Source organism: Dietzia sp. Die43 (assembly GCF_024519835.1).
Lineage (GTDB): Bacteria > Actinomycetota > Actinomycetes > Mycobacteriales > Mycobacteriaceae > Dietzia > Dietzia kunjamensis.
The window spans coordinates 171,694-229,364 of the sequence record NZ_JALJRF010000005.1; the positions used below are offsets into that span (position 1 = coordinate 171,694).

General features: G+C 70.4%; 47 protein-coding genes and 1 tRNA gene (1 of these 48 running past the window's edge). 20 read left to right on the forward strand and 28 right to left on the reverse strand.

The features are described 5' to 3' along the window. The 3 genes in view from fdh to nrfD are tightly spaced (at most 3 nt apart) and all read left to right on the forward strand, a layout consistent with a single transcriptional unit that may run on beyond the window. A protein-coding gene (gene fdh / locus NR111_RS05955) for a formate dehydrogenase (protein WP_256820281.1) crosses the window boundary here: on the forward strand, nucleotides 1-2,310 show its 3' portion. The gene continues 945 nt to the left of window position 1, outside the view; the window shows 2,310 of its 3,255 coding nt (coding positions 946-3,255); its start codon lies beyond the left edge, outside the window; it ends in the stop codon at nucleotides 2,308-2,310. Between the two features lie 3 nt (nucleotides 2,311-2,313). After that, nucleotides 2,314-3,303 carry a 4Fe-4S dicluster domain-containing protein gene (locus tag NR111_RS05960; RefSeq protein ID WP_256820240.1) on the forward strand — a complete coding sequence of 330 codons (990 nt, stop codon included), beginning with the start codon at nucleotides 2,314-2,316 and terminating at the stop codon, nucleotides 3,301-3,303. Next, nucleotides 3,303-4,394, forward strand: a complete 1,092-nt coding sequence (gene nrfD / locus NR111_RS05965; RefSeq protein ID WP_256820241.1) for an NrfD/PsrC family molybdoenzyme membrane anchor subunit — start codon at nucleotides 3,303-3,305, stop codon at nucleotides 4,392-4,394. Before NR111_RS05960 ends, nrfD begins: the two co-directional genes overlap by 1 nt. Nucleotides 4,395-4,465: 71 nt before the next feature. Here nrfD and selB read toward each other — a convergent pair whose 3' ends face one another. The 3 genes from selB to NR111_RS05980 form a co-directional block, all read right to left on the reverse strand. Further along, nucleotides 4,466-6,229: a selenocysteine-specific translation elongation factor gene (selB, locus tag NR111_RS05970; RefSeq protein ID WP_256820242.1), complete on the reverse strand. Its 1,764-nt coding sequence runs from the start codon at nucleotides 6,227-6,229 to the stop codon at nucleotides 4,466-4,468. Then, nucleotides 6,229-7,491 (reverse strand): L-seryl-tRNA(Sec) selenium transferase, encoded by a 1,263-nt coding sequence (gene selA / locus NR111_RS05975; RefSeq protein ID WP_256820282.1) that lies wholly within the window; start codon nucleotides 7,489-7,491, stop codon nucleotides 6,229-6,231. Before selA ends, selB begins: the two co-directional genes overlap by 1 nt. A 119-nt stretch (nucleotides 7,492-7,610) precedes the next feature. Beyond that, nucleotides 7,611-7,706 (reverse strand) — tRNA-Sec (locus NR111_RS05980). A 71-nt stretch (nucleotides 7,707-7,777) separates the two neighbouring features. Between NR111_RS05980 and selD the strand changes: the two genes are divergently transcribed. Continuing rightward, nucleotides 7,778-8,788, forward strand: a complete 1,011-nt coding sequence (gene selD / locus NR111_RS05985) for a selenide, water dikinase SelD (RefSeq protein ID WP_256820243.1) — start codon at nucleotides 7,778-7,780, stop codon at nucleotides 8,786-8,788. Nucleotides 8,789-8,956: 168 nt separating this feature from the next. Here selD and NR111_RS05990 read toward each other — a convergent pair whose 3' ends face one another. The 7 genes from NR111_RS05990 to NR111_RS06020 all read right to left on the reverse strand — a co-directional run bounded on the left by NR111_RS05990 (nucleotide 8,957) and on the right by NR111_RS06020 (nucleotide 18,134). Continuing rightward, nucleotides 8,957-10,144 (reverse strand): M20 family metallopeptidase, encoded by a 1,188-nt coding sequence (locus NR111_RS05990; protein ID WP_256820244.1) that lies wholly within the window; start codon nucleotides 10,142-10,144, stop codon nucleotides 8,957-8,959. Continuing rightward, on the reverse strand, nucleotides 10,122-12,011 hold the full coding sequence (locus NR111_RS05995; RefSeq protein WP_154829997.1) for a prolyl oligopeptidase family serine peptidase: 1,890 nt from the start codon (nucleotides 12,009-12,011) through the stop codon (nucleotides 10,122-10,124). The genes NR111_RS05990 and NR111_RS05995 overlap by 23 nt, the downstream gene beginning before the upstream one ends. Further along, nucleotides 12,004-14,610, reverse strand: coding sequence for a carboxylate--amine ligase/circularly permuted type 2 ATP-grasp protein (locus NR111_RS06000; RefSeq protein WP_256820245.1), 2,607 nt, complete (start codon nucleotides 14,608-14,610; stop codon nucleotides 12,004-12,006). The genes NR111_RS05995 and NR111_RS06000 overlap by 8 nt, the downstream gene beginning before the upstream one ends. Before the next feature lie 67 nt (nucleotides 14,611-14,677). Beyond that, a complete protein-coding gene (locus NR111_RS06005) occupies nucleotides 14,678-15,664 on the reverse strand; it encodes a circularly permuted type 2 ATP-grasp protein (RefSeq protein ID WP_256820246.1) in 987 nt (328 codons plus the stop codon). Further along, on the reverse strand, nucleotides 15,574-16,023 hold the full coding sequence (locus tag NR111_RS06010; protein WP_256820247.1) for a circularly permuted type 2 ATP-grasp protein: 450 nt from the start codon (nucleotides 16,021-16,023) through the stop codon (nucleotides 15,574-15,576). Before NR111_RS06010 ends, NR111_RS06005 begins: the two co-directional genes overlap by 91 nt. A gap of 16 nt (nucleotides 16,024-16,039) precedes the next feature. Further along, nucleotides 16,040-17,260 carry a glutamate-cysteine ligase family protein gene (locus NR111_RS06015; RefSeq protein WP_256820248.1) on the reverse strand — a complete coding sequence of 407 codons (1,221 nt, stop codon included), beginning with the start codon at nucleotides 17,258-17,260 and terminating at the stop codon, nucleotides 16,040-16,042. 73 nt (nucleotides 17,261-17,333) lie between these two features. Beyond that, complete coding sequence (locus NR111_RS06020; RefSeq protein ID WP_256820249.1) at nucleotides 17,334-18,134, reverse strand: crotonase/enoyl-CoA hydratase family protein; 801 nt, start codon at nucleotides 18,132-18,134, stop codon at nucleotides 17,334-17,336. Between the two features lie 501 nt (nucleotides 18,135-18,635). Between NR111_RS06020 and NR111_RS06025 the strand changes: the two genes are divergently transcribed. Continuing rightward, on the forward strand, nucleotides 18,636-19,346 hold the full coding sequence (locus NR111_RS06025; RefSeq protein ID WP_007627198.1) for a GntR family transcriptional regulator: 711 nt from the start codon (nucleotides 18,636-18,638) through the stop codon (nucleotides 19,344-19,346). A gap of 253 nt (nucleotides 19,347-19,599) precedes the next feature. Here the strand turns inward: NR111_RS06025 and fadD5 are convergent, their stop codons facing one another. From fadD5 to NR111_RS06050, 5 genes are all read right to left on the reverse strand, one after another. Further along, nucleotides 19,600-21,192 carry a fatty-acid--CoA ligase FadD5 gene (gene fadD5, locus NR111_RS06030; RefSeq protein WP_256820250.1) on the reverse strand — a complete coding sequence of 531 codons (1,593 nt, stop codon included), beginning with the start codon at nucleotides 21,190-21,192 and terminating at the stop codon, nucleotides 19,600-19,602. Between the two features lie 59 nt (nucleotides 21,193-21,251). Further along, nucleotides 21,252-22,043 carry an enoyl-CoA hydratase-related protein gene (locus NR111_RS06035; protein ID WP_096906367.1) on the reverse strand — a complete coding sequence of 264 codons (792 nt, stop codon included), beginning with the start codon at nucleotides 22,041-22,043 and terminating at the stop codon, nucleotides 21,252-21,254. Then, entirely contained in the window at nucleotides 22,040-23,026 is a 987-nt protein-coding gene (locus tag NR111_RS06040; protein WP_174705796.1) for a nitronate monooxygenase family protein, read from the reverse strand. Before NR111_RS06040 ends, NR111_RS06035 begins: the two co-directional genes overlap by 4 nt. Before the next feature lie 313 nt (nucleotides 23,027-23,339). Beyond that, a complete protein-coding gene (locus NR111_RS06045; RefSeq protein WP_256820251.1) occupies nucleotides 23,340-24,416 on the reverse strand; it encodes an oxygenase MpaB family protein in 1,077 nt (358 codons plus the stop codon). A gap of 6 nt (nucleotides 24,417-24,422) precedes the next feature. Continuing rightward, nucleotides 24,423-25,919 carry an aldehyde dehydrogenase family protein gene (locus NR111_RS06050; protein WP_256820252.1) on the reverse strand — a complete coding sequence of 499 codons (1,497 nt, stop codon included), beginning with the start codon at nucleotides 25,917-25,919 and terminating at the stop codon, nucleotides 24,423-24,425. Nucleotides 25,920-26,053: 134 nt separating this feature from the next. Between NR111_RS06050 and NR111_RS06055 the strand changes: the two genes are divergently transcribed. From NR111_RS06055 to NR111_RS06065, 3 genes are all read left to right on the forward strand, one after another. After that, nucleotides 26,054-27,196 carry an acyl-CoA dehydrogenase family protein gene (locus tag NR111_RS06055; protein ID WP_256820253.1) on the forward strand — a complete coding sequence of 381 codons (1,143 nt, stop codon included), beginning with the start codon at nucleotides 26,054-26,056 and terminating at the stop codon, nucleotides 27,194-27,196. Then, on the forward strand, nucleotides 27,193-27,741 hold the full coding sequence (locus tag NR111_RS06060) for a DUF4334 domain-containing protein (protein WP_256820254.1): 549 nt from the start codon (nucleotides 27,193-27,195) through the stop codon (nucleotides 27,739-27,741). Before NR111_RS06055 ends, NR111_RS06060 begins: the two co-directional genes overlap by 4 nt. Before the next feature lie 75 nt (nucleotides 27,742-27,816). Beyond that, nucleotides 27,817-28,617, forward strand: a complete 801-nt coding sequence (locus NR111_RS06065) for an LLM class F420-dependent oxidoreductase (RefSeq protein WP_256820255.1) — start codon at nucleotides 27,817-27,819, stop codon at nucleotides 28,615-28,617. 171 nt (nucleotides 28,618-28,788) lie between these two features. Here the strand turns inward: NR111_RS06065 and NR111_RS06070 are convergent, their stop codons facing one another. The 5 genes from NR111_RS06070 to NR111_RS06090 all read right to left on the reverse strand — a co-directional run bounded on the left by NR111_RS06070 (nucleotide 28,789) and on the right by NR111_RS06090 (nucleotide 33,745). After that, nucleotides 28,789-29,013, reverse strand: coding sequence for a hypothetical protein (locus NR111_RS06070; RefSeq protein WP_256820256.1), 225 nt, complete (start codon nucleotides 29,011-29,013; stop codon nucleotides 28,789-28,791). Between the two features lie 6 nt (nucleotides 29,014-29,019). Beyond that, nucleotides 29,020-29,865, reverse strand: coding sequence for a carbohydrate ABC transporter permease (locus NR111_RS06075; protein WP_067720228.1), 846 nt, complete (start codon nucleotides 29,863-29,865; stop codon nucleotides 29,020-29,022). A gap of 98 nt (nucleotides 29,866-29,963) precedes the next feature. Continuing rightward, the gene (locus NR111_RS06080; protein WP_163376979.1) at nucleotides 29,964-30,953 is read right to left on the reverse strand and encodes a carbohydrate ABC transporter permease; all 990 of its coding nucleotides are present in this window, start codon (nucleotides 30,951-30,953) and stop codon (nucleotides 29,964-29,966) included. 189 nt (nucleotides 30,954-31,142) lie between these two features. Continuing rightward, nucleotides 31,143-32,411 carry an ABC transporter substrate-binding protein gene (locus NR111_RS06085; protein WP_256820258.1) on the reverse strand — a complete coding sequence of 423 codons (1,269 nt, stop codon included), beginning with the start codon at nucleotides 32,409-32,411 and terminating at the stop codon, nucleotides 31,143-31,145. A gap of 278 nt (nucleotides 32,412-32,689) precedes the next feature. After that, complete coding sequence (locus tag NR111_RS06090; RefSeq protein ID WP_256820259.1) at nucleotides 32,690-33,745, reverse strand: ABC transporter ATP-binding protein; 1,056 nt, start codon at nucleotides 33,743-33,745, stop codon at nucleotides 32,690-32,692. 206 nt (nucleotides 33,746-33,951) lie between these two features. On the opposite strand from NR111_RS06090, the gene NR111_RS06095 reads away from it, so the two are divergent. Next, complete coding sequence (locus NR111_RS06095; RefSeq protein ID WP_256820260.1) at nucleotides 33,952-36,066, forward strand: PhoX family phosphatase; 2,115 nt, start codon at nucleotides 33,952-33,954, stop codon at nucleotides 36,064-36,066. An 85-nt stretch (nucleotides 36,067-36,151) separates the two neighbouring features. Here NR111_RS06095 and NR111_RS06100 read toward each other — a convergent pair whose 3' ends face one another. Beyond that, complete coding sequence (locus NR111_RS06100) at nucleotides 36,152-36,964, reverse strand: alpha/beta fold hydrolase (protein ID WP_256820261.1); 813 nt, start codon at nucleotides 36,962-36,964, stop codon at nucleotides 36,152-36,154. Between the two features lie 112 nt (nucleotides 36,965-37,076). Here NR111_RS06100 and NR111_RS06105 point away from each other — a divergent pair, with 112 nt between their 5' ends. The 3 genes from NR111_RS06105 (at nucleotide 37,077) to NR111_RS06115 (ending at nucleotide 39,455) form a co-directional block, all read left to right on the forward strand. Beyond that, nucleotides 37,077-37,610, forward strand: a complete 534-nt coding sequence (locus tag NR111_RS06105) for a MarR family winged helix-turn-helix transcriptional regulator (protein ID WP_069389855.1) — start codon at nucleotides 37,077-37,079, stop codon at nucleotides 37,608-37,610. 9 nt (nucleotides 37,611-37,619) lie between these two features. Further along, nucleotides 37,620-38,294: an SDR family oxidoreductase gene (locus tag NR111_RS06110; protein WP_256820262.1), complete on the forward strand. Its 675-nt coding sequence runs from the start codon at nucleotides 37,620-37,622 to the stop codon at nucleotides 38,292-38,294. Nucleotides 38,295-38,366: 72 nt separating this feature from the next. Beyond that, nucleotides 38,367-39,455, forward strand: a complete 1,089-nt coding sequence (locus tag NR111_RS06115) for a 2-dehydropantoate 2-reductase (protein ID WP_256820263.1) — start codon at nucleotides 38,367-38,369, stop codon at nucleotides 39,453-39,455. A gap of 57 nt (nucleotides 39,456-39,512) precedes the next feature. On the opposite strand, the gene NR111_RS06120 is transcribed toward NR111_RS06115, so the two are convergent. Then, the gene (locus NR111_RS06120; protein ID WP_067720093.1) at nucleotides 39,513-39,794 is read right to left on the reverse strand and encodes an Lrp/AsnC family transcriptional regulator; all 282 of its coding nucleotides are present in this window, start codon (nucleotides 39,792-39,794) and stop codon (nucleotides 39,513-39,515) included. Between the two features lie 38 nt (nucleotides 39,795-39,832). Here NR111_RS06120 and NR111_RS06125 point away from each other — a divergent pair, with 38 nt between their 5' ends. Then, nucleotides 39,833-40,522: an AIM24 family protein gene (locus NR111_RS06125; RefSeq protein ID WP_069389857.1), complete on the forward strand. Its 690-nt coding sequence runs from the start codon at nucleotides 39,833-39,835 to the stop codon at nucleotides 40,520-40,522. Between the two features lie 56 nt (nucleotides 40,523-40,578). Here the strand turns inward: NR111_RS06125 and NR111_RS06130 are convergent, their stop codons facing one another. Continuing rightward, nucleotides 40,579-40,953: an SgcJ/EcaC family oxidoreductase gene (locus NR111_RS06130; RefSeq protein WP_119192317.1), complete on the reverse strand. Its 375-nt coding sequence runs from the start codon at nucleotides 40,951-40,953 to the stop codon at nucleotides 40,579-40,581. Nucleotides 40,954-41,133: 180 nt separating this feature from the next. Here NR111_RS06130 and NR111_RS06135 point away from each other — a divergent pair, with 180 nt between their 5' ends. Continuing rightward, the gene (locus tag NR111_RS06135) at nucleotides 41,134-42,564 is read left to right on the forward strand and encodes a sugar porter family MFS transporter (protein WP_096906381.1); all 1,431 of its coding nucleotides are present in this window, start codon (nucleotides 41,134-41,136) and stop codon (nucleotides 42,562-42,564) included. A 173-nt stretch (nucleotides 42,565-42,737) separates the two neighbouring features. On the opposite strand, the gene NR111_RS06140 is transcribed toward NR111_RS06135, so the two are convergent. After that, on the reverse strand, nucleotides 42,738-43,349 hold the full coding sequence (locus NR111_RS06140; protein WP_256820264.1) for a GyrI-like domain-containing protein: 612 nt from the start codon (nucleotides 43,347-43,349) through the stop codon (nucleotides 42,738-42,740). 172 nt (nucleotides 43,350-43,521) lie between these two features. Between NR111_RS06140 and NR111_RS06145 the strand changes: the two genes are divergently transcribed. Both NR111_RS06145 and NR111_RS06150 read left to right on the forward strand, forming a co-directional pair. Next, complete coding sequence (locus NR111_RS06145) at nucleotides 43,522-43,704, forward strand: hypothetical protein (RefSeq protein WP_154830990.1); 183 nt, start codon at nucleotides 43,522-43,524, stop codon at nucleotides 43,702-43,704. Next, the gene (locus NR111_RS06150; RefSeq protein WP_256820265.1) at nucleotides 43,701-44,588 is read left to right on the forward strand and encodes a hydrolase; all 888 of its coding nucleotides are present in this window, start codon (nucleotides 43,701-43,703) and stop codon (nucleotides 44,586-44,588) included. The genes NR111_RS06145 and NR111_RS06150 overlap by 4 nt, the downstream gene beginning before the upstream one ends. A 7-nt stretch (nucleotides 44,589-44,595) precedes the next feature. Here NR111_RS06150 and NR111_RS06155 read toward each other — a convergent pair whose 3' ends face one another. The 3 genes from NR111_RS06155 to NR111_RS06165 all read right to left on the reverse strand — a co-directional run bounded on the left by NR111_RS06155 (nucleotide 44,596) and on the right by NR111_RS06165 (nucleotide 46,585). Further along, entirely contained in the window at nucleotides 44,596-44,988 is a 393-nt protein-coding gene (locus tag NR111_RS06155) for a metalloregulator ArsR/SmtB family transcription factor (RefSeq protein WP_256820266.1), read from the reverse strand. Continuing rightward, nucleotides 44,985-45,473, reverse strand: a complete 489-nt coding sequence (locus tag NR111_RS06160; protein ID WP_256820267.1) for an SRPBCC domain-containing protein — start codon at nucleotides 45,471-45,473, stop codon at nucleotides 44,985-44,987. The genes NR111_RS06155 and NR111_RS06160 overlap by 4 nt, the downstream gene beginning before the upstream one ends. Before the next feature lie 149 nt (nucleotides 45,474-45,622). After that, nucleotides 45,623-46,585 carry an SDR family NAD(P)-dependent oxidoreductase gene (locus tag NR111_RS06165; RefSeq protein WP_256820268.1) on the reverse strand — a complete coding sequence of 321 codons (963 nt, stop codon included), beginning with the start codon at nucleotides 46,583-46,585 and terminating at the stop codon, nucleotides 45,623-45,625. Between the two features lie 203 nt (nucleotides 46,586-46,788). On the opposite strand from NR111_RS06165, the gene NR111_RS06170 reads away from it, so the two are divergent. From NR111_RS06170 to NR111_RS06185, 4 genes are all read left to right on the forward strand, one after another. After that, on the forward strand, nucleotides 46,789-52,980 hold the full coding sequence (locus tag NR111_RS06170) for a DUF4011 domain-containing protein (protein ID WP_256820269.1): 6,192 nt from the start codon (nucleotides 46,789-46,791) through the stop codon (nucleotides 52,978-52,980). Between the two features lie 607 nt (nucleotides 52,981-53,587). Beyond that, entirely contained in the window at nucleotides 53,588-54,802 is a 1,215-nt protein-coding gene (locus NR111_RS06175; RefSeq protein WP_256820270.1) for a lipase family protein, read from the forward strand. Nucleotides 54,803-55,080: 278 nt separating this feature from the next. Beyond that, the gene (locus NR111_RS06180; RefSeq protein ID WP_120285743.1) at nucleotides 55,081-55,950 is read left to right on the forward strand and encodes an alpha/beta fold hydrolase; all 870 of its coding nucleotides are present in this window, start codon (nucleotides 55,081-55,083) and stop codon (nucleotides 55,948-55,950) included. An 88-nt stretch (nucleotides 55,951-56,038) separates the two neighbouring features. After that, complete coding sequence (locus tag NR111_RS06185; RefSeq protein ID WP_256820271.1) at nucleotides 56,039-56,896, forward strand: DUF4261 domain-containing protein; 858 nt, start codon at nucleotides 56,039-56,041, stop codon at nucleotides 56,894-56,896. A gap of 23 nt (nucleotides 56,897-56,919) precedes the next feature. Here the strand turns inward: NR111_RS06185 and NR111_RS06190 are convergent, their stop codons facing one another. Beyond that, the gene (locus NR111_RS06190; protein ID WP_256820272.1) at nucleotides 56,920-57,642 is read right to left on the reverse strand and encodes a class I SAM-dependent methyltransferase; all 723 of its coding nucleotides are present in this window, start codon (nucleotides 57,640-57,642) and stop codon (nucleotides 56,920-56,922) included. Nucleotides 57,643-57,671 lie beyond the last annotated feature (29 nt).

Genomic DNA, 57,671 nt, shown 5'->3' on the forward strand with positions numbered 1-57,671 from the left:
GCGGGCCTGTTCTCCGGCTTCGACGCCGACAACCGGACCTACGACCTGGAGTCCTGGCAGTACGCGGGTGCCCAGAACGACATGCCCGACGAGGGCCGCGACGACGACGATGCCGAGGACGAGGCCTCCGAGACCCCCGGCGCCGCCGGCGCCCGCGCGTCCGACACGACCGAGGATCCCCCGCGCGACGAGACCCTGCAGCACCCGCACTGCGTCTTCCAGATCCTCAAACGGCACTTCAGCCGCTACACGCCGGAGATGGTCGAGCGGACCTGCGGCGTCGCCGCCGACGACTTCCTCCGTGTCGCCCGTGCGCTGACCGAGAACTCGGGACGGGAACGCACCACCGCGTTCTGTTACGCCGTCGGCTGGACCCAGCACACCGTGGGAGTGCAGTACATTCGCACGGCCGCGATCCTCCAGTTGCTGCTCGGCAACATCGGCCGCCCCGGTGGCGGCATCATGGCGCTGCGCGGCCACGCCAGCATCCAGGGCTCCACCGACATCCCGACGCTGTACGACCTCATGCCCGGGTACCTACCCACGCCGAACGCCGGCGAGCAGCCGGACCTGGACAGCTACATCGGCACCGACGACGTGGCGCAAGGTTTCTGGGGGCACATGCGCTCGTACACCGTCAGCCTGCTCAAGGCCTGGTGGGGCGACGCCGCCACCGCGGACAACGACTTCGCCTACGACTACCTGCCCAAGCTCACGGGCAAGCACGACTCGACCGTCACGGTGCAGCGGCAGATCAACGAAGGCGGCGGCGGGTACTTCCTCGTCGGCGAGAACCCCGCCGTGGGCACCGCCAACGGGCGGATGCAGCGCGCCGGGCTGGCCAACCTCGACTGGCTGGTCGTCCGCGACCTCGTGATGATCGAGAGCGCCGACTTCTGGCGCAGGGGCCCGGAGATCGAGACCGGCGAGATGCGCCCGGAGGACATCGGCACCGAGGTCTTCTTCTTCCCGGCCGCCAACCACGTGGAGAAGAAGGGCACGTTCACCAACACGCAGCGGTTGCTGCAGTGGCGACACCAGGCCGTCGAGCCACCGGGGGACGCGCGCAGTGAACTGTGGTTCTACTACCACCTCGGGCGTCGCCTGCGGGAGAAGCTGGCCGACTCCACCGACCCCCGAGACCGGCCGCTACTGGATTTGACCTGGGACTACCCGATGGAGCCGGGCTCGGACGACGAACCCGACGCCGAGGCCGTGCTGGCCGAGATCAACGGCCGCGGCGAGGACGGCGAACCCCTGTCGACGTTCACCCAGCTCAAGCCGGACGGCTCGACCTCGTGCGGGTGTTGGATCTACTGCGGCGTCTACGCCGACGGCGTCAACCAGGCCGCGCGGCGCAAGTCCCGCCACGAGCAGGGCCCGGTGGCCCCGGAGTGGGGTTGGGCCTGGCCGGCGAACCGTCGCATCCTCTACAACCGTGCCTCCGCCGACCCGGAGGGGCGGCCCTGGAGCGAACGCAAGGCACTCATCAGCTGGGATCCCGACGCCGCCGACGGCGCGGGCCGGTGGGTGGGCGAGGACGTGCCCGACTTCGAGGCCGACAAGGCGCCCGATTACACCCCGCCCGAGGGGGCGGTGGCGCAGGACGCCATCGGTGGGGCGCAGCCGTTCATCATGCAGGACGACGGCCGCGGGTGGCTCTATGCGCCGCGCGGACTGGCCGACGGTCCGCTGCCGGCGCACTACGAGCCGCCGGAGTCGCCCGTGGCGAACCCGATCTACCCGGGTCACGACGCCAATCCCGCCCGCGCGATACGCCCCGGTCGGTACAACGAGACTCAGCCGGGCCACGGGGAGCCGGGCAGCGAGGTGTTCCCGTTCGTCTTCACCACCTACCGCCTGACCGAACACCACACGGCGGGGGCCATGAGCCGGACGCTGCCGTACCTGTCCGAACTGCAACCGGAGTTCTTCTGCGAGATCAGCCCCGAGCTGGCGCGGGAGCGGGGCCTGGTCAACGGGGGCTGGGCCACGATCGTCACCGCCCGCTCCGCGATCGAGGCGCGGGTCCTGGTGACCAGGCGGATGACGCCGCTGCTCATCGACGGCCGCACCCTGCACCAGATCGGGCTGCCCTATCACTGGGGCGGCAACGGCGTGAGCATCGGCGACCCGGCGAACGACCTGCTCGCCCAGTCCCTCGACCCCAACGTGTCCATCCCCGCGACCAAGGCGACGAGCTGTGACATCGTCGCGGGACGCCGCCCGCGTGGCCCCGCGCTACTCGAGTTCGTCGAGGAGTACCGTCGCCGCGCCGGCGTGCCCACCGAACCGGGAACGGAGAGCTGAATCATGTCCGCCTTCCTGTCCGACCTCGGGCGGTCCTTCTTCGGGGACATCGACCCCGCCGAGGACAACGGCTACGCCGACCCGCCGCCGCGCAAGGGCTTCTTCACCGACACCAGCGTGTGCATCGGCTGCAAGGCCTGCGAGGTGGCGTGCAAGGAGTGGAACCTCATCCCCTCCGACGGCCTCGAGCTCACCGGCATGTCCTACGACAACACCCAGGCGCTGGGCGCATCGACATGGCGGCACGTCGCGTTCATCGAGCAGGAGGTGCCGGCCCGGTCCGGTGCGCACGCCGGCGCGCCGTCAGCACCCGCCGCGCCGGCCCCCGCGGCGCCCGCGCCCGTCGACCTCGGGATACCGGCGTCGACCCTGCCGGGCGACTCCCCCGACGCCGGTGAGCCCACCGACTTCCGCTGGCTCATGGAGTCGGACGTGTGCAAGCACTGCACGCACGCCGCCTGCGTGGACGTCTGCCCGACGGGCGCGCTCATGCACACCGAGTTCGGCACCGTGGTGGTGCAGAGCGACATCTGCAACGGCTGCGGATACTGCGTGAGCGCGTGCCCGTACGGCGTGATCGAGCGCCGCTCGGGCCCCGCGGGCGACCCCGCCGTGGGCATCGCCCAGAAGTGCACGCTCTGCTACGACCGGCTCACCGAGGGCCAGACCCCCGCCTGTGCCAAGGCGTGCCCCACGGAGTCGATCCAGTTCGGCGACCTCGACGAACTCCGCGAGCGCGCTGCCGGCCGCCTGGACCAGCTGGTCGAGGCGGGCGAGCCGAACGCCCAGCTCTACGGGCACGACTCGAACAACGGAGTCGGCGGCACGGGCGCGTTCTTCCTCCTGCTCGACGACCCGGAGGTGTACGGACTGCCGCCGGATCCGGTGGTGACGACCCGGTTCGTGGGGAAGATGTGGCAGCAGGCCGCTCTGGCCGCGGTGACGCTGCTCGGCGGCGCGGTGGCCGCCTTCGCCGCGGGGGGCGGGTCCTGATGAGCGACGGCAACGGGGCCGACCACAACCGAGCCGACCACAACCGAGCCGACGACGACAAGGCGAGCATCCCCGGAGGACTGGGGCAGCAGACCCGGACCCGCCGAAAGGGCAAGGGGGGACGCGAGCAGCTCGTGGTGCCCCCCGCGGAATTCCGCTCCTACTACGGCACACCGATCGTCAAGGCCCCGCCGTGGGAGTACGACATCGCGGCTTATCTCTTCCTCGGCGGTCTGGCCGGTGGCTCCTCACTGCTCGCCGCCGGGGCCGACCTGGCGGGCCTGCCGAGCCAGCGCCGCTCCGCCCGGTTCGTCGCGCTCGGCGGGATCACCGGCAGTCTGTACTACCTGGTCCGCGACCTGGGGCGCCCGGAGCGGTTCCACCACATGCTGCGGGTGCTCAAGCTGACCTCGCCAATGAGCGTGGGCACCTGGCTCCTGTCGGCGTACGGCCCGTTCGTGGGGCTGGCCCTGGGGCAGGAGGTCGTCCCGCTGCTGCCCGCCCGCCTGGCGCGTCGACTGCCCACCGAATTCATCACCCGCGCGTCGCGACCGGCCGGGATCGTCGCCGCCCTCGTGGCGCCGGCGGTCGCGTCGTACACGGCGGTGCTGCTCACTGACACGTCCCTCCCGAGCTGGAGTGCGGCGCGCCGAGAGCTGCCCTTCGTCTTTGTCGGCAGCGCCGCGGCCGCGTCCGGCGGGGTGGGCCTGCTGCTCAACCCGCTCCACGAGACGGGCCCCGCCCGGCGGCTGGCCGTGGGCGGCGCGACGCTCGAGCTCGCCGCCGACCGGATCATGCAGCAGTCGATGGGCATCACCGCCGAACCGCTCCACGAGGGCCGGGCCGGGGCGTACCACCGCGCCGCCCAGATCCTCACCACCGCCGGCGCGGTGGGCGCCGTGCTCGGGCGACGCAACCGCGCGCTGTCCGCGGTCGCCGGCCTCGCGCTGGCGGCGGGGTCGGCGTGCACCCGGTGGGCGGTGTTCCACGCCGGGATGGCCTCCACGCGCGACCCGAAGTACGTGGTCATCCCCCAGCGCGAGCGGCGCGACGCCCGCGGTGGCGGGGAGGCCTACGCGGGCGAGCGGTAACCGGACCTACCCGCGGGCTCGTCCGGCCGGCGGGGTCCGGGGCGGCCCGGCGCGGCAACCGACATGACGGGTCAGACAATGGCGTGGCCGTCGTCGCCCTCGCGGCGGGTGAGCCCGCGTTCGGCGAGCACCTCGAGCAGCGGCATCACCACACGCCTCGAGGTGTCGAGGTGGGTGCGCGCGCCGCTCGGGGTGAACGGCTGCGGTAGTTCACGGAGCCGCCGTACCGCCTCCCCGATCGCGCCCGGACCCAGCCACACGCCGGGTCCGACGCCGGTGAGGAGCCCGGCCCGCTCGCAGGCGGCGAGCTCACGCGGTCCGAGGCCCAGCCCGGCCAACTCCCCGGCGGTCGGGGCGTCGAACGGCCCGACCCGGAACCGCTCGCCCAGGGTGCCCGCTGCCGCGCGGACCGCCGGGGGCAGGCCCGGCCCGTCGCCTTCGACCACCCGGCCTCCCTCCGCCCGCAGCGGGGCCGCGGCCGGGTGATCGAGGACGGCCATGAGCAGGGATGCGTCGGGCAGCCCGAGCGCGCGGCGGGCGGCCTCGGTGGGCAGGCCCGGATCGAGCGGATCGGCGCGGTCGTGCTCGCGCACGGCCTCGACGAGGGTCTCGGCGAGGACGGCGACGCGCCCGGGGTCGATCAGCCACCCGCGGTGGGACTGGTCGCGGACCGGGATGGCGATCCCCCATGCGCGCAGGTCATCGACGTGGGCCACGCCGCGCCGACGCAGCTCCGAGGGCAGGTCGGGGCGCTCCGGTGTCGCCGCCAACTCCTCGGCGCGGTGGCGGGCCGCACCGCGGCGACGCAGCGCCGGCGGGGCGGGATCCAGCACGACGGCGCCCGCCGGGATACGGTCGGCTCCCGGCTCGCGCAGGATGAGCCGGTCCCCCACCCGCAGCGGCAGCGGGTCCGCGAGCGTGAGGCGGGCATGACCCTCGTCGAGGGGCCGCACGTGAGCGGCTGTCGCGGCGGATCCGATGTGCACCATCACCTGCTCCGGCAGCGCGCCCGTCCGCCCGTCGACGCGCACGTCGAGGGTCCCGACCGGGCGCCACCGTTGCGGGGTGACCAGAGTGCTGCCCCGCGGGATCTCGTCCGCGGCGACCCCGCGCAGATTCACGGCGACCCGCGCCACCGCCGCCACCTCGTCGCGCCGGTGCCCGAGCGACTGCAGACCACGGACGGTGACCTGCGGCCCACCCGGCCCCAGCTCCAGCGTGTCCCCCGCCCGCACCGTGCCCGCGGGAAGCGTGCCGGTGACGACGGTGCCGGCTCCGCCGATGCTGAACGACCGGTCCACCCACAGCCGCACGTCGGCGTCGCGATCGGGCTCCGGCAGCAGCGTGCCCAGCCGGGCGAGCTCCCCGCGCAGCGCGTCCATCCCGGCGCCGGTGACGGCCGAGACGCACACCGCCGGTATGTCCGCCAGGGGTGTCCCGGCCATCGCGTCACGGGCCTCCGCCAGCGCGAGGTCCGGGTCCAACAGGTCACTGCGCGTGATGACGAGGACGCCGTGCTCGACGCGCAGCGCGGTGAGCGCGTCGAGGTGTTCGGCGGACTGCGGCATCCACCCGTCGTCGGCGGCCACGACGAACATCACCGCGGGCACCGGCCCGACCCCGGCCAGCATGGTGGGGACGAACCGCCGGTGGCCGGGCACGTCGACCAACGCGACCGTGCGGCCGTCGTCGAGGGTGGTCGAGGCGTACCCCAGACCGATGGTCAGGCCACGGCGGCGTTCCTCGTCCCACCGGTCGGGCTCCTCGCCGGTGAGCGCACGGACGAGCGTCGACTTCCCGTGATCGACGTGGCCGGCGGTGGCGACGACGAACATCAGGCGGGCGCCTCCGCCCGGAGCACGAGTCGCGCCAGCTCGTCGTCGTCCCCCGGCGGCACTGCGCGCAGATCCAGGAGGCACCGGCCGTCGGTCACACGCCCCAGGACGGCGGGGCGTCCGGCGCGCAATGTCTCGGCACAGCGCTCCGGCAGGGACACCGCGGCGCTCGGGAGGTCGACACCGGGCGCGCCCCCACCGCCGACGGCGGCGACGGACCGGACGGCCTCCGCATCAAGCCCCGCCGCGCGCAGTCGTGCGGCGATCCGCTCGGCCCGCGCCCGCAGTTCGGCGGGGTCGGCCTCGAGACCGGCGACGACGGGCGGGCGCGGGCCGCGCAGCGTCGCCTCGAGGGCGGCCAGCGTGAGCTTGTCGACGCGCAACGCGCGGGCGAGCGGATGGCGACGCAGGCGCTGCACGAGCGCGGCGTCGCCGGCCATGATCCCGGCCTGCGGGCCACCGAGGAGCTTGTCGCCGCTGGACGTCACGAGGTCGACGCCCGCCGCCAGCGTCGTGGTCATGTCCGGTTCATCCGGAAGCGCGGGATGGGGCGCGAGCAGCCCCGAGCCGATGTCCACCACCAGCGGCACCCCGAGGTCCCGCAGCTCGGCGGGCGGGACGGACGAGGTGAAGCCGCTCACCACGAAGTTGGAGGGGTGGACCTTGAGGACGAAGGCCGTGGTGTCGTCGATCGCACGCGAGTAGTCCTCGGCGTTGACCCGGTTGGTCGTGCCGACCTCCCGCAACCGGGTCCCCGTGGATTCCAGGAGCTCCGGCAGGCGGAACCCGTCGCCGATCTCCACCATCTCACCGCGCGCGATGACGATCGTCCGCCCCGGCCCGCCCAGCGCGGTCGCGGCGAGGGCCAGGGCGGCCGCGCCGTTGTTCACCACGTGGACGTCGCCTGCCGTGGGCACGGCGGCCCGCAGGGCGTCGAGGGCGCCGCGACCCCGCCTGCCCCGGCGACCCGTCGCCAGGTCCAGCTCCACGTCGTTGGTGCCCGCGGCCTCGGCGAGCGCGCGCACGGCGGCATCCGACAGCGGCGCCCGACCGAGGTTGGTGTGCAGCAGGACGCCACTGGCGTTGAGGACGGGCGTCAGTGTCACAGGCGCGCCGGGCAGCGCGTCGAGCACCGCGTCGACGATCTCGTCGGCCCGGAGCACTCCCGCGCGGGCGCGGTCCTGCGCGCCCCGGATCTCGCCCTTGACCAGCTCGCGGCCCAGCCCGTCGACCGCCCCGGTGAGGCGCGGATCGCGGAGCAGGACGTCGGTGGACGGGATGAGGCGACGCGGATCGGGCGACGACGGCCCCGACCCCTCGTGCGGCTGCTCGGTGATCGTCCGTTCCCCTTTTCGGATCGGTGCCGGTGACGGTGAGGTTGTGGCGGAGGCGGACGGGAATCGAACCCGCCTGACCGAGATACTCGGCCACGTCGGTTTTGAAGACCGCGGGGACCACCAGGTGCCCGGACGCCTCCCTGCCCCACGAGACTAGGCGGTGTTCCCCGGCCGCGCCCACCGATCGGCGCCGCCTCGTTAGGGTCGGACCATGACCACCGAACCCATCTCGCCCGCAGCCCGGCTCACCTCGTACGCGCACGGGGGCGGGTGTGCCTGCAAGATCCCGCCCGGTGCTCTGGAGAACGTCGTTGCCGACCTCATCGGGGCCCCGGTCCGGGAGCCGGCCGCGGAACTCATCGTGGGCCTCGACGACGGCGACGACGCGGCGGCGGTGCGGATCACCGGTGGCCGGGCCGTCATCAGCACCGCCGACTTCTTCACCCCCGTCGTCGACGACCCGTACGACTGGGGGCGCATCGCCGCGGCCAACGCGCTGTCCGACGTCTACGCGATGGGCGGGACGCCGATCATGGCGATCAACCTGCTGTGCTGGCCGATGGACGTCCTGCCGTACGAGATGGCCGGAGAGGTGCTGCGTGGCGCCCAGGAGGTGGCCGGCGCCGCCGGATGCCACGTGGCCGGCGGGCACAGCGTCGACGACCCCGAGCCCAAGTACGGCATGGCCGTCACCGGGCTGGCGGACCCGGACCGGCTGCTGCGCAATGACGCGGGCCGGGCCGGGATGCCGCTGTCGCTCACCAAGCCGCTGGGGATCGGGATGCTCAACTGTCGGCACAAGAACACCGGGGAGGTGAGCCGCGAGGCGATCGAGACGATGACCACCCTCAACGACGTCGCCTCCCGGGACGCCCTGGCCGCCGGGGTCGAGTGCGCCACGGACGTCACCGGGTTCGGCCTGCTCGGCCACCTGTACAAGATGGCCCGGGCCAGCGGCGTCTCGGCCGTGATCGACCCCGCCGCGGTGCCCTACCTCGAGGGCGCCCGTCAGGCGCTCGCCGACGGATACGTCAGCGGCGGGACGCGCCGCAACCTCGACTGGGTACGTCCGCACCTCGCGGCCGACGTGGACGAGGACGAGCTGCTCCTGCTCGCCGACGCCCAGACCTCCGGCGGGCTGCTCGTGGCCGGGGAGATCCCGGGGGGCACCGTGATCGGCGAACTCGTCCCCGCCGGAGACGCGGCGATCACCGTGCGCTGACGGGGCCGAGTTCCCCGCACCTCGCCGAGCAGAGGATTTCGCACACCCACTCTCGGGCGATACCGGCGAAATCCTCTGCTCGGCGGGAGGGTGAGCGCCCAAAGGCGGGAGGGTGAGCGCACGAGGGCGGGAGAGTGAGCGCGCGCGGCCGGGATCCGCCCCGCCAGCTCAGGCGGGGCGGTCGAGGCGGGCGAACGCGTCGAAGATGCGGGCACCGTGGGCCAGCGCCCGCTCGTCCAGCACGAAGCCCGGATGGTGGAGATCCGTCTCCTCGGACTCGCCGTCCCACACCCCCAACCGCAGGTAGACGCCGGGGATCTCCTCGGTGTACCAGGCGAAGTCCTCGCCGCCGCTGGACTGGTCGGCGGTGCCCACCCCGTCGGTTCCGAGCACCGATTGGACGGCCTTCGCCGCGAGGTCGGCGCACTCGTCGTCGTTCACCACGGGCGGCACACCCTGGATGTACTCGACCTCAGTGCGCGCCCCGTACAGGGCACCGATCCGCTCGACCGTCTCGCGGACCAGCGGCTCGACGGTCGCCCACACGTCCCGGTCCGCGCTGCGCAGCGTGCCCCAGATCTCGCCCGAGTCGGGGATGACGTTGGGCGCGGACCCGCCGGCCTTGATCGAGGCCCACGTGAGCACGGTGCCGGACCGCGGGTCGATCCGCCGGTCGATCACGCCCGTGACGCCCGTGACGATCTGGGCGAGGGTGAAGACGGTGTCCTGGGTCTCGTGCGGACGCGCGGTGTGCCCGCCGTCCGAGTGGACGGTGATGCCGATCTTGGCGTTGGACGAGGTGATGGCCCCGCCGGTCACGCCCACCTCGCCGACCGGGCGGTGCGGGTCGCAGTGCAGCGCGAGGATGCGGTCGACGCCCTTGACCACGCCCTCCTCGACGCAGTCCTTGGCACCGCCGGGCATCGTCTCCTCGGCCGGCTGGAAAATCAGGCGCACCGGGCGGGGCGGCGGGTCGGCGACCAGCATCTCGGCGGCGCCCAGCAGCATCGCCGTGTGGCCGTCGTGCCCGCAGGAGTGGCTGACGCCCTCGACCTCGGAGGAGAAGGACTCGCCGGACTCCTCGCTCATGGCCAGCGCGTCGATGTCCGCGCGCAGCGCCACCACGTCGGTCGACGTGGCCCCGTCGGCGGCCGCGACGTCGCACCACAGCCCGGTGCCCACCTCGAACCGCTCGGGCTTGAGCCCCATCGAGCGGAGCTCGCCCTCGATGTACTCGGTCGTCTCCCGCTCCTCGTAGGACAGCTCGGGGTGGGCGTGGATGTGCCGCCGCCACCCGAGGAGCCGGCCTTCGAACCCGGTCGGGTCGGGGGTCTCATTCTTCTTGCGTCCGAACATCGAACACCTCCTGGCAGAACTGGACCACCCGGTCGCCGAGACGCTGCCGGTTGGCCAATTTCACGAATTCATGACCTTCGTCCTCGAACAGCAGGACGTCCACCGGTACGCCGCGCCGGCGCAGGAACTCCACGGCCTGATCGGTCTCGCTGAGCGGCACATTGGTGTCGTGCGCGCCGTGGACGAAGAGCATCGGGACGTCCACGTGGTGGTACCGCCGTAGGGGCGAGGCCTCCCGCAGTAGCTCACGTTCCTGGAGCGGGTTGCCGTACTTGGGGTAGGCGGCCGCGGCGATCCACGGTTCGGTGGTGCGGTAGAAGGTCTGCAGGTCGCTCATCCCGCACGCGGCGATTCCGCCTCGCCACCTGCCGGGGTGGCGGACCAGCGTGGCGTTGACCAGGTAGCCGCCGTAGGACCGGCCCGAGACCACCGCCCGGCCTGGATCGGCGATGCCCTCGTCGATCAGGTGCAGCAACGCGTCCTCGACGTCGTCGATGCCGGAGAAGCGACCGTAGCGGTCGTCGGCGTGACTGAAGAAACGACCCGAGCCGGTCGACCCGCGCACGTTGGGCAGGAAGTAGTTCACGCCGATGTCGAGGTAGCGGCGGGCGATGTCGTTGTACCCGGGGCGCGACTGCCCCTCGGGACCGCCGTGGAGGTGGACCACGGTCGGGCCCGGTTCGTCAGCGATGTCGGGACGGTACAGCCAGCCGCTGAGCTGGAGTCCGTCACGGGCGGTGAACTCGACCAACGTCGGCGCGGGGTCGGGTTGCTCGGGCGGCCGCCCGGTCCACCTGCGGTTGTCCACGTCGTACATCACCACGCGCGGCGGCTGGTCGAGGCTCTCGATGGTGAGCGCGAGCAACCGGCCGTCTGCGGTGAGCGTGGGTGAGGTCGCCACGACCTCGGGCAGCGGTGGCCGAACGATCACGCGGGGGCGCTCCGGCCGTAGGTCGAGGACCTCGATCTCCGACAGACCACCGCGCACGTTCCACAGCAGCACCGCGGTCGAGCGGTCCAGGCTCACCTCGACGCGGTCGAGATCGGCGTCGGTGCGGAACGCCACCGGCCAGGACTCGGTGGAGTCCTCGTCCGCCTCGACCGCGAGCAGGCCCATCCGGTCCGCCGAATGGTCGCTGCGGACGACCATCCGCATGGGACGGTCGTCGTCCCCCGCGTCGAGGATGACCCCGGCGTCCGTGGTGGAGCCGGTGTCGACGGGTAGCAGTGGCCACCACCGGCCGTCGGGGACGATGCGCAGCAACTCGCGGTTACCGCGGGCACCCACCCGGAACAGCGCGGCTCCGTCCCACGCGTGGACCAGTGCACCGCCCATCCGTCGATCGACGACGGTGTGCTCCCCGGTCTCGGGGTCCACGAGGCGGCCCTCGGCCAGGCCCTCGGAGTCGAACGCTGTCACCGCGAGCAGGTCGCCGTCCCAGCCGACGATCTGGACGGTGGCGTCGCCCACGGTGTCGACGGGGTAGACGTCGTGATCGTCGGGGTCGGTGGTGACCAGCCAAATCCGTTCGCGCTCGCCGCCGTCCGGGGCGACCTCGCAGGCGAGCCACCTGCCGTTGGGCGAGTAGGCCACGCGGCGCACGGGGCCGTCGACGGGCAGCACGACGTCGCGCTCCGGCCCGGCCCCGTCCAGCCCACCCGGCCCCAGCGGCCGCTGCACGGCGCGCGGGTAGCCGGTGCGCTCGGTGACCACACACGCCAGCATCGACCCGTCGGGCGACAGGTTGGGGGACGTGGTGTGGCGGATCTGGGTGGGCCCCCCGGCGGCGTCGTCGGGTGGTCCCGCGACGTCGCGGGACTCGGCCTCCTCGGTGACCTCGACGTCGACCTCGGTGGTGTCAGGCACGGTGAATCCAGGTGTCCTTTCCGCCGCCTCCGCTCGAGGCGTTGACGACCATGGTGCCCGCCGGGGCCACGCGCGTCAGTGCGACAGGCGGGGCCGTGGCGGCGATCTCTCCCCCCTCACCGTGCCGCAACATGACGAACGCCCGCATGTCCACGTGGCGACGCTGCAGTTCGCGGCCGTCGAACGTCGGCAGGGTGGACAGCGACTGCACCTCTTGCGCGACGAACCGGTCCCCGTGGCGGCGCAGCTCGTCCCGACGCTCGTCGAGCTCCCGGGGCGAGCATTCCGGGCCCACGGTGATGTCGGACCCGCCGTAGCCGTCGATCGGCTTGACGACCAGCTCGCCGAGCCGGTCGAGGACCTGTCGACGCTGGTCCGGGTCGGCGCACAGGTACGTGTCGACCTGGCCGATGAGAGGCTTCTCGCCCAGGTAGAAGTCGATGATCTTGGGGACCATGGCGTAGATCGCCTTGTCGTCGGCTGCACCGTTGCCGGGCGCGTTGACCACGGCGACGCCGTGCTCCGCCATCGCGTTCAGCAGCCCACTGCGCAGCGCGGTGCCATCTGCGCCTGTAGAGGACAGGAGCATCTCCTCGTCCATACGGACGTAGAGCACGTCGATCTTCTGCCGCTCCCCGCCCTCGATCCGCCACAGGGCGGAGTCCTCGCACACCAGGTCCGAGGGCGTCACCAGGGTGCCACCGACCGCCTCGGTGACGCTGCTGAGGTCGTACGCCTCGAGTTCGTCCTCGGCGACCACCACGCCGATGGCGGGATCGTCGACCCCCTCGGGCGCGGCCGCCCGCAGGGTGTCGGTCAGCATCGCCAGCGCCTCGCGGGGGTCGTGGACCTCCGACCGCGCACCGAACTCGGGGAAACCCTCGGCGATCCGGTCGCGCAGTGCGACCGCCATCGCCATCCCCCCGGGCATCCGCAGGTTGTCCTCGAGCACGATCCACTCGCCCGGCGCCGTGGAGACCAGGTCCACGCCACACACCGGGGCGTGGAGGACGCCCTCGGGCACCGCGCGTCCGGTGGGACGGAACCCCGGTGCGCGCTGGAGCGCCTCGGCGGGGACCACGCCGGCCCGGCTGATCTCGCCCGCCCCGTAGATGTCGCGCAGGAACATCTCCATCGCGCGCGCCCGCTGCTCGATGCCCGCAGAGATCCGCGCCCATTGGTCAGCCGGGACGATCCGCGGGACGGAGTCCAGCGGGAAGACCTGCGGCTCGTCCTTGCCGTACACCTTGAGCGTGATGCCCATGGAGCGCAGTCTGTCGTCCACCTGCTCCTTGCGCTCGCACAGGACCTCGGGGCCCATGTCGGACACGGCCTTGAGCAGGTCCACGTACTCGGGCCGCGGGTTGCCGTCCTCGGAGATGGCCTCGTCGTGCACCTCCTCGGTGACCGCCTCCCCGAGCGGCGAGTAGGAGGCGAGCATGTGTCGCATCCCGCGGTCGTCGGCGGTGTCCCGGGGGCGGATCCGCTCGACGGTCTCGGCCAGCAGGACGGCGATCACGTCGCTGCGGCGTCCCCGTCGGCGGTGCGCCGCGCGTTGGCGGGTGGCCGAGGTCGCGGAACCGCGGACCCCGTCGAGCAGGTTCAGCACCAGGTCGAGTTCGCCTCCGGCCCGGAGGTGGTCGACGTGGTCGTCGACCAGTCCGGTGAGCACCTCGGTGGCGGGGCGGGGGCGCCCGGTCGCCACGTCCACGAGGTCCCCCTCGAGTCCGGAGCGTGCGGCGCGCCAGAACGCCGCGGCCAGCACGGCGTCGGAGGGTCCGTCCCACCCACCGGATCCGGAGTCCTGACCGGCGTCCCGTTCGGCGAGGACGCGGTCGACCGCCGCGCGGAACAGGGCGGCGACGACGACGAGGGTGTCGATGGTGCTGCAGGAGTCGCAGGCCACGAGTTCGATCCCGTCGCCGTCCCGGGAGGGGCGGACGTCGACCGCGATCCCCTCCCGTCCCGCGACGACGCCGGTGGCGACGATCTCGTCCTCGCAGGCCAGCGCCTCGTCGGCGGTGTCGGCGGCGTAGGCGGGCAGGTGTGCGGGCGACCACTGGCTCTCGAAGTAGCGGGTGGAGGCGTACCCGGAGTCGGTGCCGTCTGCCCAGTAGGGGGAACTCGCCGACAGTGCCAGCAGCACCGGCGCGAGGGCGGCGACCCGTCGGGCCGCGTACTGGGCCTCGTCGGCGTCGGCGGTCTCGACCACCACCCGGAAGCCGGCCGAGGCGCGGGTCTGCGACTCGCGGCCCGGCGCGGGGTGGGGGTCCTGCGGCGCTGGGTCGAACTCCACTCCGGGCGAGGCCAGCGACCCTGCCGCGACCACCCCGGTCCGCAGTCCGTTGGCGGCCTCCGCCAGGCGGGTCCGGTTACGGCGGAGGGCGTCCCCGAGCTCGCCGAGCCCGGTGTGGGCGCCCGCGTCCGCGACCACGATCGCGCCGTGTTGCTCCGGCCGGACGTGGCCCTCCTGTCCCCGTTGCCCGGTGTCGCCGAGAGCGGCGAGCACGTCCGTTGCCCGCCGAACCGGTCGCCGGGTCCTCGTGTCGACGAGGTGGAGTTCCTCTTCGACTCTGATCCATCGCTGTGCGTCGGTCATCATTCCCACGCTAAGGGAACGCGGGCGCACCCGCACCCGCAGCAGCTCTCCGCGCCCGGCGCGGGGGTCACCGCATGATCCACGTGTCCTTGCCGCCGCCGCCCCGCGAGGAGTTGACGATCATCGATCCCGCCGGCGCGACCCGGGTGAGCCCGGCCGGGACCGCGTGCGCGGTGGTCCTGCCCCCCTCGCGTCGGACGTGGGCGAACGCGCGGAGGTCCACGTGCCGGCGCTGCATCCGGGTCCCGTCGAAGGTCGGCAACGTGGACAGGGGCACGACCTCCTGGGCGATGAACCCCTCCGGCCGGGTGAGCAGGTCCTCCCGGCGGGCGGCCAGCTCCGCCTCCGAGCACTCCGGCCCGATGGTGATCCCGAGTCCGCCGTACCCGTCGATCGGCTTGACCACCAGCTCGCCGAGGCGGTCCAACACGAGGTCCCGCTGCGTCCGGTCGGCACACAGGTAGGTGGGGACCTGCTCGAGGATCGGGGTCTCCCCCAGGTAGAAGTCGATCATGGCGGGGACGGAGGCGTAGACGGCCTTGTCGTCGGCCACCCCGTTGCCGAGGGCGTTGGCGATGGTCAGGCGTCCGGCCCCGAGCGCGTCGAGCAGCCCGTCGCGCAGCGGGATGCCGTCGTCGCCCGGCGAGCTGAGGAGCATGTCCTCGTCTATCCGGGCGTACATGACGTCCACCCGGTGCAGATCGCGGCCCGCACGATAGTGCAGCACCCCATCCCGGAAGGTGAGCCGGTCGGGCGTGACCAGCGGCAGTCCGGTGCGCTGCGCGATGAGTCGGTGCTCGAACCAGGCCGAGTCGGTCGGCCCGGAGGAGACGACCGCGAGCTGCGGCTCGTCCCCGGCGGCCGGCGGCGCGGCCGCCTCGAGCGTCTCGCGGATCATGCCGAACGCCTCGTCCGGCGCGTGGAGATCGAACCCGCCCGTGAGGTCGCCGAACAGGGAGGTGGTCATCTGTCGCAGGGCGTGGGAGAAGGCGATCCCGGAGGGCACCCGGACGTTGTCCTCCAGCACGAACCACGTGCCGTCGTCCCCGCACACCAGGTCGATCCCGCAGATGTGCGCCCGCGTCCGACCCGGCCGCTGTACGCGTCCCGTGCTGCGGTGACCGGGGCGCGGTCCAGGGACTCGGGCGTCATGTGCCCCGCGCGCACGAACTCGCGCTGGCCGTAGATGTCGTCGAGGAAGGCGTCCAGGGCGCGGGCGCGCTGCTCCGTGCCGGCGGCCAGCACCCGCCACACTTCGGGCGAGATGATGCGGGGTACGAAGTCCATGGGGAACGCCTGGGGCCGCTCCTGTCCGGTGACCCGGAACGTCACCCCGGCCACCGAGGCCTCCTTCTCCGCCGTCACCTGTCGCGACCGGAGCCGCACGGTGCCCGCCCGGTCCAGGGCCGACATCACGGGAGCGTAGGCCTCACGGGGGGCACCCCCCTCCTCGACCGCCTCGTCCCAGCTCGGGTCGGCGTCGAGGCCCTCGATCGGTTCGTAGACGCCGAACAGTCGTGAGTGGGCATCGGGGACCGCCGACCGGGGACCGCTGATCCCGGCGGTCTCCGCCGCGAGCAGGTCGACCACGTCGTGGGGGGTGCCCCCGCCGGCGGAGGGCCTGGCGCTGCCGGAACGCACTGCTGCCGTTGTAGAGCGCGTTGTCGAGCAGGGTGCGCACGGTGTCGAGGTCACCCGACCGGTTCAACTCGCCGGTCAGGGACTCCACCAGATCCGAGACGACGTCGGTGGCGGGCCGGGCCCGGAAGGTGACGGGGTCCACGAGATCACCCTCGAGGCCCGACCGGGCCGCGCGCCACAGGGCCGCCCGCAGCCTCGTCTCGGCGGGGGTCGCCGACCCGGCGCCGTCGGCGACGGCGGTCGCCTCGCGCTCGACGAGGGCCCGGAACAGAGCGGCGGCCAGAACGGTGGCGTCGGCGGAGGGACAGGCGTCACCCACCTGCAGCTCCACGGACCGCCGGTCGGCCCCGGGCTGCACGCCGAAGCCCACCATCGACACATCGACGACCACCCCGCTGGCCACGAGGTCGGCCACCAGCTCGTCGTACTCGGCGGCCGAGCACACGCCCGCCACGGGCGCCGCCGTGGGCCACTGCGAGGCCGCCACCGAGCGGCAACTCGCGTAGCCGGAGTCCGACCCGTCCCTCAGGAACGGCGAACTCGCCGTGAGCGCGAGGAACACCGGCAGGTACGGAGCAATCCGGCAGGACACCGCGACAGCCTCGTCTGCGCCATGGGCCTCCACCCGGATCCGGACGCCACAGTAGATCTGATCCCGGGCCAGGTACTCGTAGTCGGCCAGGAGTCGACGAGTCCTCGGCGTCTCGTCGACGAGGGCGGACCCGGGGGGCACGAGCGGGACGGCCCCGGCGGCGACCACCGCCAGCCCGAGCTCGGCCCCCGCCCCGTTGAGCCCCGCCCGCTCCGCGCGGAGGGCCGACCGCAGCTCCGTCGCGGACCCGGCAGGGGCGGTCGCGGCGCGGATGCCGCAGTTGCGCAGTTCCTCTCCCGAGCCACCTCCACCCCGCCGGGCCAGCAACTCCGCCGCCCGGGGCGTCAACTCCCTGCTCGCGGTGTCGAGGACGTGCAGGTCCTCTTCGACGACCATCGACCTCAACACTGCTTCCATAAAGAAAATGTAGGGCCGGGGGGCGGCGTTCACATCCGGTCGGGTTGGGGGATGGGTCTCATCGGATCCGGGTTCAGCGCGCCTTCCACACCGGGGAACGCTTCTCCGCGAACGCCCTCGGGCCCTCGGCCGCGTCCTCGGAGGTCATGACGGTGATCGTCTCCGTGTCATTGACCTTCCACTGGTCGACCTCCGCCGGACGCCCGCCGTCGGTGATCCCGAGCGCGACCCGCTTGGTCCCCTGGACCGCCAGCGGCGCGTTGGCGGCGATGGTCCCGGCGAGCTCGAGCGCGGTGTCGAGCAGCCGGTCGGCCGGGACGACGTGGTTGATCAGGTGCAGGTCGAGCGCCCGCCCGGCGGTGATCGGCTCGCCGGTGAGCATCATCTCCATGGCCACCCGGTGGGGCAGCTGGGCCGGCAGCCGGAACGCGCCACCGGCGGCGGCGATGAGCCCACGCCGCACCTCCGGCAGACCGAACACCGCGTGGTCGGCGGCCACCACGAGGTCGCAGGCCAGGGCGATCTCGCAGCCCCCACCCAGTGCGGTGCCGTTGACCGCGCCGATCACGGGGACCGAGACGTACTGCTGCATCATCCCCGCGAATCCCCACTGCCGGTTCTCGGCCGGGAAGATGTCCTCACCCCGGGAGATGGCCTTGAGGTCGGCGCCCGCACAGAACGACCGCTCTCCCGCGCCGGTGATCACCACGACCCGGATCCCAGGATCGGTGTCCGCCTCGTGCAGCGCGTTGCCCAGCAGCGTGCTGACCTCGCCGTTGACGGCGTTGCGGGCCTCCGGGCGGTCGAGGGTGACGAGTAGGACGTGGTCCCGGCGCTCGGTACGGACGGCGGGACGGTTCTCGGTTGACGTCATGGGCCCAGTCTCGCCCGGCTGTGGCCGCCCCGCAGCGCCTCCGCGCTATTCGGCCCTCTCCGCAGGAAGGTTCGTGCGGATGTCCGCGCATCGCACCCTCGAGTGGCACGGCCGACGTCGCTGCGCGTAAACGCATCCTTCCCCTCGGCCGGTCCCGGTGCGGGGCAGGCCCAGGCGCCCCGCCGGTCGGGCACCGTGCCCCGCCGGTCGGGCTCCATGTCGCGGGTCGGGGGCGCCACTCGCGGGTCGCCGACGGTCGCCGCGGGGCCACCGCCGAACTGTCGCCGATTCCGACCCGCGCTGCAGCGCCCCGAGGAGACGGGCCGGTCGAGGGTTGTCATAAGCGAAACGAAGGCGAACGAGAGATGTTTCACGTGAACCCTTCTCGGCGGTGGGTGGATGCCCCGCCCCCGGCGAGGTAGTGTGAGCCACTATAGATATATTTGATTTAGATCATCGGTCTCGGCGCTCCGGGTGGGTGCCCTTCTCTCGTGGAATGAGGTGGCGGACGTGGCCCCCACACGACTCGGCCAGCGCCCGCAGCTCTCCGAGGAGGTCGCCGACCACGTGCGGACTCGGATCATGAGCGGCGATGTCCGCCCGGGGTCCTTCATCCGGCTCGACGAGACCGCCTCCGCACTCGGGGTGAGCGTGACCCCGGTCCGGGAGGCACTACTCACCCTGCGCGGCGAGGGCCTCGTCGATCTGGTGCCGCGGCGCGGCTACCTGGTCTCGCCGATGAGCCGCCAGGACATCGAGGACATCTTCTGGCTCCAAGCGGAACTCTCCAAGCGCATCGTCGACCGGGCCATCACCCGCTACGACGCGGAAACTCTCGAGTTCCACGGTCGTCTGATCGACGAATTCGAGAAGGCATCCGCGTCAGATGACACCGACGGCGTGGTGCACGCCCAGTACGCGATCCACCGGTGCCTCAACCGGGCTTCCCGCTCGGACAAGCTGTCCCGGTTCCTGTCCAACGCCGCCCGCTACATGCCCTACCGGCTGTACGCGGACGACCCCGAGTGGCGTGCGGGCGCACTGACGGACAACCGCCGCATGCTCGAGGCGCTGCGTGACGGCGACGTCGAGACGGCCCACGAAGTGGTGGACGCCGAGTTCACCGGTGGCGCGAGTCTGCTCATCGCCCATCTCGAGCGAGCGGGCGTGTGGGACGACGAGCGCGCACCGGAACTCGACCCCGAGCACTGAGTCCCACTTCAGTGATCGGTCCGTCCGCACTCTCCACCTCAGATCGGTTTGAACAGGATGCGGTAGGTGGCCGTCCGAACCGTCCGGGGGAGTTCGTCGGGCCGCGTGCGAACTCCACGGGATTCCGAGTTCATCCCGGAACGGTCGCTGCAGGAAGCCGGTGGTCGCGCACCTGTGGATCCGGCCCGACGATAGAGCTGGTGAGCACTTCCCTGCTCTCCCGGAGTGGTCGGACGGGAGCCGTGACACCAGCTCAGACGCCCACGGTGCCGTGCTCGGAACGCAGTGTGCCCTTGACGACCTTGCCGCTGGCGTTGCGGGGGAGTTCGTCGACGTGGACCAGATGCTTGGGGAGCTTGAAGCCGGCGAGCTTGTCCCGCAGCCACTCGCTGAGCTCCTCGAGGGTGAGATCGGCAACGCCGTCCTCCACGTTCTGGGCGACCACTGCGACGGGGACCTCGCCCCACCTGTCGTCCTTGCGGCCGATCACCGCGACCTCGCGGATTCTCGGGTGCCCGGCGATGATGTTCTCCACCTCGGCGCAGTAGATGTTCTCGCCGCCGGAGATGATCATGTCCTTCTTGCGGTCCACCACGTAGACGAAGCCCTCGTCGTCCATGCGGACCAGGTCGCCGGAATGGAACCACCCGCCCTCGAAGGCCTCCGCCGTCTCCTTGGGCTTGTTCCAGTAGCCGGACATGGTGGTGGGACCGCGGTAGACGATCTCGCCGACCTCACCCGGGCCGACGGGCTCGCCGAAGGCGTCGACGACGCGGGCCTGGAGGGTGGGGATGACCTTGCCGACGGAGCCGATCTTGCGGATCGCGTCATCGCCGTCGAGGGCACAGGTGATGGGGCTCATCTCGGTCTGGCCGAACACCGCGCAGTTCAGGGCGTCCGGGAAGGTCTCGGCCATGGCGCGCAGGATCGTGTCGGTGGACGGGGCCGCGCCCCAGGAGATGGTGCGCAGCACCAGGCTGCGCGGGCGGGCCTGCTGCTCGGCGCAGACGGCCTGCCACTGCACGGGGACGAGGAAGATGCTGGTGATCTGCTCGGCCTCGAGGGTGTCGAGGACCGCAGCGGGGTCGAAGGCCTGCAGCGGGTGGACCACCGTGACGCCGCCGAGCTGGAGGCTCGGCGCGATCGAGCCGAGCGCCGCGATGTGGAACATCGGGGCGGCGCACAGTGCGCGCCCGTCCTCCTCGAACAGTCGGAACACCCGGATGCAGGTCAGGGACTGCGCCGTGAGGTTCTCGTAGGAGAGCATCGCGCCCTTGGGGCGACCCGTGGTGCCCGAGGTGTACATGATGAGCGCGGTGGAGTCCTCGGGGACGTCGACGGGCTCGTGCGGCTGGCCCTCCTCCGCGATCGCGTCCGCGTACGTGGTCTGGTCGGGCGTCCCCGGTTCACCGCCGATGACGATGTGGTGGCCCGGCTCCTCGCCCTGGGCGCGGATCGCGCCGACGAGCGGGGCGAGCATCGCGTCGGTGATGACGACCTTCGGCGTGCAATCGCTGACCAGGTAGGCGAGCTCGCCGGGGGTGAGACGGAAGTTCACCGGGACCGCGATGGCACCCAGCTCGTTGATGCCCAGGACCGCCTCGACGAACTCCGGGTTGTTGAGCGTGATGAGCATGACCCGGTCGCCCCTGCCCACACCGCGGCGGGCCAACGCGTCGGCGAAGCGGTTGCTGCGGTCGTGCAGCTGGGACCACGTGGTGGTCTGGCCGAGGAACCGCAGCGCCTCGGCGTCGGGCTGCATCTCGGCGTGGGTGGCGACCCACGTGTTCCAGTTGTTGCGACGTGCCGCGTGGAGTTCGGCGATGGGATCCGTGGCGGTGGTCATGATCTCGGCCTTTCGTCGGGCGGTGGGTGACGGGAGGGGCAGGTGACAGGAGGGACGGTTCAGGAGAAGTTCGGGCGCCGTTTCTCGAGGATCGAGGACACGCCCTCGGCGAAGTCGGGGGAGATCAGCAGCTCGCACTGGCCCTCGTGTTCCCTGGCCAGGGCCGCGTCCAGCTCGGCGAGCGTGGCCCCGGTGACGGCCCTCTTGGTCAGTTCCAGGGCGCGGCGCGGACCCCGGGCCAGTCGGCGGGCGAGCTTCGCGGCGGCGGGCTCGAGGTCCGCGGTCGGGTGGACCTCCATGGCCAGTCCGACGTCGTGGGCCTCCGCGGCGGAGACGGCGTCGCCACGCAGCAGCATGCGCGAGGCGATCGACCGTCCGACGGCCGCGGGCAGCAGCACGCTGGCGCCGCCGTCGGGCATGAGTCCGATGTTGGTGAACGCGAACAGTAGGTAGGCGTCCTCCGACATGAGGACGAGGTCGGAGGCCAGCGCGAGCGAGACGCCCACCCCGGCCGCCGGGCCGGTGACGGCGGCGATTACCGGGACCGGGACCGTGAGGACCGCGCGGACCAGTGCGGCGGCCCCGGCCATGGTCGCGTCGGGGCTGGGCGCGTCCGCGCCGGCGTCCTTGATCGCCTGCAGGTCAGCTCCGGTCGTGAACGCCCCGCCCTCCCCTGAAAGCACGATGACCCGGGTGCCCGGATCGCTGCCGTGTTCGATGATGAGCTCGGTCAGCGCGGTGACGGTGGGGTGGTCGAGCGCGTTCATCCGGTCGGGCCGGTTGATACTGATCGTGGTCACGCCCAGGTCGTCATGGTCGACCTTGATGGCGTCACGTCCGGTCGCGGTCATCGGACCGTCTCCCCCGCCTCGACCATCCCGGCCAGCCTGCCGGTGATGATCTCCTCAGCCTCGGCCATCATCCGGTCGACGAGCTCCGCCGCGGTGGGTACGTCGTGGATCAGACCCTGACACTGGCCGGCGCTCCAGATGCCCGCGTCCAGGTCGCCGTCCTCGAAGACCTTGCGTCCGCGGGCTCCGGCGACGAGGTGCTGGATGTCGGAGAACTCGGCACCCTCGGCCTCTTTCGACACGACCTCGGCGGAGACGGCGTTGGCGGCCACCCGCGCGGTGTTGTGCAGTGTCCGGAAGATCAGCTTCGTGTCGAGCTCGGTGTTGGCCACGATCTGTTGTTTGACCTGCTCGGCCACCGGCGACTCGGCCGTGCACATGAAGCGGGTGCCCATGTTGGCGCCGTCGGCTCCCAGCGCCAGTGCTGCCACCATGCCGCGGGCGTCGGCGATCCCGCCGGAGGCGAGGATCGGGATGGACAGCCTCGCCGCCGCGGCAGGGATGAGCACCAGGCCGGGGACGTCGTCCTCCCCCGGGTGGCCCGCGCACTCGAAGCCGTCGATCGATACCGCGTCCACACCGAGCTGCTCGGCCTTGATCGCGTGGCGGACCGAGGTGCACTTGTGGATCACCTTGATGCCGGCCTCGTGGAACACCGGTAGGTGGTCCTTGGGATTGGACCCGGCCGTCTCGACGATCTTCACGCCCGACTCGACGATCGCCTGCCGGTACTCGGCGTACGGGGGCGGAGAGATCGCGGGAAGGATCGTGAGGTTGACGCCGAACGGCTGGTCGGTCATCTCCCGGCAGCGCGCGATCTCCTTGACCAGGTCCTCGGGCGTGGGTTGGGTGAGTCCGGTGATGATCCCCAGCGCGCCGGCCTCGGACACAGCGGCAGCGAGTTCGGCGCGGCCGACCCACATCATGCCGCCCTGGACGATGGGATGACGGACGCCGAACTCCTCGGTGAATCGGGTGCGGATCACGGCTGGACCTCCTCGTAGGTGCCACCGGAGGTGGCCTCAGGACTTGGCATGGGCGACTGATCCCTTCTGCAACCGACCGCGATGATGTCGTCCCTCCAGAACGACCATGGATCCGATCACATATATGTGTAAGTGTCGCTACGCGATGCCCACTGTAGCCGGTGTTGTCAAGATCACACCGTGTTCCACCTAACCCGGAAAGCGCACCCATGTGCCCCTCACGCCCTCGTGGGTCACGCACCCTCTCCGGGCATCGGGTTCGGCGTCCCGACGTGCGGAAATCGCGGGGCGCGGCGGCAGTTCCGCCGGGTTAGGCGGCTCCGGTGGAGCCGGCGGCTGGAGCGTGCACGACCGGGCAGGCGACCACCCGGTCGCGCGGCTGGATGGGGCAGGCCCCCAGGTCGGCGGGACGGTAACCCTCCGGGTATCCCGGGTACGTCCGGTTCTCGGTCCCACGGGACCCGAGCTCGCGGCGGCGGACCGGCAGCCACCGCACCACCTTCGACCGCATCCGCAGCGCCGCGTAGGCGGCCTCGCGGAACGCCGGAGGTTGCCACGGGAAGCCGAAGGCGCGGGTCATGTCGTCGTCGATCAGCGCCTGCACGACCTTGCGGACCACCGGCCGGGCCGGCTCCGGGTACCAGGAACACATGAGATCGAGCGTGTACGTCCCGATGAGCTCATTGGTCCGGGCGTAGCGCATGGTGCGCGCCTCGTAGTCGTCCCGCCAGCGCCGGAACTCCCCGATGCCCTGCGGGATCCCCTTGATCTTCATCCGCTCCCCGACTGCGCGGTAGAAGTGGAACGCCGCGAGCCGTTCGTTCGGATGCAGACGCCGCCAGCCGTTCGCATCGATCCACTCGAGCGGTTCGTAGATGAACGTCGACAACACATAGAGCATGTCGTCATTGGTGATCTCGTACATCGCGTGTTGGCGGTTGATCACCCGCAGCGCCTCCTTGCCGCGGGGCGAGTCGTACCCGTGCTCGACCAGCTCCACCATGAGCAGCGCGGTGTCGTCGTACCGCTTCTGCGGGTGATCGCGAAAGTTGCCCGCCTGCTCCAGGACCGCCGACACCGAAGGGATGCAGTAGGTCCGGTACAGCGCCAGCTCGAGCGCCCGCTGGTAGTCCCACGGGAACTCGTACGCGGAGGTGATGCGGTGGATCTCCGCCGCGTCCGCCACCGGATCGAGAGTCGCGATGAGATCACGCCAGTACCAGCGCCCGGGCCTGAACGGGACCCTCGCTGTGAGCGGGTGGTCGACGGCGGCGTCGGCGACGAGGTCGGCCGGGATCGATCCGAACACCCCGGGCACGGCGGGCCGCTCGGAGGCCGCGGCCCTCGTCGTCGTCATCTCCTCGGTTCTCTCGGAGGTGGCGGTCATCTCATCTCACATCCTTCCCTGGACGTTCGCGAGCATCCACTTGACGATCTTGATGTCACGCGGCTTGCGGGTCATGGTCATGAGGTTCAGCGGGGCCGCGAACTTCTGTGCGGTGATGGCCTTGGGGCGGGCGAACTCGCGTAACCCGTCGGCGCCGTGGATACGGCCGAAGCCCGAGTCACCCGAACCGCCGAACGGCAACGCCGGGATGCCGGCGAACGCGAGGAACGAGTTGACCGACACCATGCCCACGTCCAACTTCTGCGCGAGGGCCAGCCCCCGCTTCTTGTTGCCGGTGAAGATCGAACCGCCGAGGCCGTAGCTGCTGGCGTTCGCCTTCTCGATCGCCTCCTCCAGGTCCGCGACAGGGTTGATCACGACGGTGGGGCCGAAGGTCTCCTCGGTGATCGCGGACGAGTTCTCGGGGACGTCGACCAGGACGACCGGCTCGATGATCTTCTCGCTGACGGAGTCCTCGCCGCCGAGTACGGCCCTGCCGCCCTTGGCGATCGCGTCCTTGACGTGCCTGCGGACGATGTCGACCTGCGCCGGCAGCGTCATGGGCCCGTAGCTGGAGGAGATCGAGTTGCCCGGGGTGAGCGCGCGGACCTTGGCCGTGAACTTCTGGACGAACGCGTCGTGGACGTCCGAGTGGACGTAGATCCGCTCCACGCCCGCGCAGGTCTGGCCCGCGTTGCCCATGGCGCCGAAGACCGCCTGGTCGGCGGCGGCGTCGAGATCCGCGTCCGAGTCGACGAGCAGGGCGTCCTTGCCACCGCCCTCGATGACGACCGGCGTGAGCGTCTCCGCGCAGGCGGCCATGACCTTGCGGCCCGTCGCGGCGGAGCCGGTGAACGCGAGTTTGTCGACGCCCGCCCTGCACAACGCCGCGCCCGTCGAGCCGTCGCCGGTGATCGTCTGGATGAGCGGCTGGGAGGCGCCCAGGGAATCCCACACCTCCGCCAGCCACACGCCCACACCCGGCGTGAGCTCGCTGGGCTTGAATACCACCGCGTTGCCCGCGGCCATGGCGTAGGACAGCGTGCCCATCGGGGTGAACGCGGGGTAGTTCCACGGGCCGATCGCGCCGACCACGCCGTAGGGCTGATATTCCACGTAGGCGGCCTGGTTGCTCATGAGCAGCCCGGCCGAGACGGAGCGCCGTCGCAGGACCTTGTCCGCGTTCTTGGCCGCCCACTCCAGATGGCTGACGGTGAGCATGACCTCGAGGGTCGCGTCCTCGTCCGGCTTCCCGGTCTCGGCGGAGATCAGGGACGCCAACTCCTCGGCCCTGGACGAGATCGCCCGCTTGTACTCCAGCAGCCACTCACGGCGACCCCGCGGACCCTGGTTCGCCCACCAGCGGGCCGCGGCACGCGCACGCTCCACGGCGAGGGCGACCTCCTCGGGACCGGCGACGGGGTACTCCGCGAGGACGGTGCCGTCGCGGGGGTCCAGGCTCGCGAACGTGGGGCCGGTCTTGCTGGGCTCGGTGGTCGTCATCTGAGGTCCTCTCGTTTCCGATCACATATATTTGATGTAGCGTGCCGTGATACGGGCCACAGTAGTCCAGTGTGCACCCAACCGACACCCCGTGACAGATACCGGGACAACCACACAGAAAGACGAGGCGAGAAGTGTTCGACATCCTCACCGAAGAGCAGCGTGACTTCGCCAAGTCGATCGATGACTTCTGCGCGCGCGAGGTCGGCGGCGTCGAGAAGCGACGCGAGCTCACCACCGAGGGCGGCACCCACTCGCCGCACATCTACTCCAAGATGGCCGAGCTCGGATGGCTGGGGCTGACCGTCCCCGAGGAGTACGGCGGCTCCGACGCCGGCGCCGTCGAACTGTGCCTCCTGCTCGAGCACTCCCTGCGCGGCCTCGCCCCGATCGGCGGCATCGGCCCCACCCTCATCACGGCCGCCGCGTACCAGAAGTTCGGGACCGAGGAGCAGCGTAAACGCGCGCTCGAGCTGGTCGTGAACGGCGGGACCCTGTCCATCTCGATGTCCGAGCCCGGCGCCGGGTCCGACGTCGCCGCCCTGCGCTGCAAGGCCGATCGCGACGGCGACAACTGGGTGATCAACGGGCAGAAGACCTGGTGTTCCAACGCCCACTTCGCCGACCGCATCCTGCTCGTCGCCCGCACCGACTCGTCGGGCAAGAAGCACGAGGGCATCACGATGTTCGACGTGCCCGCGGACATCGAGGGCCTGCAGATCACCGGGATCGAGACCATGGGCGGCAAGGAGGTCAACGACCTCTACTTCACCGACGTCCGCCTGCCCGCCGACTCCGTGATCGGAGAGGTCGGCGGCGGCTGGGCGCAGCTCATGACCGGGCTCAACACCGAGCGCCTCATCCTCGCCGCCATGCAGCTCGGCGTGGCCCAGCGGGCGTTCGACGACTGCCTGGCCTTCATCAAGGAGCGCGAGCAGTTCGGCCGCCCCGTCGGCTCCTTCCAGGTGCTCCGCCACCGTATGGCCGACCTCGCCACCGAGATCGAGGCCACCCGCCTGCTCGTCTACGCGGTCGCCAGGAAGGTCGACGAGGCCGACCCCACGGCCCTGTTCCCGCGTGAGGCCTCCATGGCCAAGCTCAAGGCGTCCGAGCTGAGCAAGCGGGTCACGCTCGAGTGCATGCAGTCAATGGGCGGATACGGGTACGCCACCGAGTACGGGATGGAACGTCTGGTCCGCCAGGCGGTGGTCTCCACCATCTACGGCGGCACCAACGAGGTCCAGCGGGACATCATCGGCAAGACGCTCGGCCTGTGAGCACCGCCGGTACAGCCGGGGCGGCCGGTACAGCCGGGGCGGCCGGGACCGCCGGGACCGCGGGCGCCGCCGGGGCCGCGGGTGTCGCCGCGCGCGAGCTCGAGCTCATCCTCGCGCTCGACACGGTCCCCTCGGACCGCGTCTCCGCGCTGTGGGACTCCCTCGAGCCCGCGCGGGTCGACGACATCGCGGGCAACCGATGGAGGGGCACCGGCCTGGACACCGGGCACCCCATGTTCGGCATGCTCGGGCAGATGCGCTGGTGGGGCAAGGACTTCACCGAGGCCCGCAAGGTGGACCCGATCCTCGTCACCGACGACTCCGGTGAGGTCGTGCCGGACACCTCGGCGACCGGCGGGGGCGGGGCGTCCCTCTGGGAGGTCTCCTTCCGCGGCCGCCCGACCGCCTCCATGGTGTACGACCGCCTGCCGGTGATCGACCACTTCGCCGTCGTCGGACCCGACACCCTCCTCGCAGTGATGAACGGGCGCGGCACCGTCCACGAGGGCGAGCACTTCTGGTTCGTCCTCGAGCGCGAGCGCTGAGCCACGCGGGCCGGGTGCGCGGGGCGGGTGCCTGGCCGGGTGCGCGGGGCGGCGCCACGCCCCACAATGGGGCGCATGACCCCGAACCCCACGCGCCCGGTCCGCATCGCCGTCCAGCTCCAGCCGCAGCACTCGCCCGACTACGGACTGATCCGGGACGCTGTCCGACGCTCCGAGGACGCGGGCGTGGACGTGGTCTTCAACTGGGACCACTTCTTCCCGCTCTACGGCGATCCCGACGGCGCCCACTTCGAGTGTTGGACGATGCTGGCCGCGTGGGCCGAGCAGACCGAGCGCGTCGAGATCGGCGCCCTGGTCACCTGCAACACTTATCGCAACCCCGACCTGCTCGCCGACATGGCCCGGACCGTCGACCACATCTCCGGTGGCCGCCTCATCCTGGGACTGGGCAGCGGGTGGTTCGAGCGGGACTACACCGAGTACGGCTACGAGTTCGGCACCAAGGGCTCGCGGCTCGACGACCTCGGGCACTCCCTCGAGCGGATCGAGCAGCGCTTCGCCAAGCTCACCCCCGCCCCGACGCGGGACATCCCCGTGCTGCTCGGTGGCGGCGGTGAGAAGAAGACCCTGCGACACGTGGCCCGCCACGCCGACATCTGGCACTCGTTCGTGGACGTGGAGACCTACCGCCACAAGTCGGAGGTTCTCGCCGGGCACTGCGCGGACGTGGGGCGCGATCCGGGCGAGATCGAGCGGTCGACGGAGATCGGCGGGGCCAGCTCGCCCGACGAGGCGAAGCGGCTCGCCGAGGACCTGCACGCCGAGGGCGTCACCCTCTTCACGGTCGGGCTCAACGGCCCCGATTACCCGCTGGACCTCGTCGAGTCACTGGTGGCCTGGCGCGACGGGCGCTGAGCCTGCCCGTCGGCGCCGAGCCTGCCCCTCGGCGCCGGAAATCCGCTACTCGGATTCCGAATCCGCTATCCCGATCGGCGTAGCGAATCCGCATTCCGAGTAGCGGATTTCGGGTGGGGAGGGAACCGAGGCAGGCCAGGGCGGGCGCGTGTCGGCGCGGGCCGCGGCGGGTCAGCCCCGCTTGACCGCCCGGTCGACCCGGCGCCACATCCGGTAGGTGTACCACGACGCCACCAGCATGAGCACCAGCACGAGCGAGGCGAAGATCGACGGTCGCCCGGTGAGGATCAAGCCCACCGCGTTGACCAGCGCCAGCACGGTGAAGAACCCGACGAACCCGCCGATGACCTCCAGCCGCTGCCGGGCACCCAGGGCGTCACCGCCGCTCCGAGCCACCGCCGATCAGCTCTTCAGGCCGCCGGCGGTGAGGCCGGAGATGATCCGCCGCTGGAAGATCAGCACCATGATCACCAGCGGCACGGTGACGAGCGCGCCGGCGGCCATGATCGCCGCGTGCGGCGGCAGATACGGATTGACGCCGGAGAACCGGGCGATCGCCACCGTCACGGGCTCGGTCGCGGTCGTGGACAGCTGCTGCGAGAGCACGAACTCGTTCCACGTGATGATGAACGCCAGGATCGCGGTGGTGAACAGCGCCGGCGCGGCGAGCGGGAGGATGATCTTGATGAACGCCTGGCCGCGGGTCGCACCATCGACGCGGGCGGCCTCCTCCAGCTCCCACGGCAGGTCGTTGAAGAACGACGTGAGCGTGTAGATGGTCAGCGGGAGCGCGAACGAGATGTTGGGGATGATGAGCGCCTGGTAGGTGCCGATCCAGCCGATGTCGGTGAACAGCTGGAACAGCGGCGTGACCAGGGCGACGCCGGGGAACATCGACGCGGCGAGGATGATCCCGGTGACGAGGAACTTGCCCCGGAAGTCGACCCTGGCGAGGGCGTAGGCGGTGAACACGCCGAACGTCAGCGCGAGGGCGGTGGTGATCGAGCTGATGAGCACGGAGTTGATGATCGCGCCCAGGAAGTTATTGCCGCCGTCCGTGGCCAGCGCCTCACGGAAGTTGTCGAGCGTGAGGTGCGAGGGCACCGGGCTGGCGGAGAAGATGAACCGGTTGTCGCGGAACGCGGTCACCAGCATCCAGTAGAACGGTGCGAGTCCCCAGATGAGGATGAGTAGCGCGCCGACGTAGGTGCTGACGGTGGGGCCGAGCGGTTTGCGTGGTGGCTTGATGTCCTCGTCGTCGCGGCGCCGGTCGGGGCCGCGGGTCGACGACGACGCGGAGGTCGTCGGCGTGGTCGGCGACGTGCTCGGTTCAGACGCTCGGTGACTCACCGGATCTCCCCCTTCTTGCCCGTGCGATCCTCCACGACGTTCGCGCCGAGGAATTTCACCATGATGTACGCGACGGCGAAGACCAGCAGGAACACCAGTGTCGATATCGCGGAGGCACTGTTGAAGTTGCCCATTCTCATCTCGTTGACCACCAGCATCGACACGGTCGCGGTGGGCGAGTTGGAGTTGGCCGACACGAGGATGACGGGCAGGTCGTACATGCGCAGCGCGTCGAGGGTGCGGAACAGGATCGCCACCATGAGGGCGGGACGCACCAGCGGGAGGGTGATGCGGACGAATTGCTGCCAGCGGGACGCGCCGTCCACGCGGGCCGCCTCGTAGACGTCACCGGGGATCATCTGCAACCCGGCGAGGATGAGCAGCGCCATGAACGGCGCGGTTTTCCACACGTCGGCGATGATGATGGCCATACGGGCGTAGAACGGGTCGGTGGTCCAGGCGATGTTCGTGCCCAGGATGGTGTTGGCGATCCCGTTGGGGGCGAAGATGAAGGCCCACAGTTTGGCCGTGACGGCGGTGGGGATCGCCCACGGGACGAGCACGGCGGCGCGCAGCAGGGAGCGTCCCCAGATGCTCTTGCCCATGACCACGGCCATGGCGAAACCGAGCACCGTCTCGAGGGAGACGGTGGTGACGGTGAAGAACAGCGTGTTGCCCATGGCGGGCCAGAAGTCCACGGACGAGACGCCCGGCGGACAGGTGACGGTGCCGTCGCCGCCGGGAGCGGGGCAGGCCTGCGTCAGCCAGTAGAGGTAGTGCTGGAAGCCGGCGAACCCGCCCTCCGAGAACATGCCCGTGGCCGGGTCCAGGCCGCGGTCGGCCATGAACGACAGGTACACCGCGCGGATGACCGGGTACCCGATCACCACTGCGAGGATGGCCAGGGCCGGACCCACCATCCACACCGGCCGCCAGTCGAACTTCTTCTCGACCAGTGGCGCCGGGGACTTCTCGCTCGTCGTCATCGCCTCGCTCCTCGCCGGGTTCGCGCCCGCCCCACCACGGAGACCGGTGGGCCCCGGGAACGTTACCCGGGGCCCACCTGCCCTGGTCCGACAGCCGTCTGCCACCGGACCGTGTGCCGATCACCCGGACCGCGGTGATCGTTGACCTCGTTCGATCACCGTGCTCGGTGGATCACTGTGCGTTGTGAATCACTGTGCCTGTTCGATCGCGGCCGACATGTCGTTGAGGGCCTGCTCCACGTCCTTCTCCCCGCGAAGCGCCGCGAAGGTGTTGTCCTGGATCGCCTTGGACACGGACGGGTAGAACGGCGTGACCGGGCGCGGCTCGGCGTTGTCGAGCGCCGCCTTCAGGGCCGGCATGTAGGGGAACTCCTGCTGGAGCGCCTCGTCGTCGTAGATCGAGGACAGCACCGGCGGGAACGACTGCTCGGCGAAGCCCATCTGGACGTCCTCGGAGATGATGAACTCGAGGAAGGCCCGCGCGGTCTCCTTGTTCTCGGAGAACACGTTGATCGCGTTGTTGTAGCCACCGAGCGTGGACTGACCGGCGCCGTCCTCGCCGACGATCGGGGCGACCTGGAAGTCACCCTGGACCTGCGACGTGGGGTCGGACTGGCCCGACTCGTACATGTACGGCCAGTTGTAGGAGTACATGGTCTCGCCGGCGAGGAAGGCCTGCGCGGTCTCCTCCTCCGTGAACGCGTCGGTCTTCTGGGGGATGACGCCGCCCTTGTAGGCGTCGACGAGGGCGGTCAGGCCGGCACGCGCCTCCTCGGTGTCGAGCTCAGGGGTATTGCCGTCCTCACCGACGACCTGTCCGCCCCAGCTGTGGATGAACTGGGTGGCGGCGACGGTCAGACCCTCGTACTGGCTGAGCTGGGTCTGCAGGCAGTCGACGTTCGCACCCTCCGCGGCCTCGCAGGAGGAGACGAGCTCCTCCCAGTTCGCGGGAGCCTCCGGCTGGAGGTCGGTGCGGTAGTACAGGAGCTGGGCGTTGGTGTTCTGCGGCACGCCGTAGAGGGTGCCGTTGTAGGTCGCCGAGTCGACGGCGGCCTCGATCAGGCCGGAGGTGTCGACCTCGGTCTCGTTCTCGATCGGCTGCAGCCACCCGTTGGCCGCGAAGTACGCGGTGTCGGTGACGTCGAGGGCGAACACGTCGTACTCGCCGCTCTCGGTCTGGAGCGACTGCGTCAGGGTGTCGCGCTGCCCGTCCTGCTCGGCGGGCAGCTCGCGGAGGGTGACCTCCTGGTCGGGGTTCTCCGCGTTCCACTGCTCGATGACGGGGCGGAGCTTGTCGGTGTCGTTGCTGCCCATCGCGAAGGTGATGGGGCCGACGCCCGAGGTGCCGGCCTGCGCCTGCTCGTCGGATTCATCGCCACCCGATCCACACGCCGTGGATACCAGGGCGACTACGGAGGCGGCCGCCGCCGCCTTGAGGAACCTGCCGTGAACGGCCATGCGCTCTCTCCTACTGTCGTGTCTCGACTCCCCTCGGCGAGTGCCGACGGGGCAGTGGACCGGTGCCGACTGTGACGCGGGTCTCACTGAGGACCTGCTGAGCGTAACCCACGAGACGGCGGTGGCGCGGGACCACGTGCGGACACGCGACCGACGCGCCGTCGCTCCCGACACCACGGATGGTCACGAGAGCGAGGTCACAGGAGTCACTCTAGCAACACCGCTCGGGGCGGACACCGGCGTGTCCCGCTGTCGGCACGGGCCCCGGCCCCGTGGAGTCAGCGCAGCCTGAGACCGGATTCCACGTCGAAGAACCGCACCTCGTCGTCGAGCGCCTCGAGGTACATGGTGTCGCCCTTGCGGGGGTGGTCACCCGACTCCGCCCGGTACACCACCGGGTGGTTGTCGCGGGTCGAGCAATGCAGGTAGCTGTCCGCCCCGAGCTCCTCCACCAGGTCCACCGTCACCTCCAGCCCGTGGCCTTCCGCGGCCATCCGCAGGTGCTCGGGCCGCACGCCGACGGTGACCCTCGACCCCGAGCCGGCGGGCACGGGTTCACGGAACCCCTCGAGGTCCACCGTCCCGTCGGCGACAGGGGCGTCGAAGAGGTTCATGGACGGTGACCCGATGAAGCCCGCCACGAAGGCGTTGACCGGGTTGTTGTAGAGCTCGCGAGGGGCGTCGACCTGCTGGAGCACCCCGTCCTTGAGCACCGCGACGCGGTCGCCCATTGTCATGGCCTCGACCTGGTCGTGCGTCACGTAGATCATCGTGGTGTGCAGGTCCCGCTGCAGCTTGGCGATCTGTGCGCGCGTGGCCACCCGGAGCTTGGCGTCGAGGTTGGACAGCGGCTCGTCCATGAGGAAGACCTGCGGGTTGCGCACGATCGCCCGCCCCATGGCCACGCGCTGACGCTGGCCACCGGAGAGCTCCTTGGGCTTGCGGTCGAGGTACGGCACCAGGTCGAGCATCTCGGCCGCGCGGTCGACGCGCTCCGTGATCTCCGACTTGGACGCCTTGGCCAGCTTCAGGGCGAAACCCATGTTCTCGCGGACCGTGTAGTGCGGGTACAGCGCGTAGTTCTGGAACACCATCGCGATGTCGCGGTCCTTGGGCTCGGTGCCCGTCACGTCCCTGTCACCGATGAGGATCCGTCCCGCCGCCACGTCCTCCAGACCGGCCAGGGCGCGCAAGGTCGTCGATTTTCCGCAGCCGGAGGGTCCGACCAGGACGAGGAACTCGCCGTCGGCGATCTCCAGGTCCAGGCGGTCGACGCTGCGTCGCGCCGCCCCTGGATAGACGATGGACACGTTCTCGAAGGTCACCGAGGCCATGAGAATTATTTCCCTTCACCGGCAGGAACGTGCCGGACGATCCGAGATAGAGGGCGAACACGGGTGACTGTAGCGGCCCGGAGCGGAGTTCACCCGCACTGCGCACACAGTTCATCCGGGCGTGGCCCGCCCGCGACCGCCCGGTCGTCCCGCGCGCCTAGCGTGCATGCGTCCACTACGACTGTTGACGCCTCCAGGAGACTCGAATGTCCGTCCGCCGCCTGCTCCCGATCGCCACCGCCCCGACGCCGGGGATCTCCAACCGACAGCACGTGACCTGTGTCTACAAGTGCGGGGACCAGTGCGCCGCGCCGGTGCCCAACACCACCGACAACCCGTACTTCGGGGACATCGCCACCGAGATCAGCCGCCGCGGTGCGCTCAAGGCCGCGGGCGTCGTGGCGCTGGCGGTGGGCGCCACCCAGGTGCTGCCCGCGACCGCCGCGGCGCAGGGCTCGTCCGCCGCCGGCTCGCTCGGCCCCACCGGATCCACCGGCGGCGCGACGATCGACACGGGGTTCGCCCCGGTCGCGCCCAACACCGCCGACGCCGTCACCGTCCCGGCGGGATACTCGAGCGATGTTGTGATCCGGTGGGGCGACCCCGTACTGCCGGGCGCCCCGGAGTTCGACTTCGAGAACCAGACCGCTGCGGCGCAGGCCATGCAGTACGGCTACAACTGCGATCTGGCGGTGATGTTCCCGATGGACGACCGCGACGATCGCTTCCTGCTCACCGTCAACCACGAGTACACGACCGAGCCGTCGATGTTCCGCGGCTACGATTCCTCGGCCCCGACCCGCGAGCAGGTCGAGATCGCCTGGGCGGCCCACGGGCTGACGGTGGTCGAGCTGTCCAGCCGCGCCGGCGACGGCGGGCTCGACCCCGTCATGGGGTCCTACAACCGGCGCATCACCGCGACCACCCCGTTCGAGCTGCGCGGACCCGCCGTCGGCCCCCTGACCCGGACCACGGCCGACCCGACCGGCACCCGCGTGCTCGGCACGCTGAACAACTGCGCCGGCGGGCACACACCGTGGGGCACCGTCCTGTCCGGCGAGGAGAATTTCAACCAGTACTTCGGCACCACCGGGACGGTCACCGACCCGGAGCGACTCGAGGCCCTGCGCCGCTACGGCGTCTCCGTCTCCCGCTCGGGGCGCCGGTGGGAGGAGTTCGACGCCCGCTTCGACCCGGCCGCCGAGCCCAACGAGGTCAACCGCTTCGGCTACGTCGTCGAGGTGGATCCCTGGGATCCGACCTCGACCCCGGTCAAGCACTCCGCGATGGGCCGGTTCAAGCACGAGGGTGCCTCGGTCCACGTCACCGGCGACGGCACCGTCGTCGCCTATTCCGGAGACGACGAGCGCTTCGACTACCTCTACAAGTTCGTCTCCAGCCGCCGGATCACACCCGGTACCGGCTCGGCCGCACGGGCCGAGAACATGAAGATCCTCGACGAGGGCACCCTCTACGTGGCGACGTTCGCCGGCAACTCCCCCGCCGCGCAGATCGACGGCTCCGGGACGCTGCCCGCCGACGGCGCGTTCGACGGCACCGGCACCTGGATCCCGCTGATGACCGTCGCGCCCGGTGGGAACGCCGTCTCACACGTGCCGGGCATGACCCCGGAGCAGGTCGCGGTGTACACCCGCATGGCCGGCGACCGCGTCGGCGCCACCAAGATGGACCGCCCCGAGGACGTCGAGCCCAGCCCGACCACCGGCAAGGTCTACATGGCGCTGACCAACAACACGCGCCGCACGACCGCGAACGTGGACGAGGCCAACCCGCGGCACAACAACAAGCACGGGCAGGTCGTCGAGATCACCGACGACCACGCCGGCACGACCTTCGGGTGGAACCTGCTGCTGGTGTGTGGCGACCCGGCCGAGGCGGACTCCTACTTCGGCGGCTTCGACAAGTCGAAGGTCAGCCCCATCTCCTGCCCGGACAACGTCGCCTTCGACCCGGCCGGGGGACTGTGGGTGTCCACCGACGGGAACGCCCTCGGCTTCAACGACGGCCTCTACTCGGTGGCCACCGAAGGACCGAACCGCGGCGAGACCAAGCTGTTCCTCACGGTCCCGGTCGGCGCCGAGACCTGCGGACCGTTGGTGTTCGACAACCGGGCGATCGTCAACGTCCAGCACCCCGGTGAGACGGACGGCGCGTCGATCGAGAACCCCGCCTCGCACTGGCCCGACGGCGGCACCTCGCAGCCGCGCCCGTCGACCGTGGTCGCGTGGCGCAACGGATTCTCCGGTGGCGCCGGCTCTCTCGGTTCGGGCTCCCTGCCGATGAGCCTGATCGGCTCCTGACGACGGGCGGTCGGGTCGGGTAGGCGGACCGCCGGGCCGGCGGGTCGGGTCGGTGAGGCCCGGCGGCCGGGGCGGGTCGGGTCGGTCAGACCCGACTGCCGGCCCGCGCGTACGCCAGGCCGCGCTCGGCGCAGGCGGCGATCGAGGCGGCGACGCCCTCCGGGTCGTCGGACATCGGCACGTGCCCGTCGGCGCTGACCTCGACCCTCGCCTGCGGGAACAACCGCGTGGCGAGTGAGACCTGCCGCACCGGCAGGACCATGTCGAACCGGCCCCACCGGATGGTGATCGGCAAATCCTCGTCGACGGGGGCGGAGAACACGAACGCCCGCCGGTCGGCCCGGTCGAGCACGGTGTTGGACACGATCGCCTCGCTGTCGATGGCCGCGGCCTCCGCCGGGTACCGCCACGGGCGGGCGCAGAACACCGCCATCATCACCGCGCGTCCGGCGGCCCGCTCGGTCAGGGCCGGGGTGTGGCGGCCGATCCGGCCGGCCGCCCGGCGGAGACTCCGGAAGACGCTCACCGTGTAGCGCCATTCGGCGTGCGAGCGGAAGAACCCCGCGGGCGACAGCGCGGTGACGCTGCTCGCCAGTCCGCGGGCGCCGAGCTCCAGCGCGAGGAAGCCCCCCAGGGAGTTGCCCGCGATGTGGGGGCGCTCCCCGGCCGGGACGACCTCCTCCAGGAGGGTGACGAGCTCGGAGACGAAGTAGTCGAGCACGTCGCCGGTGTCCGGCAGGTCCGCGGACCGCCCATGGCCGGGCAGGTCCACGACCACCACGCGGAAACGGTCCGCGAGCAGCGGCACGACCGGATCCCAGGCGTGCGCCCGGTGGCACACGCCGTGCAGTAGGACGATGGTCGGGCCGGCCCCGGTGATCTGGTGATACAAACCCATGCGATCAGTATCCACCCCGGGACGAGGTGGCGCCCCATGACGGGAGAAGTTCGGCCTAGATTCGGTGCCGCGAGGCTTCCGGGGCGGAAGCCGGTGTCGAGGGAGCAGGGTCATGGAGACGACGACGAGCGATCCGGCGATACGGGAAGGTGAGCCCGGGCGGGGACTCGCCGAGAAGTTCCGACCCATCCTGTTGCGCCTGGACCTGCTTGTCCGCCGGCAGAGCACCCAGTACGCGCTGAGTCGCGCGCAGACCTCGATCCTGCACACCCTGGCCTGCCACGGGAGGCTGCGGATGTCGGACCTCGCCCGACTCGAGAACGTCCGCGTACCGACCACCAGCAATTCGGTGAGCGTCATCGAGGCCATGGGGTACGTCGAGCGCGAACCCGACGCCTCCGACCGACGCGGGGTCTGTGTCCGCCTCACCGACCTCGGTCGGGCCCGCATCGAACAGGTCCTCGCCGATCGTGACCGGGACTTCGCCGAGCGGATGTCCTATCTGAGCCCCGAACACCGCGATCTGCTCTCCTCGGCGGTGCCCGCCCTCACCGCCCTCCTCGACGCCTTCGACGGCGATGTCGACGCCCTTCCCGACTCTCAGCAGTCCGACCCGCAGCACTCCGACGCCCCCCGGTCCGTCTAGCCTCGGGGCATGAGCACGGTTCTCGTCACCGGCGCCTCCCGCGGGATCGGGGCGGCGACCGCCCGCACGCTGTCCGCCCACCACGACCTGGTCCTCGTGGGCAGGGACGTCGATGCGCTGCAGGCCGTGGCCGCTGACTGCCGCTCAGCCCGGGTGGTGGAGGCCGACCTCACCACCGGCGACGGGGTCGCGCGCGCCGCCCGCGACATCAGCACCCTCGACGGCCTCGTCCACTGCGCCGGCGTCGCCGAACTCGGCCGGATCGACGAGTCCGAGGCCGGCCAGTGGCGCCGGGCGTTCGAGGTCAACGTGCTGGCCGTCGTCGAGCTGACCCGGGCACTGCTCCCGGCGCTGCGCGCGGCACGGGGCCACCTCGTCGTCGTCAACTCCGGCGCGGGGACCACCGCCAAACCGGGCTGGGGCTCCTACAGCGCCTCCAAGTTCGCGCTCCGCGCCGTCACCGACACCCTTCGCGGCGAGGAACCCGACCTGCGCGTCACGTCCATCCACCCCGGCCGCGTGGACACCGACATGCAGCGCGCGATCGTCGCCGCCGAGGGCCGCGACTACGACCCGGGTGCCTTCCTCCGCCCGGAATCCGTGGCCACCGCCGTCCGGCAGGCGTTGGGGTCCACTCCGGATGCGCACCCCACCGAGGTCGTCCTGCGGCCGCGCCCGCACTGACTCCCCCGTCCGGCGGCCAGGTACGTCGAACGGCTCCCCCGCCGCCGCGCGTGTCGTAACCTCTGCACCACCATGACCAGCCCGAACCCTCCTCTTCGGATCACCGTGATCGGCGCGGGCGTGATCGGTTGCTACCTGGGCGGCCGGCTCGCCCGCTACGCCGACGTGACCCTGGTCGGGCGCCCCCACGTGCTCGACCCGATCCGGGCGGTGGGACTGACCGTCGAGTCCGCAGACGGCGAGGACGCCCGGCTCCACATCCCCGCCGACGCCCTCACCCTGGCCACCGGGCCCGAGAGCGTCCGCCGCTCGGACGTCGTGCTGGTGTGCACCAAGGCCGGGCAGACCGCCGCCGCCACCGCCGAGTTCGCACCGTTCCTCCGGCCGGACACGCTGGTCGTGGGCCTGCAGAACGGTCTGCACTCGGCGGACCTCATCCGGGAACTGGTCGACAGGACCACGGTGATCCCCGGCGTCATACCGTTCAATGTCGCGCGCATCGGGCCCGCCACCTATCGGCGGACCTCCACCGGGGTGATCCGGCTCGCCGAACACCCCATGGCCGTCCCGCTGATCCGCACCATGGCGGCGGCCGAGCTGCCGGTGCGGCCCACCGACGACATCCAGGCGGTCCTCCACGGCAAGGTCCTGCTCAACCTCAACAACGCCGTCCAGGCGCTGTCCGGGCTCCCGCTGCGCACGGAGCTTCTGGACCGGGACCTGCGGCGCTGTGTCGCCCTGTGTCAGGCGGAGGCCAACCGCGTGTTCACCGCGGCCGGGGTGGTGCCGCGGGTGCCGCTGGCCATCCCCGCCGGCGCCCTCCCGGTGGTGATGCGGCTGCCCAACCCGCTGTTCCGCCGCCTCGCCCGGGCCGCGGTGCGCGTCGACGCGGACGGCACCTCGTCCATGACGGACGACCTCGTGCGCGGCCGGCCCACCGAGGTCGAGTACCTGCAGGGCAAGGTCGTGAAAATGGCCCGCACCCTAGACTTGGAGGCGCCGGCCTGCGCGCGGATGGTGGAGCTGGTGCACGAGGCCGAGGCGGCCGGCGAGGACCGGCGGCAATGGACCGGCAGGGAGCTCCTCACCGAGCTGCAGCGGGCCCGACGCCGGGCCCGCCGCCTGGCCCGGATACAGCAGATGACCGGCCAGCCGACCTGACTCCCGGTCCCCGTAGCCGATGCGGCCCCCGTAGCCGGTTCGGTCCCCGTACCCGGTTCAGTCCTCGTACCCGATCGAGAACGCGGCCTCGAGATCGTGCTTGGACTGGGTGCGGAACGCGATGTGGGTCTCGGTGTCCACCACGCCGGGGACCTTGTTGAGGCGGTCCGAGACGATGTCGGCGATCTCGTCGTTGCGCCGGGCCCGCACCAGCACGATGAGGTCGATGGTGCCGGTGACCGAGTAGACCTCGGAGACTCCGTCGATATCGGCGATGGCCCCGGCGACCTCGGGGATCCGCGCCGTCTCGGCGTGGACGAAGACGATTGCGGTGATCATGACCCCAAGGCTAGTGGAGCGGGCGTACCGTTCGCGCCATGATCCACGGGGACCTCTTCCAGTCGGCGCGCGAGACGGAGACGAACCGCCCGTTCGCCCTCCAGAACTCCAAGATGCTCAAGGTGACGCTCGCCGACCAGCCGATCCTCGCGCGGACCGGATCGATGGTCGCCTACCAGGGGCAGGTCGGGTTCGAGAACGTCGGCAGCGGCGGGATCGGCAGGATGTTCAAGGCGGCGGCGACGGGGGAGGGTGTGCCCCTCATGCGCTGCACCGGGCGGGGTGAGCTGTTCCTCGCCGACCAGGCCTCCGAGGTCCAGGTCCTCTACCTGGAGGACGACATGATCTCGGTCAACGGTGCGAGCGTGCTGGCGTTCTCCGAGGGGATCGCGTGGGACATCCACCGCATCGCCGCCAAGGGCGCCGTGATGACCGGCGGGTTGTTCAACGTCTCCCTGCGGGGGACCGGGTTCGTGGCGGTGACCACCAAGGGACAGCCGGTCGCGCTCGACGTGACCTCCGCGCCGACGTTCGCCGATCCCCAGGCCGTGGTCCTGTGGACCGCCGGGGTGACGATGGACGTCCGAGTGGACACGGGCGGGGTGAAGTCCCTGCTCCGGGGCGGGTCCGGGGAGACGTTCCAGTTGGCGTTCGGCGGCGCGGGACTGGTGGTCGTGCAACCGTCGGAGAACGTGCCCCAGGGGGCCGGGAGCCAGGGCGGCGCGTAGTCCCGCGCGCCCCGGCGACCCCGGCCGGGGCCGGAGCGGGGTTCAGGGGCATCGGGTCAGCGCATATTCTCCGGGGTCCAGTAGGCGCGCATCGAGGTGACCTTGCCCTGCTCGTCGTGGGTCATGAGGTCCCACACGTTGATGGTGGCCTTGGAGTCGGCGTCGAAGTGCGTGGTGATCTCGAAGTTGAACAGCAGGTCGTTTCCGCATACGCGGGCCTCGAGCACCTCGCCCTCGATCTTCATCGCCACGACGCTGGCGTAGAACTCGCGGATGGCGGCCTTGCCCTCGTGGACGGTGCCGTTGCCCACCGGGTCCTCGACGGTGGCGCCCTCGGCGTAGAGGTTCATCACGGCCTCGAGGTCGCCCGCGGTCAGTGCCGCGATGTAGGAGTCGGCGGTGGAACGGATCTGGTCGGGTGAGGCGCTCAAGGCGGTGGCCCTTTCGGTGACGACGACGAGGTGACCCCGAGCCTAGAACGTGTTCTCGTCCCGCGGGGGCGGACCGGGCGGAACAACGGTTTCCTTTATCGCTTGCGTCACTTGCACCGCGTGCCTACACTCCCTTCACCACCTGGAGCAGGTGCGTCGGACAACAGAGCGGGGTACGTCATGTCCACGCAGCAGACCTCACCCACACCCGCCGAGGAGGAGACGTTCAACACCGGCCGGGTGGTGCTCATCTCCCTGGTCGCAGCGTTGGGCGGCTTCCTGTTCGGCTTCGACACCGCGGTGATCAACGGTGCCGTGGACGCCGTGCAGGAGACCTTCGAGATGAACGCCGGGCTGACCGGCTTCGCCGTGTCCTCCGCCCTGCTCGGGTGCATGGTCGGCGCTTACGTCGCCGGTCGTCTGGCCGACCACTGGGGTCGCACCCGCGTGATGATCCTCGCGTCGGTGCTGTTCACCGCGAGCGCCCTGGGGACCGGGTTCGCCTTCGGCCCCGTCGACCTCATCATCTGGCGGCTGGTCGGCGGGCTCGGGGTGGGCGCGGCGTCCGTCATCGCACCGGCCTACATCGCCGAGGTCGCCCCACCGGCGATCCGCGGTCGGCTGGGATCGCTGCAGCAGCTCGCGATCGTCTCCGGCATCTTCGTCGCACTGCTCTCCGACGCCTGGCTGGCCGGCATCGCGGGCGGCGCGATCGAGGAACTGTGGTTCGGCGCCGAGGCGTGGCGGTGGATGTTCTGGGCGGAGGTGATCCCCGCCGTGACCTACGGCGTGCTCGCGCTCACCATCCCGGAATCACCGCGCTACCTGGTGGGCAAGGGCATGGTCGACCGGGCTCGCGAGGTCCTCCGCTCCATTCAGCAGGGCGGTGTCGACTCCCGGATCAGGGAGATCCGCGCGACGGTCCGCGATGACCGCAAGCGCTCGTGGCGCGACCTGGTCAAGCCGGGCGGGGTCAACCTGCTGCCCATCGTGTGGATCGGCATCATCCTGTCGGTCTTCCAGCAGGCCGTGGGCATCAACGTGATCTTCTACTACTCCACCTCGCTGTGGCAGTCGGTCGGCTTCACCGAGGAGGACGCGCTCACCCAGACGGTCATCACGTCCGTGACGAACATCGTGGTGACGATCGTGGCGATCGCACTCATCGACAAGATCGGCCGCCGCAAGCTCCTCATCACCGGGTCGGTGGGCATGACGATCTCGCTGGCCGTGATGGCGCTGATGTTCAGCACCGCGACCATGGGACCGGGCCCGGACGGCGAGCTCGCCCCACAGCTCGCCGACACCCAGGGGCTGATCGCGCTCATCGCCGCGAACGGGTTCGTCGTGTTCTTCGGCATGTCGTGGGGCCCGGCCGTGTGGGTGCTGCTCGGCGAGATGTTCAACAACCGCATCCGCTCCGCGGCCCTCGGCCTGGCGGCGGCCGCGCAGTGGCTGGCGAACTTCGCCGTGTCCACCGCGTTCCCGCCGATGGCCGAGTTCAGCCTGACGTTCACCTACGGCTTCTACGCGGTCTCCGCGCTGCTGTCGCTGTTGTTCGTGGCGAAGTTCATCCCGGAGACCAACGGTCGGTCGCTGGAGGACATGTAGCGGCGCGGCCGACCCCGCCGCCCGGCCCGGCCCGTCGACCGCAGCGACGGCGCTGGGCGGCGACGGCCTGTGAGCGCTCGCCGAGAAGAGGAATTCGCGCACTGCTTCTCGAGAGATACAGGCGAAATCCTCTGCTCGGCGGCGGGCGACGGGCGACGGGCGATGAACCCGGGTCAGGCGGCGTCGTCCGGGGTGGGGGCGGGGAAGAACAGGTCGGTCCGCAGGGTGGCTGGGTCCATGTCGGGGCTCGGCTCGGTCACGTAGACCTCCCAGAACGGGCTGCCCGGCGCGCGCCCCATCGCGCCGATCGCGCCCATGAACTCGCCCCAGGCCTGCCCGAGCCCGTCGTAGGAGCCGAGATGACTGGTCACCGCCACGTCCCCGGCCGGGAGCTCGGACGCGATGACCTGCATCCCGTCGATCTCGGACGGCTCGTCGGGGTGCAGCTCGGCCAGCGGTCGCGCCAGGGGGAACCCGATCTCCAGGTCCGCGGCGGGTTCGGGTTCCTCGGTGGTGCGCGTGTAGAGCGCGAACGCCGGCCCGGCCGGGGTGACGCCGGCGGCGAACAGGGCCGGGAAGGCCTTGCCGAAGGCCGAATCGAAGAACCCGGCGATCGTGGCCATGGGCACGCCGGTGGCGCGGACGACGGCGGTCGGCACGGCCGGTGCGCGCAGCAGCCGCACCCCGTCCACCGGCTGGGGCCCGAGGTCGGGGTACCCGGGTGGCGGGTCGGCCGGCGCGGTGTCGCGTGGGTCGTGGGACGGGGAGGATGACGACGACGACATGGTGTGCCCTCTCGCTGCGGCGGCGGTCTGTCCAGTGTGCGCCGCGGGCGGCCACCAGGGAAGACCCGCCGGGCAGCGGGCACCGCGCACCTGCGGGGCCTGCCACTGCGGCGCGGGTGGGTCGGGGGCCGCGACGGATGCGGCAGTCGCGCGCGACGGGGACAATCGGGGCATGCCGCACTACCGCCTCCACACCCCCGACCAGACGATCGACCTCGGCGACTTCGACACCGCCCAGGAGGCACTCGAGTCCGCCGTCTCCAGCCAGTCCGAGAAGCTCCCCGTCGACGGGTCGCTCGAGCTGCAGATAGGCGACGACTGGCATGCCGTCGACATCGAGGGGGACATGCCGTGACCCCCGGGCGCGGTGCGGACGCGGGCGGCGCACCCGTGGGCTCGGTGACCCAGTGCGCGACCTGCGGGGTCGAGCGCGCGGATCCGATACCGGAGGTGTGCCCGATCTGCGCGGACGAGCGCCAGTACGTGCCGTCCGGTGGGCAGCGGTGGACCGACCCGGAGGAGTCCCGGGCCAGAGGCGCATCGATCGAGTTCGCCGAGCGCGAGACCGACGTCCTCAACCTCGTGCAGATCAACTGCCCCGGCATCGGACAGAAACCGGCGCTCATCCGCACCGCGCACGGCAATGTGCTGGTGGAGGCACCGAACTACATCAGCGACGAGGCGGTCGCCGCGGTGCGCGGGTGGGGTGGACTCGCCGCGATCATCGCCTCGCATCCGCACATGTACGGGGTGCAGTCACTGTGGTCGGCGGCGTTCGACGACTGCCCGGTCTACGTCTCCGCCCCGGACGAGCAGTGGCTGGGACTGCGGTCGGACAACACGGTGGTGTGGGGCGGGGGCCACGCCGCCGACCCGGCGGAAGGCGGCGAGATCGAGATCGTGCCCGGCGTGCGCGCGTCGCAGCCCGGCGGGCATTTCCCGGGCAGCGTGGTGGTGCACTGGACCGCCCCCGACGGTCGCGGCGTGCTGTTCACCGGTGACACGATCGGTTCGGTCGCGGATCCGGGGTGGGTGACCTTCATGCGCTCGTTCCCCAACTGGATGCCGCTGTCCGGCGCCGTCGTCCGCCGGATCGCCGAGCACGTCTCGCGCTACGACTTCGACCGCATCTACAGCAACTTCGGCGGTTGCGTGCCGCAGGACGCCCGCGGTGCCGTCCAGCGTTCGGCGGAGCGCTACGCCGCCTGGGTTAACGGCGAGTTCGACCACCTCACCTGACCGGCGGTCACTCAGGGGGCTTGGCGCGCTCGGTGCGCTCGGCATGATCTTTGACCAGGGCGAGCCTGCGATCCCAGCCCCGGGACACCGCGCCGAGCAGATCGGAGATCTCGCGGATCCGATCGGGCCGGACCGCATGAACCTGCCGTCGCTGCTGTGGGCTCGCGATGACGAGCCCGGAGTCCACCAGTATTCGCAGGTGTTTGGCCACCGCCTGCCTGCTGATCCCGAGGTCGGCGGCCACCGCGCCGGCGTCGTCCGGCTGATCGGCCAACCGGACGAGGATGCGGCGGCGGGTCCGGTCGGCGAGAGCGGCGAAGACGCCGTCCGCCTCGGGCGCGAGCAGGCCCGATCGCCCCTCCCCCTCGGCCGCTCGGGCGTCGGCGGGGGCGTCGCTCACGCCCGATCCTCCGCCCGGCGCCGGGCGAGGTCGAGTTCGGTCTCCCACCCGGCGGAGTTCTCCTCGAACCGCTGGCGGCGCATCACCGCGTCGCTGCTCAGGCCGGCGAATCCGGTCTCCCGCACCGTGAGCACCACGCCGGAACCCTGCGGCTCGACGGTGAACTCGATCGTGTTGGACGGGAACTCGTCGACGCTGCCGACCTGCCCGCCCAGCCAGCGGAACACCGCCCGGCGGGGCGGGTCCAGCTCGACGGTGCGGATGCTGAACTCGCCGTGCACCGGGTCCACCACGCGCGAGACGTCACCCTCGGTGGTGATCTCGTGCTCGGTCCACTCGCCGTCGTTGATGAACCATCCCGGTTCCGAGACGATGCCCCACACGGTCTGCGCCTCGGCGTCGATGCGGATGCTGCGGACGATCTCGTCCGGCACGTCGTCGGTGGTCGTATCAGGTCCGGTTCCGGCCGTTCGGTTCTCGCTCATGGGACTTCCCTCCCTCGCGGTGCGTTCCGCTCGGTGGACGCTGGGTCGCGGGGTGCACCTGTGGCTCCACCATGGCACGGGCGCAGCCGTAGTGCAACCCCTCGGTTGCACTAACCCTCACGCGAGCCCGCGAGCTGCCCGCGGCGGCCTCAGTCCGTCGCCGTCTCCGCCGCGGCGAACTCCCAGAAGCGCTCCGCGATCGCCGGGTCCGACGCCTCGGCGCTGCGTCCGATGAGCGTCGGTATCCCCCGCAGGTGCCGCATCGCGTCCGGCCCGGTGTAGCTGCACGGCGGCAGCGGACGGGTCGCGGCGAACATAGTCGTGAGGGCGGCCTGCGCGGCGGGCTGGGCGAAGAGCGAACACACGCCGGTCACCACCCGATCGATCGCCGCACTACCGGTGGCATCGGAGATCCCTGTGGCCGCCCAGCCGGGGTGGGTGAGCTGCACGCCCACGCCTGCCGCAGCCGCCTCGGCTCTCCCGTCCCGCAGCCGCTGGTCCAGCGCCAGGCCCCACAGCATGTCGCCGAGCTTGGACTGGGCGTAGGCCGCGGCGGGGGTCCACCGTCGACGGCGAAAATGCGGGTCATCGACATCGAAGGATCCACTCTTGTGGGCGTTGGACGCGACGATCACCACCCTCCGACGCACCAACGGCAGCAGCAGGTTCGTCAGCAGGAACGGGCCCAGCACGTTGACGCCGAGGAGCATCTCGAACCCGTCGGCGGTCTCGCACCGGCGTGGGGTGATCGCGCCGGCGTTGTTGACCAGCACGTCGATCTGCTCGACCTCCCCGTCGGCTTTCTCGCCGGCCACCCTGCCGATCTGCCCGCCGGCCCGCCCTTCGGCGTCGCCACCACCGACGCCGGTCAGCTCGCCCGCCGCCCGACGGACGCTCTCGAGCGAGGCGAGGTCGACCTCCACCACCCGGGTTTCACCGGGCAACTGCGCCGCCACCTGCCGCCCGCGCTCGGTGTCACGGACGGCGAGGATCACCCGCGCTCCCGCCCGGGACGCCGCCCTGGCCGTCTCCAACCCGACCCCGCTCGTCGCGCCGGTGATGAGCCAGGTCTGGCCGGCGAGGTCAGGGATGTCAATGTGCGCGTGAGCCACGGAGTCAGGGTACGGATTGATGTACGCGAATGAATGTAGATCGCTCGTTGGTCCTCTGGTCCTGGTGCAAGTGCCGGGGCCTCCGGCGGATGACAAACAGTCGCCATAGGAGAATTCTCCGCCGACGTCCGATATGTCGCAGAACGGCACTAATGTTGTCTCCACTAACCGAGGCCTCAGTCCCCTTCCGCTCAGGAGTCCGCATGCCGTCGTCATCGATATTCACCGAATCGATCCTCAGGAAAGGTTCGTTGGAAGTGACGGTCCGGCACTTTCCTGCCACCAACTACGCTCTGGCGCACAACGCGATCCCGGTGATTCACGAGGTCGAGGCGATCAACCGGAGCTCGAGCGCGCGCACGAGCCGTGTCACCGTCGTCACTACTCTCGTCTCTGCCGGCGGACGCGAGCTAGCCGCCAGCACGACAGTTGACATCCCCGCTATCGAGCCGCGCACCCGGTTCTTTTCTCCGGACCGGGGGTTAGTTCGTCCTCATCTGGCAGAGATCGTCGGTCGGACCGAAAGCTATCCCGCGGACCTGGAATTGCGACTCGAGGGTGACCCGGACGTGGGCGTCGACACCATCAGTGCTGAAGACCTGGCAGAAGAGGCGGACCTCACGGGCCGGGAGGTTGACCTGGCCGAGGCAACCGTTGTGCGCCCGCAGTTCCGGATCCTCGCCGAGAACGAGTGGTTCAACGCCCCCGCGTTCTTCGAATCACTCACGGCGTTTATCCAGCCCAACACACCCGAGGTGCAGAAGATCCTCGCAGGTGCGTCCCTGTTGCTCCAGGAACGGACGGGCGACTCGTCTCTACAGGGATACCAAGCGGGTGCAAAACGTGCCGCAACCATTGCGTTAGCGATCTATGAAGCGCTCAAAGCCGAGGGAATTCGCTACATTAACCCGCCCGCCTCGTTCGAGAACACCGGGCAACGCATCCGGTCGACCTCCGAGGTGTTGACTACCCGCTTCGGCACCTGCATCGATCTGGCCGTGACATACAGCGCTGTCTGCGAGGCGGCCGGCCTGCACCCAGTGGTGGCGATGGTGGAGGGGCACGCCCTAACGGGGATCATGCTGGCCGAGCAGTCCCTGGCCAGCCCCGTTCTCTTGGAAGCGGGAGCAATCCGCAACCTCGTGACCTCGAACGTTCTCTTGCCGCTTGACGCAGTGTTCTACGAAAACGTCGGCTTTGCGGAGGCCAGCGCGCGTGGACGGGAAATACTGTCGAACAGCTCTGTCCGCGGACTCATCGACGTCGCCGCGAGTCGACGTGACGGGATGCGTCCGCTCCCCACAGAGTCGGCCGGGCAGTCCGATGTCCAGTCAGAGCCGGCGGAAACGCCGACGCGCAGCACCGCCGACGACTGGGTGCTGCCCGCCGTCGCGGGTCCTGAGGACGACGACGAGGTGGACCGCGCCATACGCTCGGACGATTCGCCGGCTCGCGTGCGGAACTGGAAGCAATCGCTGCTCGACCTCACCTTGCGGAACCGGCTGCTCAACATCAAGCCCGGGGCGGACGTGCTGGAGCTGATCCTTCCCTCCGAGGGATTGGCGGAGTTGGATGACCTCATTCACGCCGGAACGTCGGTGGAACTTCTCGGCAAAGACGCGGTCACCGACTTGCGTCGCCTCCAGGGGATCTCCGACGTCACGGAACTTCCCCACGAGCAGCTGATGGATGAACTGTCCTCTCGCCGCCGGGTACATGTCGAAGTCACCGAAGGCTCGTACCGCAATCGACTCCGCGGCCTGGCGCGAAGCGTCCGCACGCTGTTCGAAGAGACAGGCAGCGCCAACCTATACCTCACCCTGGGCAGCATGGAGATCACCACCTCCAACGGCAAGCCTGCACAGGCACCGCTTTTCCTCATCCCGGTCAAGATCACCGGAGGATCCGGCCGCTCGCGCTACGCGATCACCGTCGACACCTCGGCCCAGGCCACGCCCAACTACACGCTCGTGGAATGGTTGCGCGCCAAGCACGAGGCCGTGATCCCGGCTCTCAACGAGCCACCACTGGACTCCAGCGGCCTGGACATCCATCGGGCCCTGGCCGAGATCAGCCGGTCTCTGGCCTCGCACTCGCTCCCGTACGAGGTGCGGGAGAGCGCCTTCGTGGGCATCTGCAAATTCTCCACCTACGGGATGTGGCGCGACCTCGATCTGCACTGGAAGTCCTTCAACAGGTCTCCCGTGTTCCGACATCTCGTGGAGAAATCCGGGTCGTCCTTTGGCGATCCGGCCGGTGATACCGATCTTCGCGACATCGAGGTACGCGAAGAGCGGCTGACGTTGCCGATCGCAGCCGACGGCGCTCAAATGAGGGCGGTCGTCGCTGCCGGACAGGGCCGCACGTTCGTACTCGAGGGCCCGCCCGGAACCGGAAAATCTCAGACCATCACCAACCTCATCACGCACAGCCTCCTCGAGGGCAAGACCATCCTGTTCGTAGCCGAGAAGCAGGCCGCCCTCGACGTGGTGAAATCCCGCCTGCAGAAGGTGGGACTTGCCGACTTCACCCTGGACCTCCACGGGGTGGACCAGAAGCCGGCAAGCATTCGTCGACAGCTCAAGGCGTCGATAGACCTGAAAGTGGACTACGACGACCGATCGTGGCGCACTGTCGTGGACCGTTACCGTGCTCGCCTCGCCCCACTTGAGGAGTATCCAGGCAAGATCCACACAGCAAACGCCGCCGGTTACTCACTGTGGAGTGCGGTCACCGCACTGGACGAATGCGGGCCGGGCGCGGTCCTGCCCGTAGATCCGCGGCTCGTCGGAGACGGGCAGATTGACGAACTCCTTCTCGAAGACGCTTTGCGTGACTTCGAGCGTCTGGCACGAAGCGTCACGCCCGGGGCGAACCCGGATTGGGACCTCGTCGGGCCCGGTGCTGCCACCGCTACCGACGAAGAGCTGTCGGCAGTCGTCGCGCGGTTGCGTTCGGCACTAGGGGCTCTACCCGAACCGGTCCGGCACGCCATCGAGGCCGCCTCGGCACGGCAGGGCACGGACGGGGTACACGATTCAGTCGCGTGCCCCACGGACGCCCTTACCCCTCTGGTCGCCCACCTGACCGAGCTGCACGATCACGGCGAGGTCCCCGCACGCGATCTCGACTCGGGTCCGAGTCGAGAGTTGGCGGACAGCTACCGACAACTCGCGGTAGCGGTGCAGTCGTTCACGCAGCGCGTCGCCCCGGTTCGAGCAATCGTTCCCGATCGCGCGTTGATCTCCGGGGACTTCGCTGCAGTCGCCCAACTCGCGGCAGCCATCGACGAGAAGATGTTCGGCAAGAAGAAGCGCCGCGCCGCCTTCGACACCGCCCTGTCCGAACTCGTAGCGGATTCGTCCGTCGTTGCTCCGGAACGGTTCGCCGACCTCGCTGCCGACGTCGCCCGGGCGCGGCAGGAGATGAACGATCTCACTGACCAGCTGAACAGTCTTCTCGTCTCCAGCCCGCACTTCGGCCGCGGTTGCCTGGACGAGACACTCCCCATGGAACTGCACAAAGAGGCGTCCACTCTCGACGCCATCGCGGACTCCATCGAGGCCCAGGCCCGGTTCGCCCGCGACCATGCCCCTCTTCGGGAGATGATCGCCCAGCACGGCGTGGGCTACTCGGACATCGCCGCGATCCGCGAGTTCGACGAAGCCTGGGCGCAGATGCAGACGGTCCTGGACATTTCGCCGAAACGACTGGGGCTCTGGGCCAACGATGCGCCGTGGCTGAGCCGGGTGCGCGAGGCGGCCCCCCGGTGGGCCGACGAGCTCTCCGCCGGCGGCGGCGGGGTGGTGCGGCGGACCGCGGAGATGGTGCGGTCGCTCACCCCGATCATGCAAGCGGGACTGGACAAGGCTGTCGATGTCCTGCTGTCCGGGGGGATTGATCCGGTGGAGACGACCGTGGCACTTCGCCGAGGGCTCGCCGAGGCCTCCGTGTCTGAGCGTTCAGCCGTGTTCGGTCTGACCGGTTTCGATCCGATCATCCGAGACGGCGATGTCGAGGAGTTCGACCGCGCTGCGCTCAGAATCCGGGAAGAAGCCCCCAACGCGTTGGCGGCGCGTCTCCTTGACGCCCGGCCCTTCCGTGCTGACCGACTTTCCGGCGAGGTCGCTGAGCTGAGTCGCCAGCTCAACGCCAAGCGGGGCGGGTTGAGCTTCCGGCGCCTCATGGAGCGGTACGGCGAGGCCATCACTTCTGCCGCTCCGTGCTTGTTCGTCTCCCCGACTTCACTGGCGACGTTCGTCCCCGCCGACGGCCCCTTGTTCGACCTGGTGATCTTCGATGAAGCCTCGCAGGTGACTGTCGACCAGGCCGTCGGAGCATTGGGACGGGCGCGTTCTGCTGTGATCGTCGGGGACAGCCAACAGATGCCGCCCAGTAAGTTCGGCTCCTCCTCCGGAGGGACCGACGACGACTTTGATATCGACTCGGACGCCGAGGTGGTCCCGGCCGACCTGGACAGCATCCTCACCGAATGTGTGGAGTCCGGGTTCCCGCGTCTGTGGCTCTCATGGCACTACCGTTCCCAGGACGAGCGGCTGATCGCGTTCTCCAATGCCCAGTACTACGACGGAGAACTGTCCAGCCTGCCCTCTCCAGGCGGCGAGCCCGATGCAGGGATCGAGCTCCGACGAGTCGACGGGCATTTCTATCGCTCCATCCCCCGCCAATGGCCGGGCGGCGAGGCGCCTGGGTTCCGCCACGGCATCACGCCCCGGATGCGCACCAACCCTGTCGAGGCCGAAGCTATTGTCGACCACATCATCGAGCGGGTGAACGATCCCGTGCTGTCCGGGCAGTCGATCGCCGTGGTGACGTTCAACATCCAACAACGCGATCTCATCATGGACGCGTTGGAAGCAAGCGTCGACCCCCTGGTCAGCGCAAGGCTGAGCGACGACGAGGACCCGCTGGTGGTCAAGAATCTTGAGAACGTCCAGGGAGACGAGCGGGACGTCATCCTGTTCTCCACAGCGTTCTCCGCAAAGTCGCCCGGGGAACGTCTGCCGATGAACTTCGGGCCGCTGAGCCGAACCGGCGGCGAGAAGCGACTCAACGTCGCCGTGACGCGGGCCAGGCGAAAGGTCGTGGTGTTCTCCTCGTTTGACGCCGCGGACATCGATCTCGCCCGCACGTCCTCCAAGGGGCTCGCAGACCTACGTGGATATCTCGAGTCAGCCCACGTCGACGCCGCCGATGAGCGTTCCGCGGCACGCGTCAAGAACTCGATTCGTGACGATCTAGCCGAACGACTTCGGACAGAGGGGTTCGAGGTGAGCTGCGAGTACGGCCTCTCCGACTTCACCGTGGACCTCGCCGTGCGCCATCGCGATTCCGAGCGCTGGGAATGCGCGGTTCTTCTGGACAGCAAGCGGTGGGCTGACATGCCGACGGTGGCCGACAGAGAGATGACTCCGGGCCTGCTTGGCGGCATGATGCGCTGGGGTTCGGTGGCGCGGGTCTGGCTGCCCGAGTGGCATGCGCATCCGGATGAGGTGGTGCAGAAGATCAGCAAGGCCGTTCGTAGCGCTGCCGCAGTGCTGGCGGAGCGGGATCGGGAGTTCGAGAACGCCCGCCGGATCGCGGAGGAGCGATTGATCGCGGACCGCGAGCGGGAAGCCGAGCGCCTCGCCGCTGAGGCCGCCGCGGACGCGGATGAGCCTGGAGAGATTGAGTCCGTCGAGTGGGCTGAGGCCGACGATATTGCGGTCGAGCAGTACATCGAACAGGAAGCCGTTCCCACAGCGGCCGAGCCCGAGCAACCACCGGCGCCCCGGTCGGATTCCGCGTCGGAGCCGCCCGTCCGGTCGACGGTGCTCGCGGAAACGAATCCCGTGCCCGCCCCGGTGTCTGCCGGGGACCGGAAGCTCGTCCGGCAGGTCGGGTTCAATCGTGTCGCCGACGAGCAGCTGGGGACCAAGGATGATCTCCTGGCGCCGGTCTCGCCTGAGGTTCGGGAGCGGATCAACACCAGACTTCGAGAGGTGGTGGACACGGAGGCCCCGATGACCCCGGACGAGCTGGCGCGGCGGGTGGGAACGTGTTTTGACGTACGCAGGGTCTCCTCGAAGATTCGCGAGGTCCTGTTCGCCGACCTGCCCCCCCAGTGGCTCCATACGACCCACGGCGAGGAGTTCGTGTGGCCCAACGGGGTGCAGCCGGAGAATCTGGACACCTTCCGTCTCGATACGGAGCGAGCACTGACGGATCTACCGCTCGAGGAGATCGTGAACGTCATGATCGATTCCAACCTGGCCCGGTTCGACTCGGACGAGGAGCGCTTCCGCCACGTGCTGGACAGGTTCGGGATGAAGCGCCTCACGGCTGGGGTCCAAGACCGTCTCGCACAAGCTTGGACAGTGGCGCGGTCGAGGTAGCGGCGCACACTTGCACGTCGGACCTGGTCGTTAATTGGCGTCAGCAATCCCCGGAGAGCTCGGTTTGCTTATCTGCTGTTGACGATCTAAAGACTCTGGACCAACGTTGCTTTGTACGAGCACAAGGTTGGCAAGCTCGCCGCAGCCGGACTGAACGGCCAGGTCCGTTCTCCACGGCACATCAACCAGCTGATGGTGAACATGACAGCCTCACCCACATTGAAGACGGCGGCGACTTCGCACTGCTCATAACCTCAGAACCGAGGCCATATCGACGCTGAGCGAAATGGAGGCTGATCGACGACTTCTCCGAAGCTGACAATCGGCCGTACGTCGCGGTCAGCGTTGTTCTGGTAATTGCTCGGCCGCGGCACCCGCCTGCGCCCGCTCTGACCTCTCAAAGTCCGCAGTGATCTGCGGGCGCGGTGACAATCGCCATGGAATAGGCGCGGGCTCTGTCCCCATACAGACCTTGAACTAGCGTTCTCGTTTCGTTCGTCTTGCAATTCCAACTCGTAGTTGGAGTCCGGACGCGGTGCTCCTCGTTCACCCGAAACCGGCCAAGGTACAGGGTCGAACACTTCGCCGCAGATTAGGCTAATTCAGTATGAACTCCCTCACCGCTCGGCGCTCCCCGCGGACGCTCACGGTGGCGGCAGCGGCCCTCGTCGTCGTCGCTTCCCTCACCGCTCCGACCGCGAACGCGCAGCCCGCGCCCAACCCCGAGCCCACCTGGTCCGGGCTCGACACCCGCGAATGGAACCTACCCGTCCCCTCCCCCGGCGTCGCCGCGGCGACGGTCCCGCTCGACCCGGCCCTCTCGCTGCCGCAGGCCGGGCGGGCGGTGCGGCAGGCATACGGGACGGTCGACCAGCACGGCCGCACCGCGATCGCCACGTCCGCCGTGTTCCTCCCGCACGGAACCCCGCCCCCCGGCGGCTGGCCCGTCGTGGCGTGGGCGCACGGCACGACCGGCCTCGGCGACGACTGCGCTCCGTCCACCCAGCCACGCTCCGAGCGCGACGCCGACTACCTCGGCCACTGGCTGGACCGCGGATACGCCGTGGTGGCCGCGGATTACGTGGGACTCGGCACCCCCGGGCTGCTCAGCTACCTCAACGGGCAGGCGGCCGCACGCGGGATCGTCGACTCGATCACCGCGGCGCGAGCAGACGGACTGCCGCTGTCCGCCAAGTGGGGACTCGTCGGGCAGTCGCAGGGCGCCGGCGCCGCACTCGTCACCGCGACCCGTGCCACCGCACTGGGCGCGCCGGCGGGCCTCGACTACCGGGGCGTCGTGGCGACCGGCGCGCCGGCGAACATAGAGCACTTGTTCCAGTGGGGCGGCCCCGGATTCCCGCCGGTGAACCTCCCGACCGGGCTCAACCTGTACGCGATGTACATCCTCGCCGGGTTCCGCGACCAGCACCCGGAGCTCGACATCAACGGGCTCCTCACACCGCAGGGTCGCGAGATGGTCGACGCCGCCGAGACGCTCTGCTACTCCGCGATGCGGGAGAAGGTCGGCGGCTTCCAGGTTTCGCAGGCGCTGGCGCGGCCACTGCAGGAGATCCCCGACGTCTTCGGACACCTCCGCCGCTACATGGGCACGCCGGCAATGGGCTACGACCGGCCCGTGTTCCTCGGCCAGGGGCTGCTCGACATGGACGTGCCCGCCCCCTCGGCGCTGTCACTGGCTGCGGAGATGTCCCTCAACGCGCAGCCGCTCGAGCTGCACGTCTACCCGGACCGGGACCACAGCGGGACCGTTTACGCCGCCATCCCGGACGCCACCGCGTTCCTCGACCGGGTCATGAGGTGACGCCGGGGTGACGAGCCCGGGGTGGCCAAGCGGTCATCGCCACCCCCATCTACACCGACCGTCCATATGTGGCACTTCATAAATGCTGGCCAGCGTCAACGGCGTTAGTGCGGCTGGCGTGACACCCGTCATAATTGTTACCGACTTGTCACCCAGCGCGATTTCAGGTTAGAGTTTCGCCATCGCCGCGCGGGGATGGTTCAGGGACTCCCCGCGCGGCTGACTTAATTTCGGACGACGGTGGGATTCCTAGAACGTGTTCTAGTAGCGTGGGGGGCATGAGCGCCCTCGACTTCGAGTCCACCAGCAAGACCATCACCGCCGGCCGCTTCGAGCTGCACTACCACGAGGCGGGCGAGCAGAGCGTCGCCGAGCCCGAGAGCGCGGTCCCCGTCCTCTTCCTGCACGGATCCGGCCCCGGCGTGACCGCGTGGTCCAACTTCGCCGGCAACTTCCCCGTCTTCGCCGAGCGTTTCCACACCATCCTGCTGGACATGCCGGGATTCGGGAAGAGCTCCGACCTGGAGTGGGAGAAGGCCTACCCGCTCATCGCCGCCGAGGCTATCGACGCGTTCTGCGAGGCCAAGGGCATCGAGAAGGTCGACATCATCGGTAACTCCATGGGCGGCAACGTCGCCTGCGAGACCGCTCTGGCCTACCCGCACCGGGTCCGCAAGATGGCGCTCATGGGCCCCGGCGGCCTGGCTGCTCCCCTGTTCACGCCCGAGCCGAGCGAGGGATCGCGTCGGCTGTTCGAGTTCCTCGCGGAGCCGTCCGACAAGGCCATGGCGGCCTGGGTCGACACGATGGTCGGCAACAAGAAGGTCGTGGACGAGGACCTCATCCGCGCCCGCACCGAGGCCGCCACCGCCCCGGGCGCCGTCGAGCGGATGTACTCCGTGTTCGGCTCGATCCTCAAGCCCGAGAACGCCTACACACCGCTGTACGCCCGCGCCTCGCAGATCCGGCAGGAGACCATGCTCATCTGGGGCCGCGACGACCGCATGCTCCCCTACGAGCAGGCCCACTTCGCCTTCCGCCAGCTCCCGCGCGCCGAGCTCCACGCCTTCTCCCGCTGTGGCCACTGGGCGATGATCGAGCAGAAGGACAAGTTCGAGCGCCTGGTGATCGACTTCCTGCTCAACTGATCCGGCGGCGGCGCGGGATGGGCAGCGGCGCGGGCGCCATGGCCGGTCTCGGCAGTGCCGGGGCGGGGTCAGGCGTTAGCCTCGGACCATGACCGACACGCCGCAGCCCGACCAGCCCGCCGTCGACCCGCAGACCGGCGAGGACCTGTCGTGGAAGCAGACCCCGGTGGCGATCGTCCTGCTCGACCGGCCCGCCCCCGGCCACGACGAGGTCGGTGAACTCCTCACCGAGATCTTCGAGGGGTCGTACGAGGTCGAGCGGGGCAGCGACGACGACCCCGCCACCGCCGTCTACGTCGAGGACGCGACGGTCATCGTGTCCGCGGTCGACGCGCCGGTGCCCGAGGCCATCGAGTACACGCGTGACCTGGCCGCCTGGAACGGCGGCGAGGCCGTGGTGGAGTCGCACCGGTCCCAGGTCGTCGTGGCCGCGTTCCGGTGGGGACCGATCGGGGACGACGGCGAGCCGGGCGAACCCGAGTACCTGGACCCCCGGCTCGACACGCTCCGTTGCGAGTTGGCGGTCGCGAACGTCACGGCGGCCCTGACCGCGCTGCCCGGCGCGGTGGCCGTGAGCGTGGGCGGCGCCGCGGCGACCCTGCCGGCCGGCCCGTACCGCGATCTCGTGACGGGCAACCCCGTGCCGGCACCGGCGCTCGTCGGGGTGCGGGCCGGGATGCAGACCGAGACCACCTCGTGCGTCTACACCAGTGGGATGGGCCGATTCGGTCGCATGGACCTCGAGCGACTCGACGTGGACGCTCCGCCTGCGGCCGTCTACGCCGAGATGTGCAACCTCGTGGCCTACTCGCTGGCCACCGGGACGATTTTCCAGCCCGGCCTGACCCTCGAGGTGGGCGGCCCACAGCCGCTCGTCGCCACCGCCGGGGTCTCACCGTTCACCGGGCAGGAGATCCTCCGGTTGGCACCCGCCGACCAACCGTGAACCCCGCCGGCCGGCCGTGAACCCTAGGGGCGCTGGCGGCCGTTCCGCTCGACGACCAACCGCGTGGTGGCGGCCAGCTGGAACGGCCGGATCACCGGCTCGATGCGGCTGATCAGCCGCTCCTTCTTGAGCTTGGCGATCACACTGCGCACCAGCTCAGGCAGCGGGTTCCCGGCGTGGTCGACCAGCGGGTAGATCCGCACCTCCGGCGCCACGCGGGCCATCTCCACGATCGCGTCGACATGGTCGGCCAGATCCATGCGGTCGGCATAGGTGAACAGCAGGTGCGAGCACAGCACCAGTTCGGCCGAGTCGTCGGCGAGAGGGAGCGAGGGAAGAGCCCCGGCCACATACCGCTCGGGGGCGGTGGCCAGGTGGCCCAGCATCCGGTCGGCCGCCGAGCGGCGGATGACCTCGTGCCCCACGACCCCGCCGCGGACGTCCCAGTCATAGTCGAACTCGCGCGCGTGTTTCTGCGCCAAAGACCGCTCGACGTCCTCGAGGATCCGGCCGCGGAGGTCGTCCGCGCCGAGCGCGTACTGCGGGTCCACCGCGACGGCGTCGCCACCGGCCGCACAGATCTCGGCCACCACGCTGGCCGCGCCACCGGGGCAGTCGACGATGCGCCCCTTCAGGTCGGCCTCGTCCAGGCCGAACATATCGGTGTACTCGTCCAGCGACCGTGCACTGACGAGGACATCGGTGTCCTCGAGCGCGTGGAAGGTGGTGTGGGGACTTGCGGTCACCTGGGGACTCTCCTGAAGTCGGCTGGCCC

Excerpts from the sequence above, each read along its gene's own strand:
- NR111_RS06180 (WP_120285743.1), top strand. The coding sequence starts at position 55,081 with ATGAGCGCCCTCGACTTCGAGTCCACCAGCAAGACCATCACCGCCGGC.
- NR111_RS06115 (WP_256820263.1), top strand. The coding sequence starts at position 38,367 with ATGACCAGCCCGAACCCTCCTCTTCGGATCACCGTGATCGGCGCGGGC.
- NR111_RS06095 (WP_256820260.1), top strand. The coding sequence starts at position 33,952 with ATGTCCGTCCGCCGCCTGCTCCCGATCGCCACCGCCCCGACGCCGGGG.
- NR111_RS06140 (WP_256820264.1), bottom strand. The coding sequence starts at position 43,349 with ATGTCGTCGTCGTCATCCTCCCCGTCCCACGACCCACGCGACACCGCG.
- NR111_RS06160 (WP_256820267.1), bottom strand. The coding sequence starts at position 45,473 with ATGAGCGAGAACCGAACGGCCGGAACCGGACCTGATACGACCACCGAC.
- NR111_RS06100 (WP_256820261.1), bottom strand. The coding sequence starts at position 36,964 with ATGGGTTTGTATCACCAGATCACCGGGGCCGGCCCGACCATCGTCCTA.
- NR111_RS06185 (WP_256820271.1), top strand. The coding sequence starts at position 56,039 with ATGACCGACACGCCGCAGCCCGACCAGCCCGCCGTCGACCCGCAGACC.
- selB (WP_256820242.1), bottom strand. The coding sequence starts at position 6,229 with ATGTTCGTCGTCGCCACCGCCGGCCACGTCGATCACGGGAAGTCGACG.
- NR111_RS06105 (WP_069389855.1), top strand. The coding sequence starts at position 37,077 with ATGGAGACGACGACGAGCGATCCGGCGATACGGGAAGGTGAGCCCGGG.
- nrfD (WP_256820241.1), top strand. The coding sequence starts at position 3,303 with ATGAGCGACGGCAACGGGGCCGACCACAACCGAGCCGACCACAACCGA.
- selD (WP_256820243.1), top strand. The coding sequence starts at position 7,778 with ATGACCACCGAACCCATCTCGCCCGCAGCCCGGCTCACCTCGTACGCG.
- NR111_RS06080 (WP_163376979.1), bottom strand. The coding sequence starts at position 30,953 with ATGACGACGAGCGAGAAGTCCCCGGCGCCACTGGTCGAGAAGAAGTTC.
- NR111_RS06000 (WP_256820245.1), bottom strand. The coding sequence starts at position 14,610 with ATGACCGACGCACAGCGATGGATCAGAGTCGAAGAGGAACTCCACCTC.
- fadD5 (WP_256820250.1), bottom strand. The coding sequence starts at position 21,192 with ATGACCACCGCCACGGATCCCATCGCCGAACTCCACGCGGCACGTCGC.
- NR111_RS06065 (WP_256820255.1), top strand. The coding sequence starts at position 27,817 with ATGACCCCGAACCCCACGCGCCCGGTCCGCATCGCCGTCCAGCTCCAG.
- NR111_RS06045 (WP_256820251.1), bottom strand. The coding sequence starts at position 24,416 with ATGACCGCCACCTCCGAGAGAACCGAGGAGATGACGACGACGAGGGCC.
- NR111_RS06035 (WP_096906367.1), bottom strand. The coding sequence starts at position 22,043 with ATGACCGCGACCGGACGTGACGCCATCAAGGTCGACCATGACGACCTG.
- NR111_RS06015 (WP_256820248.1), bottom strand. The coding sequence starts at position 17,260 with ATGGAAGCAGTGTTGAGGTCGATGGTCGTCGAAGAGGACCTGCACGTC.
- NR111_RS06020 (WP_256820249.1), bottom strand. The coding sequence starts at position 18,134 with ATGACGTCAACCGAGAACCGTCCCGCCGTCCGTACCGAGCGCCGGGAC.
- NR111_RS06110 (WP_256820262.1), top strand. The coding sequence starts at position 37,620 with ATGAGCACGGTTCTCGTCACCGGCGCCTCCCGCGGGATCGGGGCGGCG.
- NR111_RS06010 (WP_256820247.1), bottom strand. The coding sequence starts at position 16,023 with ATGTCGGCCCTGGACCGGGCGGGCACCGTGCGGCTCCGGTCGCGACAG.
- NR111_RS06120 (WP_067720093.1), bottom strand. The coding sequence starts at position 39,794 with ATGATCACCGCAATCGTCTTCGTCCACGCCGAGACGGCGCGGATCCCC.
- NR111_RS06135 (WP_096906381.1), top strand. The coding sequence starts at position 41,134 with ATGTCCACGCAGCAGACCTCACCCACACCCGCCGAGGAGGAGACGTTC.
- NR111_RS06090 (WP_256820259.1), bottom strand. The coding sequence starts at position 33,745 with ATGGCCTCGGTGACCTTCGAGAACGTGTCCATCGTCTATCCAGGGGCG.
- NR111_RS06125 (WP_069389857.1), top strand. The coding sequence starts at position 39,833 with ATGATCCACGGGGACCTCTTCCAGTCGGCGCGCGAGACGGAGACGAAC.
- NR111_RS05960 (WP_256820240.1), top strand. The coding sequence starts at position 2,314 with ATGTCCGCCTTCCTGTCCGACCTCGGGCGGTCCTTCTTCGGGGACATC.
- NR111_RS06085 (WP_256820258.1), bottom strand. The coding sequence starts at position 32,411 with ATGGCCGTTCACGGCAGGTTCCTCAAGGCGGCGGCGGCCGCCTCCGTA.
- NR111_RS06145 (WP_154830990.1), top strand. The coding sequence starts at position 43,522 with ATGCCGCACTACCGCCTCCACACCCCCGACCAGACGATCGACCTCGGC.
- NR111_RS05990 (WP_256820244.1), bottom strand. The coding sequence starts at position 10,144 with ATGTTCGGACGCAAGAAGAATGAGACCCCCGACCCGACCGGGTTCGAA.
- NR111_RS06175 (WP_256820270.1), top strand. The coding sequence starts at position 53,588 with ATGAACTCCCTCACCGCTCGGCGCTCCCCGCGGACGCTCACGGTGGCG.
- NR111_RS06170 (WP_256820269.1), top strand. The coding sequence starts at position 46,789 with ATGCCGTCGTCATCGATATTCACCGAATCGATCCTCAGGAAAGGTTCG.
- NR111_RS06050 (WP_256820252.1), bottom strand. The coding sequence starts at position 25,919 with ATGACGACCACCGAGCCCAGCAAGACCGGCCCCACGTTCGCGAGCCTG.